This is a genomic window from Mucilaginibacter sp. A5337, assembly GCF_059690695.1.
This window is the reverse complement of sequence record NZ_JCAWEC010000006.1, coordinates 173014-230684: the sequence shown is the minus strand read 5'-3', so window position 1 is coordinate 230684 and position 57671 is coordinate 173014. Positions and strand designations below refer to the sequence as shown.

Annotated in this window: 50 protein-coding genes, 3 tRNA genes and 1 riboswitch (2 of these 54 only partly in view); of the genes, 23 read left to right on the top strand and 30 right to left on the bottom strand. The window is 43.2% G+C overall.

Annotated features, from left to right (window positions below; all coding sequences use genetic code 11):
* Positions 1–983, bottom strand: the 5' end (the start) of a protein-coding gene (locus AC59JO_RS21295) for a TonB-dependent receptor (protein ID WP_497307827.1). Its footprint begins 1693 nt before the window's first position; only the first 983 of its 2676 coding nucleotides appear in the window; it begins with the start codon at positions 981–983; its stop codon lies beyond the left edge, outside the window.
* Positions 980–1903 carry a GLPGLI family protein gene (locus AC59JO_RS21290; protein ID WP_497307825.1) on the bottom strand — a complete coding sequence of 308 codons (924 nt, stop codon included), beginning with the start codon at positions 1901–1903 and terminating at the stop codon, positions 980–982. The genes AC59JO_RS21295 and AC59JO_RS21290 overlap by 4 nt, the downstream gene beginning before the upstream one ends.
* A 232-nt stretch (positions 1904–2135) precedes the next feature.
* On the opposite strand from AC59JO_RS21290, the gene AC59JO_RS21285 reads away from it, so the two are divergent.
* Complete coding sequence (locus tag AC59JO_RS21285) at positions 2136–3284, top strand: sensor histidine kinase (protein ID WP_497307823.1); 1149 nt, start codon at positions 2136–2138, stop codon at positions 3282–3284.
* Positions 3281–3973 carry a LytR/AlgR family response regulator transcription factor gene (locus AC59JO_RS21280; RefSeq protein ID WP_497307821.1) on the top strand — a complete coding sequence of 231 codons (693 nt, stop codon included), beginning with the start codon at positions 3281–3283 and terminating at the stop codon, positions 3971–3973. Before AC59JO_RS21285 ends, AC59JO_RS21280 begins: the two co-directional genes overlap by 4 nt.
* Before the next feature lie 17 nt (positions 3974–3990).
* On the opposite strand, the gene AC59JO_RS21275 is transcribed toward AC59JO_RS21280, so the two are convergent.
* From AC59JO_RS21275 to AC59JO_RS21255, 5 genes are all read right to left on the bottom strand, one after another.
* Entirely contained in the window at positions 3991–4392 is a 402-nt protein-coding gene (locus tag AC59JO_RS21275) for a (R)-mandelonitrile lyase (protein ID WP_497307819.1), read from the bottom strand.
* Between the two features lie 42 nt (positions 4393–4434).
* The gene (locus AC59JO_RS21270; protein ID WP_497307817.1) at positions 4435–5502 is read right to left on the bottom strand and encodes an alpha/beta hydrolase; all 1068 of its coding nucleotides are present in this window, start codon (positions 5500–5502) and stop codon (positions 4435–4437) included.
* Between the two features lie 19 nt (positions 5503–5521).
* Positions 5522–6079, bottom strand: coding sequence for a DapH/DapD/GlmU-related protein (locus tag AC59JO_RS21265; protein ID WP_497307815.1), 558 nt, complete (start codon positions 6077–6079; stop codon positions 5522–5524).
* 64 nt (positions 6080–6143) lie between these two features.
* Positions 6144–7022 carry a helix-turn-helix domain-containing protein gene (locus AC59JO_RS21260; RefSeq protein ID WP_091216911.1) on the bottom strand — a complete coding sequence of 293 codons (879 nt, stop codon included), beginning with the start codon at positions 7020–7022 and terminating at the stop codon, positions 6144–6146.
* Between the two features lie 120 nt (positions 7023–7142).
* Positions 7143–10814 carry an ABC transporter permease gene (locus AC59JO_RS21255; RefSeq protein WP_497307813.1) on the bottom strand — a complete coding sequence of 1224 codons (3672 nt, stop codon included), beginning with the start codon at positions 10812–10814 and terminating at the stop codon, positions 7143–7145.
* A gap of 621 nt (positions 10815–11435) precedes the next feature.
* Here AC59JO_RS21255 and AC59JO_RS21250 point away from each other — a divergent pair.
* Entirely contained in the window at positions 11436–15092 is a 3657-nt protein-coding gene (locus AC59JO_RS21250; RefSeq protein WP_497307811.1) for an ABC transporter permease, read from the top strand.
* Between the two features lie 434 nt (positions 15093–15526).
* Here AC59JO_RS21250 and AC59JO_RS21245 read toward each other — a convergent pair whose 3' ends face one another.
* From AC59JO_RS21245 to AC59JO_RS21235, 3 genes are all read right to left on the bottom strand, one after another.
* A complete protein-coding gene (locus tag AC59JO_RS21245; protein ID WP_497307809.1) occupies positions 15527–15814 on the bottom strand; it encodes a hypothetical protein in 288 nt (95 codons plus the stop codon).
* Positions 15815–15996: 182 nt separating this feature from the next.
* Positions 15997–16566 carry a dihydrofolate reductase family protein gene (locus AC59JO_RS21240; RefSeq protein WP_497307807.1) on the bottom strand — a complete coding sequence of 190 codons (570 nt, stop codon included), beginning with the start codon at positions 16564–16566 and terminating at the stop codon, positions 15997–15999.
* A gap of 102 nt (positions 16567–16668) precedes the next feature.
* The gene (locus AC59JO_RS21235; RefSeq protein WP_413670690.1) at positions 16669–17544 is read right to left on the bottom strand and encodes an alpha/beta fold hydrolase; all 876 of its coding nucleotides are present in this window, start codon (positions 17542–17544) and stop codon (positions 16669–16671) included.
* Between the two features lie 387 nt (positions 17545–17931).
* Here AC59JO_RS21235 and AC59JO_RS21230 point away from each other — a divergent pair, with 387 nt between their 5' ends.
* From AC59JO_RS21230 to AC59JO_RS21210, 5 genes are all read left to right on the top strand, one after another.
* Positions 17932–18252, top strand: a complete 321-nt coding sequence (locus AC59JO_RS21230) for an ArsR/SmtB family transcription factor (RefSeq protein WP_413670691.1) — start codon at positions 17932–17934, stop codon at positions 18250–18252.
* A complete protein-coding gene (locus tag AC59JO_RS21225; RefSeq protein WP_413670692.1) occupies positions 18249–18749 on the top strand; it encodes an SRPBCC family protein in 501 nt (166 codons plus the stop codon). Before AC59JO_RS21230 ends, AC59JO_RS21225 begins: the two co-directional genes overlap by 4 nt.
* Before the next feature lie 67 nt (positions 18750–18816).
* The gene (locus AC59JO_RS21220) at positions 18817–19245 is read left to right on the top strand and encodes a VOC family protein (protein ID WP_497307804.1); all 429 of its coding nucleotides are present in this window, start codon (positions 18817–18819) and stop codon (positions 19243–19245) included.
* A gap of 509 nt (positions 19246–19754) precedes the next feature.
* Positions 19755–20726, top strand: coding sequence for a DNA cytosine methyltransferase (locus tag AC59JO_RS21215; RefSeq protein ID WP_497307802.1), 972 nt, complete (start codon positions 19755–19757; stop codon positions 20724–20726).
* 20 nt (positions 20727–20746) lie between these two features.
* Positions 20747–21745 carry a BsuBI/PstI family type II restriction endonuclease gene (locus tag AC59JO_RS21210; protein WP_497307800.1) on the top strand — a complete coding sequence of 333 codons (999 nt, stop codon included), beginning with the start codon at positions 20747–20749 and terminating at the stop codon, positions 21743–21745.
* Here AC59JO_RS21210 and AC59JO_RS21205 read toward each other — a convergent pair.
* From AC59JO_RS21205 to AC59JO_RS21195, 3 genes are all read right to left on the bottom strand, one after another.
* Positions 21733–22176, bottom strand: coding sequence for a very short patch repair endonuclease (locus AC59JO_RS21205; RefSeq protein ID WP_497307798.1), 444 nt, complete (start codon positions 22174–22176; stop codon positions 21733–21735). The two genes, AC59JO_RS21210 and AC59JO_RS21205, sit on opposite strands and share 13 nt — an antisense overlap.
* A gap of 249 nt (positions 22177–22425) precedes the next feature.
* Positions 22426–22497, bottom strand: a tRNA-Glu gene (locus AC59JO_RS21200).
* 119 nt (positions 22498–22616) lie between these two features.
* Positions 22617–22691, bottom strand: a tRNA-Glu gene (locus AC59JO_RS21195).
* 200 nt (positions 22692–22891) lie between these two features.
* Between AC59JO_RS21195 and AC59JO_RS21190 the strand changes: the two genes are divergently transcribed.
* The 6 genes from AC59JO_RS21190 to AC59JO_RS21165 are packed head-to-tail and all read left to right on the top strand — an operon-like array spanning position 22892 to position 29278.
* On the top strand, positions 22892–23173 hold the full coding sequence (locus tag AC59JO_RS21190; RefSeq protein ID WP_413670697.1) for a DUF427 domain-containing protein: 282 nt from the start codon (positions 22892–22894) through the stop codon (positions 23171–23173).
* 6 nt (positions 23174–23179) lie between these two features.
* Positions 23180–24565: a mercuric reductase gene (locus tag AC59JO_RS21185; RefSeq protein ID WP_497307796.1), complete on the top strand. Its 1386-nt coding sequence runs from the start codon at positions 23180–23182 to the stop codon at positions 24563–24565.
* Between the two features lie 11 nt (positions 24566–24576).
* Positions 24577–25539 carry an ABC transporter ATP-binding protein gene (locus AC59JO_RS21180; RefSeq protein ID WP_497307794.1) on the top strand — a complete coding sequence of 321 codons (963 nt, stop codon included), beginning with the start codon at positions 24577–24579 and terminating at the stop codon, positions 25537–25539.
* On the top strand, positions 25532–27103 hold the full coding sequence (locus tag AC59JO_RS21175) for an ABC transporter permease/substrate-binding protein (protein ID WP_497307792.1): 1572 nt from the start codon (positions 25532–25534) through the stop codon (positions 27101–27103). Before AC59JO_RS21180 ends, AC59JO_RS21175 begins: the two co-directional genes overlap by 8 nt.
* Positions 27104–27108: 5 nt before the next feature.
* Entirely contained in the window at positions 27109–28260 is a 1152-nt protein-coding gene (gene egtB, locus AC59JO_RS21170; protein WP_497307790.1) for an ergothioneine biosynthesis protein EgtB, read from the top strand.
* Positions 28261–28288: 28 nt separating this feature from the next.
* A complete protein-coding gene (locus tag AC59JO_RS21165; RefSeq protein WP_413670702.1) occupies positions 28289–29278 on the top strand; it encodes an L-histidine N(alpha)-methyltransferase in 990 nt (329 codons plus the stop codon).
* Between the two features lie 81 nt (positions 29279–29359).
* On the opposite strand, the gene AC59JO_RS21160 is transcribed toward AC59JO_RS21165, so the two are convergent.
* Positions 29360–30181: a phytanoyl-CoA dioxygenase family protein gene (locus AC59JO_RS21160; protein ID WP_413670703.1), complete on the bottom strand. Its 822-nt coding sequence runs from the start codon at positions 30179–30181 to the stop codon at positions 29360–29362.
* Positions 30182–30305: 124 nt separating this feature from the next.
* Between AC59JO_RS21160 and AC59JO_RS21155 the strand changes: the two genes are divergently transcribed.
* A complete protein-coding gene (locus tag AC59JO_RS21155) occupies positions 30306–31199 on the top strand; it encodes an AraC family transcriptional regulator (RefSeq protein WP_413670704.1) in 894 nt (297 codons plus the stop codon).
* Positions 31200–31293: 94 nt separating this feature from the next.
* Here the strand turns inward: AC59JO_RS21155 and AC59JO_RS21150 are convergent, their stop codons facing one another.
* From AC59JO_RS21150 to AC59JO_RS21135, 4 genes are read right to left on the bottom strand one after another with little or no spacing between them, the layout of a single operon-like run.
* Positions 31294–31950: a response regulator transcription factor gene (locus tag AC59JO_RS21150; RefSeq protein WP_413670705.1), complete on the bottom strand. Its 657-nt coding sequence runs from the start codon at positions 31948–31950 to the stop codon at positions 31294–31296.
* 51 nt (positions 31951–32001) lie between these two features.
* Positions 32002–32802 (bottom strand): sensor histidine kinase, encoded by an 801-nt coding sequence (locus AC59JO_RS21145; RefSeq protein WP_497307787.1) that lies wholly within the window; start codon positions 32800–32802, stop codon positions 32002–32004.
* 21 nt (positions 32803–32823) lie between these two features.
* Positions 32824–33471: a hypothetical protein gene (locus AC59JO_RS21140; protein ID WP_497307785.1), complete on the bottom strand. Its 648-nt coding sequence runs from the start codon at positions 33469–33471 to the stop codon at positions 32824–32826.
* Between the two features lie 17 nt (positions 33472–33488).
* A complete protein-coding gene (locus AC59JO_RS21135) occupies positions 33489–33977 on the bottom strand; it encodes a hypothetical protein (protein WP_497307783.1) in 489 nt (162 codons plus the stop codon).
* 355 nt (positions 33978–34332) lie between these two features.
* Here AC59JO_RS21135 and AC59JO_RS21130 point away from each other — a divergent pair, with 355 nt between their 5' ends.
* On the top strand, positions 34333–35274 hold the full coding sequence (locus tag AC59JO_RS21130; protein WP_497307781.1) for a hypothetical protein: 942 nt from the start codon (positions 34333–34335) through the stop codon (positions 35272–35274).
* Between the two features lie 282 nt (positions 35275–35556).
* Positions 35557–37395, top strand: a complete 1839-nt coding sequence (locus AC59JO_RS21125) for a hypothetical protein (protein ID WP_497307779.1) — start codon at positions 35557–35559, stop codon at positions 37393–37395.
* A 59-nt stretch (positions 37396–37454) separates the two neighbouring features.
* Here the strand turns inward: AC59JO_RS21125 and AC59JO_RS21120 are convergent, their stop codons facing one another.
* The 6 genes from AC59JO_RS21120 to murQ all read right to left on the bottom strand — a co-directional run bounded on the left by AC59JO_RS21120 (position 37455) and on the right by murQ (position 46055).
* A complete protein-coding gene (locus tag AC59JO_RS21120) occupies positions 37455–38012 on the bottom strand; it encodes a hypothetical protein (RefSeq protein ID WP_497307777.1) in 558 nt (185 codons plus the stop codon).
* A gap of 211 nt (positions 38013–38223) precedes the next feature.
* Positions 38224–39180 carry a methylenetetrahydrofolate reductase gene (locus AC59JO_RS21115; protein ID WP_091216806.1) on the bottom strand — a complete coding sequence of 319 codons (957 nt, stop codon included), beginning with the start codon at positions 39178–39180 and terminating at the stop codon, positions 38224–38226.
* Positions 39181–39476: 296 nt separating this feature from the next.
* Positions 39477–43181 (bottom strand): methionine synthase, encoded by a 3705-nt coding sequence (gene metH / locus AC59JO_RS21110; protein ID WP_497307775.1) that lies wholly within the window; start codon positions 43179–43181, stop codon positions 39477–39479.
* 199 nt (positions 43182–43380) lie between these two features.
* A riboswitch (SAM riboswitch) is annotated at positions 43381–43490 on the bottom strand.
* A gap of 135 nt (positions 43491–43625) precedes the next feature.
* A complete protein-coding gene (locus AC59JO_RS21105; protein WP_413670710.1) occupies positions 43626–44357 on the bottom strand; it encodes a Bax inhibitor-1/YccA family protein in 732 nt (243 codons plus the stop codon).
* A gap of 215 nt (positions 44358–44572) precedes the next feature.
* Positions 44573–45139, bottom strand: a complete 567-nt coding sequence (locus AC59JO_RS21100; RefSeq protein WP_413670711.1) for a hypothetical protein — start codon at positions 45137–45139, stop codon at positions 44573–44575.
* Positions 45140–45245: 106 nt separating this feature from the next.
* Positions 45246–46055, bottom strand: a complete 810-nt coding sequence (gene murQ / locus AC59JO_RS21095) for an N-acetylmuramic acid 6-phosphate etherase (protein WP_497307772.1) — start codon at positions 46053–46055, stop codon at positions 45246–45248.
* A gap of 106 nt (positions 46056–46161) precedes the next feature.
* Here murQ and AC59JO_RS21090 point away from each other — a divergent pair, with 106 nt between their 5' ends.
* Positions 46162–47748: a S41 family peptidase gene (locus AC59JO_RS21090; protein ID WP_497307770.1), complete on the top strand. Its 1587-nt coding sequence runs from the start codon at positions 46162–46164 to the stop codon at positions 47746–47748.
* Positions 47749–47774: 26 nt separating this feature from the next.
* Here AC59JO_RS21090 and AC59JO_RS21085 read toward each other — a convergent pair whose 3' ends face one another.
* The 3 genes from AC59JO_RS21085 to era form a co-directional block, all read right to left on the bottom strand.
* Positions 47775–48452, bottom strand: a complete 678-nt coding sequence (locus tag AC59JO_RS21085) for a hypothetical protein (protein WP_413670714.1) — start codon at positions 48450–48452, stop codon at positions 47775–47777.
* A 210-nt stretch (positions 48453–48662) separates the two neighbouring features.
* The gene (gene der, locus AC59JO_RS21080; RefSeq protein WP_091216773.1) at positions 48663–49964 is read right to left on the bottom strand and encodes a ribosome biogenesis GTPase Der; all 1302 of its coding nucleotides are present in this window, start codon (positions 49962–49964) and stop codon (positions 48663–48665) included.
* 206 nt (positions 49965–50170) lie between these two features.
* Complete coding sequence (era, locus tag AC59JO_RS21075) at positions 50171–51049, bottom strand: GTPase Era (RefSeq protein ID WP_497307768.1); 879 nt, start codon at positions 51047–51049, stop codon at positions 50171–50173.
* Positions 51050–51197: 148 nt separating this feature from the next.
* Between era and AC59JO_RS21070 the strand changes: the two genes are divergently transcribed.
* The 4 genes from AC59JO_RS21070 to AC59JO_RS21055 all read left to right on the top strand — a co-directional run bounded on the left by AC59JO_RS21070 (position 51198) and on the right by AC59JO_RS21055 (position 54286).
* Positions 51198–51270, top strand: a tRNA-Met gene (locus AC59JO_RS21070).
* A 92-nt stretch (positions 51271–51362) separates the two neighbouring features.
* Positions 51363–52646, top strand: a complete 1284-nt coding sequence (locus tag AC59JO_RS21065; RefSeq protein ID WP_497307766.1) for an MFS transporter — start codon at positions 51363–51365, stop codon at positions 52644–52646.
* A 246-nt stretch (positions 52647–52892) separates the two neighbouring features.
* Positions 52893–53492, top strand: coding sequence for a hypothetical protein (locus AC59JO_RS21060; protein WP_497307764.1), 600 nt, complete (start codon positions 52893–52895; stop codon positions 53490–53492).
* Between the two features lie 266 nt (positions 53493–53758).
* A complete protein-coding gene (locus AC59JO_RS21055) occupies positions 53759–54286 on the top strand; it encodes a VOC family protein (RefSeq protein ID WP_497307762.1) in 528 nt (175 codons plus the stop codon).
* A gap of 48 nt (positions 54287–54334) precedes the next feature.
* On the opposite strand, the gene AC59JO_RS21050 is transcribed toward AC59JO_RS21055, so the two are convergent.
* From AC59JO_RS21050 to AC59JO_RS21040, 3 genes are all read right to left on the bottom strand, one after another.
* A complete protein-coding gene (locus tag AC59JO_RS21050) occupies positions 54335–55771 on the bottom strand; it encodes a DUF3863 domain-containing protein (protein WP_497307760.1) in 1437 nt (478 codons plus the stop codon).
* A gap of 66 nt (positions 55772–55837) precedes the next feature.
* Positions 55838–56731 (bottom strand): DMT family transporter, encoded by an 894-nt coding sequence (locus AC59JO_RS21045; RefSeq protein ID WP_497307758.1) that lies wholly within the window; start codon positions 56729–56731, stop codon positions 55838–55840.
* A gap of 1 nt (position 56732) precedes the next feature.
* Complete coding sequence (locus AC59JO_RS21040) at positions 56733–57260, bottom strand: GNAT family N-acetyltransferase (RefSeq protein ID WP_497307756.1); 528 nt, start codon at positions 57258–57260, stop codon at positions 56733–56735.
* A gap of 71 nt (positions 57261–57331) precedes the next feature.
* Here AC59JO_RS21040 and AC59JO_RS21035 point away from each other — a divergent pair, with 71 nt between their 5' ends.
* Positions 57332–57671: the 5' portion of a LysR substrate-binding domain-containing protein gene (locus AC59JO_RS21035; RefSeq protein WP_413670724.1), read on the top strand. It continues 524 nt past the right edge of the window; 340 of the gene's 864 nt are visible here — the first part of the coding sequence; it begins with the start codon at positions 57332–57334; its stop codon lies beyond the right edge, outside the window.

Below are 57671 nucleotides of genomic sequence, written 5' to 3'. Positions count from 1 at the left end.
AGATTGAGGATGCCGGCCTTGTTGAACAGGTACCGGTTGCGTGACAAAGCCGGATCATTAACCGAACCAAGCGACAGTACCGTGGCAGGCACGTCATTGTCTATTCGCTGGATATAATCAGCATAATTGTGCGATACCAGGTCCTCCTGCAAGTCGTTACCCGTGTTGTTGGCCTTGAGGTAATTAATAGCCTTGTATTTATCTTTAAACATCATGGCATTCAAATCCACATCATAATTTCCCGGCAAGCCGGCACCGATGCTTTCCTGGCCCACCATTTGTAACTTGGCACCTTTTTTAAAGCTGAGATTGAGCGCTACATCATCGCTCATCACTTTATTTTGAAGTACCTTAACCGGCTGGTGGTTTTGGAGCACCTGCACCTGGTCAACCACTCCCTGCGGAATGGTGCTGGTAGCAATATTATATTTATCATCCAGCAGGTTATCCCCGCCGATGTACAGGTTAGTGATAGGTTTATTGTTATAGCTGATCCTGCCATCGGAGGCAACCGTTATGCCCGGCAGCTTTTTAATCACATCGCCAATAACCCTGTCCTGCACACTGCTGAAATCGGATACTTTATAGCTCAGGGTATCACCGTTCGTCCGGAGTACCGGCCGGCTGCTTTTTACCACTACTGCCTGCAGCTGGTTAATAGAAACGGATAACACAAAATCAACCGGGGCCTGCACATCAGTGATATTTTTGCTTTGGGTTTTATAACCTACACAGCGCACTTCAACCATCAAATTGGTTACAGGCGTATTGGCCGGAGGGATTAAAGCATAAGCACCTTTGGCATCAGTAATGGTATAACTGATAATGCCGTTGGTAGTTATATCCTTCAGGTTAAGGGTGGCATAAGGAACAGCCCTGCCCGAACTGTCCTTTACACTACCCCTAATACTTTGACCAAAGCAGGAGGCTGAAAATAGTAACGCAATAAGCGATAACCAAACCTGTGTTATAAGCCTGTTCATTTCTTTTCAGATAGTTCTATCGGGTTATTGATCACCGGCTGTGGGCCTATCCTGATATCGATTTTAGGGGCTGGTCTGCCCTGGCTCGCCGCCTGTGCTGCTGCCATTGACTGTGCAAAGGCATTAGGATCTTTGCGCATGGCCTCCTGCAATTTGGCAAATTCCTTTTCGGTGGTTTTGATGGCGTTGGCAGGAGGTTGGATGATGTTAGGATCACCGGGCTGATCGTCCATCCCTATCATAATCATTCGTCCCTGGTTGCCCTGGGGTTGGCTGGCAGCTTGTGCATCTTTTTGGGTGGAGATTACTGCTTTTTCAACCCCGTCAAACTTAAAAACAACGTCCTTTCTGGTATCATACGCTTCCACAATTACGCCCGGTAACCCATTGAGTTTCCAGGGGCCTATATGCAGCGGCAAATCGGGGCAAAACCATGCAGTATAATCCCGGCCTTTAAAATGAGTAATGGCTTTTTGGCAATGTAAACCACCAAGGGTTGCAGTATCGCCGCTTATTTTCCATTCGACGGATGGCAGCACATCTGTTATAAGATAGTTGTTGAACAGCAACGGTTCTTTGCGGAAAAATTTCTTTCCGTTCGGGTATTGGTAGTACTCCACACCCGAGCCCGACGACCGTCTTTGGATGTTAACATGACCGTCGGGAGAGTTGGCCATCTGTTCCTGAACCTGTTTTTTGAACAGTGCGTCCTGCAGCTGTTTATCATAGCTTTTGTAAGCACCCGCATTTTTGCCTACAATCAAAACCATGTTTTCGGTATAGGGGTGGTCGCGGTTAGTAGTATCCCTGATATGGGAAAACTTGTAGTGTACCAATACCTGCGCGGTATCTGGCTTTTGTGCCGATGCAGAAAGCATCGAGGTTAATAGTGCGGTGCATAATAGCAATTGCTTTTTCATAATTTGGATATTTTTAAGCAATTGTACGTTGACGTTTCAAGGCGCTAAAAACATTGGTACCAACACCTTTTTCAGATGCTCGTAAAAAGGATATTTGTTATTTGGACCTCCGTCAAAAACAAATTGGCTGCAGTATTAACCCCGGATTTCAAAAAATGCCGGTTTAGCTGCCAAATCATTATATTGACATCAATAATTTATGAGTACCCCGGGCTTAATATACCTTTGACGAATGCACCGTATCAAAGCCAAACATATCATTGAGATACTGATCCACCTGGCATTCTGGATAGGGGTGTATTATACCCTGACCTCGCTAACGGGCTCAAATGTGAGGGTGCGGATAACTCAAAACGGAAAGGTGATGGAAAAGAGCCAGATCGATACCGTTTTTCCGTATTCGCGTATTACACTTGCTTTTTTGGCCCTGCTGTTTTACGGCAATATATTTTGGATCTTTAAAAAAGTGCTCCGTTATAAAAACGTAGTTGCGGGCATAGCTATGGCGGCGGGCTGGTTTTTACTGGTTTTCATGGCCAATTACATTTTCGTTGTATCTAAATTAAACAATAACCTTCCTGCCGTGCCTCCGCTTCCCGGTTTCGCTGCAGGCGGGGGCGGCAATATTCATCTTATAGATGGCCGTAATATAATTTTCGGGATGGGGAACTGGATGCATATGCAGCTCACCATGTTGCTTATTTTCTTAACCGCAGCGGGTCTTTCCATAGCCTATTTCTTTTTGAAGGAGTGGGCTCGGAACGAACTGGTACGCAATCAGCTGGAAGCATATCAGCTGAATACCGAGATCAAATTCCTGAAATCGCAAATTAACCCGCATTTTCTGTTTAATACACTCAATAACCTGTTTTCGATGGCTCAGGAAAAAGGGAATGACGAACTTGCCGACGGCATCTCCAAACTTTCTGGCATGATGCGCTACATGATCTATGACAGTAATGCTGATGGCGTACCGCTAAATAAGGAGATAGCATACCTGGAAGATTGCATCTCCCTGAATAAACTGCGCTATGCAGATGATGAAGTAAAAGTGATATTTGATTATCCGGCGCAAACCGGGAACGCCGTTGTTGCGCCAATGCTGTTTATCCCATTTGTTGAAAATGCTTTTAAACATGGCGTTTCTATTGGCCAAACCTCCGGGATAGATATTGCTATCACCCTGTCAGATCATAAGTTGAGTTTCTCCTGCATCAATACAAAATATGGCACTATTAAAAAGATGGAGGATGAAAAGAGCGGTATCGGGCTCGAAAATGTGAAGCGGCGGCTCGACCTGCTATATGCAGACAAACACAGCCTGCAGATAAGTGAGGACGAAGGGAAATATATTGTTAAACTCGAACTTGACCTGGTATGATAACCTGTATTGCCATTGATGATGAGCCAAAGGCGCTTGAAGTAATAGAACGTTATTGCCATAAAACAAGCCTGGTTGATTTAAAAGCTACCTTTCGCGAACCGGTGAAGGCGATTGAATTCCTGAACCGGGAAAAGGTGGATCTGATCTTCCTCGATATCAATATGCCCGATATCAGCGGAATGCAATTGGTGCAAACGCTGTCGCCAAGGCCGCTGATCATTTTTACGACAGCCTATAGTCATTATGCTGTTGAAAGTTATGACCTGAATGCGCTCGACTACCTCTTAAAGCCCATTACGTTTGAGCGTTTTCTTGCGGCAATCAACAAGGCGGCGGGGGGTGTGTCTTCAAAAAACGGTGTAAGTAAAGAGGATGAGCCTACCGTTTTTATCAAAAGCGGTCCGCAAACCTATCAGGTTAAGGTGAGCGAGATCTTGTACCTGGAAAAAGACGGTAACTATATCACCGTTCACCTGAAAGACAGGAACATCCTGGTGCGCGAAAACATGGGAGATATTTTTGACCTTGTACCGGCCGCGGATTTTTTACGGGTGCATAAATCGTACGTGGTTGCTATCAAACATATTACCATGATTGAAGTGCACCAGCTTATCATTAACGGCGAAAAGATCCCGATTGGCAGTACTTACCGGGATCTTTTACGCAGCAGATTGGGATTGAAATAGCGGTGCCAATTTTTCTGCTATCGCGTAAAATTGTATTGCTCATCGGTTACGTGTTCCAGCCAATCAACCACTTTGCCATTAAGGTTTTCCTGTATGGCTATATGGCTCATGCCATTGGTGGCCGAAGCACCATGCCAATGCTTTTCGTTAGCTTCAAACCAAACCACATCTCCGGGGCGCACTTCCTGAACAGGGCCGCCTTCGCGCTGTACCCAGCCAAGCCCTGAAACAATGATAAGGGTTTGTCCCAAGGGGTGAGTATGCCAGGCTGTTCTTGCGCCCGGCTCAAAAGTTACGGTAGCAGATACTCCCCGGCGGGCCTCATTGGCATCAAATAGCGGGTCAATCCGTACTGCGCCAGTGAACCAATCTGCCGGCCCTTTGGCAGAAGGTTTAGTGCCTAATCTTGTAATTTCCATTCTTTTTTATTGTTTTTAAAACCCTATTTTAACAGGGATGCCTTAATTAAGGTTTTTTGTAAAGAAATCAACCAGTTTGTCAAAAGGGATTAAATCTGTTTTGTCGTACAAATCTACGTGCCCGGCATTCGGAACAATATACAACTCTTTTGGTTCGGCTGCACGTTGATAAGCGTCCTCACTAAACTCTCTCGAATGAGCATGATCACCCGTAATGAAAAGCATCGGTCGTGGTGAAATGGTTTCGATATCATTGAACGGATAGAAGTTCATGAATTTAACATTGCTGGTTAATGTTGGGTGTGTAGTAAGTTCGGGTGAGCTTCCTTTGGGCGTATATTCTCCCCGCGGCGTGCGGTAAAATTCGTAAAACTCACGCTGTATCGGGTCTGTATGCTTATCGAGCTTGTGTACTGTGCCGCCGGTGTATTTGATTTCACCGCCATTGAACTCAGTATAGCGTTGTTCGGCTGCTGCAGAAATAATGTTTTTGCGCTGCTCGATGCTTAATGAATGATGGAGCGCATTCCGGCTCGCCGCGCCCATATCGTACATGCTTACGGTTGCTATTGCTTTCATGCGCGGGTCAATTTTGGCTGCGCTGATCACAAAACTGCCACTACCGCAAACACCAATTACGCCTATCCTGTTCCTGTCTGCAAAAGTACTGCTGCCAAGAAAGTCAACCGCCGCACTGAAATCTTCGGCATAAATATCGGGCGAAACAGCATTGCGTGGTTGGCCCTCACTTTGGCCCCAGAACGATAGGTCGATGGCTAAAGTAATGAAACCCCTGTCGGCCATATTGGATGCATACACATCGGCACTTTGTTCTTTTACTGCACCCATGGGATGGCCTACAATGATAGCCGGGTGCTTTTTATTCCGGTCTAAACTTTTGGGGATAAAAAGATGCCCTGCAAGGTTCATCCGGTATTGGTTTTTGAAAGTAACAGCATACATGGTAACCTTATCGCTTACCTTAAAAGTTGTATACCCCTTGGGCGATATTTCTTCCATTTTTTCTGTCTTCTGTAATTTGTCTGATTGAGCGTAGGCCTGTCCTGACAGCATCAGCAACGCAGCCGCTACGATTGTTAAATTTTTCATATGGGATGTAATTTTCTTATTAAAAAATGGTCCTGATTACCTTTGCCGGAACCCCACCGACAACTGTGTTGTCCGCAACGTCCTTGCTGACTACCGCACCTGCAGCAACAACGGCATTTTCGCCAATGGTTACACCGGGTAAAATGATTGCTCCCGCACCAATCCAGGCATTTCGTTTTATTAAAATGGGTTTGCATAACATCCCCCGGCGGTCTGTAGGGGCAAGCGGATGATTCTCGGTAATGAGGTTTACCTTAGGACCTATAAGCACATGGTCGTCCAGGGTAATACCGCCCATGTCAAGGAAAGAGCAGGCATGATTAATGAATATATGTTTGCCTATATTGATAAAGCGGCCAAAATTGGTATAGAATGGCGCAAATATGGTTGTACTGTTGTCAATTTGACTTCCGATAATATCGCTTAGCTTCTCTCTTACCTCGTCCACACTGGTTGCAGCATTGAGCGCCGGCGACAAAGACAACGTGCGGTTAACCACCTCGTTTACCTTCATAAATTCCGGGTCATCCAGCCCGACAAGTTCTCCGGCTTTCAGTCTTTCGAAGATATCTTTCATATTGCAAAAGTAGGGAGGGCCTTACTTTTGCTGTTTATGAGTATCAAACCAATAATTAAGGATTTCAAACTTCCTGGACACGCAGGGACGAAGGGGTAGTACCTGTCATGCGTTTGAAATAGTTGTTAAAATAGCTTGGGTACTCAAAACCAAGTGCGTAGGCTATTTCGGCAATGTTCCAGTCGGTGTGTTGTAATAGAGCTTTGGCTTCGCTGATGACGCGCTCGGCAATGTGGGCTGTTGTTGGCTTGCCGGTAACCTCTTTAACTGCGCGGTTTAAATAGTTGATGTGCAATGCCATGTTTTGTGCATAATCCTGTGCCGACTTCAATTGCAGTGGCTTATCCGGGCTTTCGATCGGGAACTGCCTTTCCAGTAGTTCAAAAAAAACTGCGGTGATGCGGGAGGCTGCATTTTTATGCTGGTCAAAGTTTTCTGAAGGCTGCAATTTCATTGCTTCATGCAGAATCAGGTTGATATAGTTGCGGATAAGGTCATCTTTGTAAGCATAGCTGCTTTGCTGCTCCTCAATCATTCTCTGAAAAATAGTATTCAAAAATATCCGTTGTTGGTCGGTTATGGTAAGAATAGGGGTGCCACCTATTTTGAAGAATGGTGACTGTTGCAGGATATCGGAACGCTCAGACAAATTTAGAAATTCCTCTGAAAACAGGCAGGTATAACCCGCATAAGTGGTTGACAAGGTTTCCCAGGAATAGGGGATATGCGGATTGCCGAAAAACAATACTGTGCCTTCTGCCTCAAAGCTGCGGTCGGCGTAATGGATGAGACTTTTACCAGTGGTAAGGCAGATCTTGTAAAAATCCTTCCGGCTGTAAAAACGTGTTGCCTGTCCGTCTTCCTCAATTTGGAAAACATTAAAGCCTTTTAACCTGAGCTCACTGTTAAAAGCAGATAACAAACGCGCCTGGCTGTTTTTCATGTTGTAAAGTTAAGAAAATCAAAACAAGACCGTACAATAGAGCCCGACTGATACTGGCGCAGCCGCGCTTTTGTTAGCATATTCTGGTAGTGAAGGATGTACTGCGACGATACTCAATTCCTACTCACTTCTCAGGCTTTTTACCGGGTTTGCTTTTGCTGCCTTTATGGCCTGGAAACTTATTGTTGCAAGCGCAATAATTGTTGCTGCAACGCCGCCTACGGCAAATAACCACCAGCTGATATTTATACGATAAACATAAGCTTGCAGCCATTGGTGCATGTAATACCAGGCAATAGGCGTGGCTATGGCAAAAGCGATAACGATAAGCATGATGAACTCTTTTGAAAACAGGTAAACTATACTGCCTGAGGTAGCGCCAAGTACCTTGCGGATCCCTACTTCCTTTATCCGTTGTACTGCCATGAATGAAGCTAAGCCATATAATCCGAGGCAGCTTAGGAATATGGCAATTGCAGCAAAGATTTTATACAATTGGGCTAACTGATTTTCCTGCTTGTAAAAACCGGCAATTTTATCATCGAGAAACTGATATTCATAAACAAAGTCAGGAAAGGTTTGCTCAAATGTTTTTTTAACAGCATCCAGTGTGGCCGCCATATTTGTTGTAACCAGTTTTATTCCGGCCTGGTTATACATAACTTTATCTGTGGTAATAAGCAGAGGGGCCAGCTCCTGTCGGAAAGACCGGTCATTGAAATCTTTCACTACACCTACAACGGGGCATTTTATCAGATCGCCCCAGATGCTTATTTCTTTATTCAGTATTTCTTCGGGCTTTTTTATTCCCAAACTTTTCAGCAACGATTCATTTACCAAAAACTCACTTGTCATAACAGAAGGTTTGAGGTTTCGACCGGCTATTAATTGCAGTTTATAGGCTGGCACATAGTCCTGATCGGCAAATTTGGTAATGGCTTTAAAGTCAGTTTCTTTTTGCGCATGATCATATTTGATGGCGCTCCAGGTGTCGTTGCCATTTTCTATTGGCGTATTGGAACTAAAGCTTACCGATTTTACGTCATTTATGGATAACAGCTGGTTCTTTAAATACTCCATTTTGCTGAGGCGGACACTATCTACCCGAAAAGGAACATTAATAACGGCATCTTTATCAAAACCTAAAGGTTGGTCCATAAAGTAATTCATTTGCTTTACAATAATGAGCGTTCCGATGATCAATGCCTGCGCAATGATAAATTGAAACACCACCAATCCTCTTCTTAATGAAATTCCACTTGAAGGATCTGTTGTAAGTTTGCTTTTTAAGGCATTAACCGGGTTGAAACGGGATAATACAATAGAAGGATAAAAACCGGCGAGTGCAGTTACCACAACGGTTACAATCAGCAGAAATAAGATAATTGCGGGGTTACTGAATATATTAAATGAAAGAGATAGTTCTAAGAGCCTGCTCACACAAGGCAGTGCAAGTATGGTTATCACAATTGCAAATATTAAAGCGCTTGCAACTATCAAAAATGTTTCGGCAATGAACTGCAGTTGCAATTGAGATTTACTACTCCCCAAAACTTTTCTCACACCAACTTCTTTTGCACGGTTAACGGCCTGCGCGGTGGAGAGGTTAATAAAGTTTACACAGGCAATTAACAATATGAAGGCGGCTATCAGCCATAATACGTTAAGCAGATCATGACTGATTGTTTTATTGCTGTAATTGCCAACCTGGGTATCATAATGTATGGCGTTTAATGCCTGAATAATATGGCTATCCTTGTTGTCGGATGATTCTACCTTTTGTGAGTATGTTCTTAGCTGCCGGTTAAAATTATCGGCAGTAAGGCTTTCAGGCAACAAAATATAACAGCCAAAATCAGCTACCGTTCTGTTCCAATCGGTAGATTTTGATAAATAGTCGCCGGTAAACCCTGTACCGAAACTAACAACAACTTTTAGCTGAAAGTCGGAATTTGCAGGAATGGTTGCCAGGATGCCCGAAACTCTTAACACATCTGTGCCGTGCTCAAACATAAAGCCACCCATTTGCAGTTTAATGGTTTTGCCCATTGCTATTCGCCAGTCGCCAAAATACTTTTCAGCAACCTCTTTGGTAAGCAATACATTATCCGGGTCTTTTAATGATGCATACGAGCCCGCCAGCAGCGGAAAATTGAATATGTTAAAAAATGACGGATTGGTATAAAACAGCCCCCTTTGCTCCTTAAACATTTTGGTAGCAGCTCCATTATTATCGGGTATAATCAGCTGATCATTTTGGCTTGCAAAAATGGGTGCTATCTGTTCTATTTGAGGGAAAGCCGTTTTTAATCCTAAGGGCAGTGGAAAAGGGATATCCTTGCCATAAGTAATATTCCCTGTTTCTGTATGATGATATTCGGTTAATACACGATAGGTACGATCTTTCTTTGAGTGAAAATTATCAAAGCTTGTTTGAAACTGGATAATGATAAAGATCACCATACAAACGGCAATACCCACAGCCAGACCGGTAATATTAATGGCGGTATAGCTTTTATTACGCGCCAGGTTGCGCCATGCTATTTTGAAATAATTCTTGAACATAAAATTGCGGTTTAATTTCTCACGGAACCACTTGGGGTCAGTCTCGTGATTCGAAATTACCGGCGCAAATTGAGGGTGACTGCCCAACTTATAAGATGAGAAGTCTTTTTTTAAGTCATTTTTATATTCCAGCGGACTTTTTCCGGTTACCTGTTTAAAAATGCGGTTAAAGGAGCTTTGGGAGTTGAACCCGGATTCATATGCAATCCCTAAAAGTGTGATATGGTCGTTTGCAGGGTCCTGCATTTTTCGGGCGGCCGCTTGTACCCGGTATTCATTGATGAAATCATTGAAGCTTTTTTTGAGTACGGTATTGAGGATTCGCGATAGCTCATGGGTATGCAGGTTAAGTTTTGCAGCAAGGGAGCTTAAGTTTAATTCAGGGTCCTGGTAGTAGTGGTTTTCTTTAACAGTCCTTTTCAACCAGATCCCTTTTTGTCTCAGTTCTGCCGGTAGTAATGGTTTTAAAATCGGTAAGGTATCTGCCTGTGCGCTAACTTCCGGTCTTAAAAAAGCACTTGCTGCAATCCAGGTAAGCATCGACATTAACAGCAGGTACAAAGGATAATAAGCCTGCGGGTTTAATTTATAATTGTAATAAAAATAATCTGTGGCTGTAAAAGGGATCCATAACAGCCATAGTAGCCCGAAACCTGTTATTAAGTTTCGAAGCCACCGCATTTCGTGCCGGTAGCGATCGCCGCCATTAAATTTTAGTTGCTTGTAAAAGTTTTCGATCAGTATATGGCAACGGTATAGGTAAATAGCCACCGAAATAAATGCTAATAGTTGCAATACCGGTTTCGATTGCTGAAATATTAACGTGTTGTAAGTTGCAGTGCCGGTTTTTATGCTTTCCAGCGTTGCTAAGGTGTGGGCACCTAACTCCAATAAAAGGGGACTGAAATGCAGTAAATCTTTGCGGTAGAATTTATAATCAGGCTGGGTTGTTTTGAGTACATAGAGGTAAATAAGTGGACCAATAGCGAGCGAAAATTGCATCGGCAGCCTGCTCCAAAAAACAGCATAGTTTGCCAGCTGAATATCAATGGCCAATAGCCGTGCTATCCACAAAACTGCAATAGCCACTGCCATTGCTAAAAATCGGTTTGCAGGCCTGTTTAGTTTTTGGGTAAACCACAAAAGCAGGATAAAAGTGAGGCCGATGAACAGCATCCCAAAAAACGCGGCATCATAAAGGGTAATATGGAAGGTGTACGGTCTCAAGCGAAACAATTAGGTTTAATAACTCATCCAAATTAATAAAATACTAATGGATAATATCTTAACGGCTAAATTAAGGTAGATGGTATATTAAGCCGAACCAGGGAGAGACTGGTTTTGAAATAAGGCTACCCGTAGATTTAATGAATTCTCTTAACTGGCTGTTTAAAAATGAGAGAAAGTATTTTTGTAGAGACGCATAATTGCGTCTCCCGGAGGACAAGCCGATTTCAAGAGCGTCACTACTGCCGTAAATTGCAAGCGTAAGACGCAATTATGCGTCTCTACATTCAAAACTATCGTTTTTAAACAGTCTCTAAGAACATAGGTGTGCTAAATGGGTATCATCAAAAGTTTAAACAACCGGTAAAAGGTTATTTAAAAAGGAAAATCGTCATTGCGAGGTACGAAGCAATCGCGAACAAGCAGAGAGGTTGTGCAAGGCCGCCCTGTAAAGTAAGGGATTGCTTCGTACCTCGCAATGACGTTGGCGGATATATTAGCTATCCCGAAAGCGGACAGTATATGTTCGGTTGTATTACAGTGTGGGGAAAGAAAAGTATGTAATTTTATATATATCAATAGATTATAAATTTGGAACAGGGATTGAGCCCTCTGAGTAAATTGAAAACTTATACGTTCCATATCAACGCTTACGATCTTGCTTTTTTGGGAGTTATCTTCCTTGGAGCTGGCTTCGCTATGCTTTTATGGTTTACCCAAAAGCTAAACAGGGCCGCAAACCGGTTTCTGGCCCTGGCGCTGTTAGCTGTCGTTTTGTACATAGCCCAGATACTGGCCATTGATATTCACCTGACAGCTTATATCCCCAATTGGAGCCGGTTGCCGATGCAATTTTCACTGGCTATCGGTCCGCTCATCTACTTTTATGTACTTAAAACAACTCAGCCTGATTATAAATTCCGGTTAAAGGATTTGCTGCATTTCATCCCACTTTTATTCGAACCGGGCGTTCAGCTTCTGGGGATCAAAGAGAGTATTGAAACCGGCAAGCCCACCTACGAAACACAGGCTTTTCGACAGTTTGGCCGTGCGTTACAAGTCCTGGCACTTATCTCGGTTGTAATTTACCTCTATGCAGCGCACCGGCTGATAGCAAATTTTTACCGGCGCCTGAAATTTAATAATGGCGATAGGTACCGGTATGAAATGAAGTGGCTGCAACATCTGCTTATCGGTTTAGGCATTTTATGGATTTGCTGGGTAATTGTTGCCGGGATAGATTATTCTTATTATCGCCATCAATTGGGTATTCAGGCCTATTATCCCTTATTTATCCTTTTAGCGATACAGATTATCCGGATGGCAATCATCGTTTTTTCAAAACAGGAAGCCGGATTAACTCCGGCTACACCGCAAGCTTTTAAACCGTCACTACCGCCAGAGTCAAAGCAGAAGGGGGCCTGGCTAAAAAAAGTAGTGAGGCTAAATCTCTATTACCTGGATCCAGAGCTTAATTTACGTTCACTGGCCGAAAAGCTCGATCTGCACCCCAACGAATTATCACGGATAATTAATACTGTACTCAAAAAAAGCTTTAATGATTTTATTAATGAATACCGCGTTGCAGAGGTAGCCCAAAAGATGCAGGATCCGGTATATGGTCATTTAACCCTGCTCGGTATTGCATTTGAATCGGGCTTTAATTCAAAAACTACCTTTAACCGTACTTTTAAACAAATGACCGGTAAAAGCCCGGCAGAATATAAACTTGAACTAAAAAAAGAGCGACCATATTATAAGATGGAACGCCCGCCCCGTTTTGCGACGGTAATTTCGTACCAGGAAGCGGCTCCAAAATGGACCGTTAAGAAACCAAATAGCAAAACAATGTTCAAAAATTACTTCAAAATCGCCTGGCGCAACCTCATGCGCAACAGGAGCTATGCAACTATCAATATCGCCGGTTTGGCAATTGGCATAGCTGCCTGTCTGCTCATATTTCTGGTTATTCAGTTTGAAACAAGTTTCGATAGCTTTCATGCCAATAAAGACCGCATCTATCGTATCGTAACGGTAAATAGTGGTCCCGATGGTACGCATGCCGGCTCAGGAACTCCGTTGCCGCTGGCAGAGGGATTAAAACTTGACTTTCCGCAAATAAAGCAAGTAGCTAACGTTATGCTGAACGATGGCTCGCACTATGCTGTACATACAGGTAATGATGGCGGTACGGTGAAGAAGTTTAAGGAAGATCTGGCTTATTATGCAGATCCCGGCTTTTTTCAGATTTTTAATATCAAATGGCTGGCCGGCGATAAAAATACTGCTTTATCGGAGCCTAAAACTATTGCATTATCCCGTGACGAAGCCGATAAATTTTTTGGTGATTGGCATACTGCCATGGGGAAAACAGTGCGTTACGAAAACAGGCGCGATCTTAAGGTGACCGGTATATTTGAGGATACCCCGGTCAATACTGATTTTCCGATGAAACTGGCTGTCTCCTGGGTTACGCTTATTGAAAAAGACGGAGATCTTAGCGGCAATGCCCAGGATTGGATAAGTACCTTCGGCGACAGGAACTGTTATATTGTTTTGCCTCCCGGCATGGACGAAAAACAGCTTAACACCGGGCTTGCGTCGCTTGCCAAAAAACGTATCCCTGCGCCTTACAATAAAAATGAGATCTTTCAATTACAAGCCCTTAAAGATATGCATTATAACACCGAAGTTGGCTTGTACAGCAAGCACCCGTTTAGTAAGCAGTTGATTAATGTTATTAGTTTAATCGGCTTGTTCCTGCTGATCATTGCCTGCGTTAACTTTATCAACCTCGCTACTGCCCAGGCCGTAAACCGTTCAAAAGAGGTGGGTATACGTAAAGTGTTAGGGAGTAACCGGTACCAGCTGGTGCTGCAATTCATCACCGAAACGTTGATCATTACTTTATTTGCCGTTGTACTGGCTTCAATAATTGCACTCATAGCTTTGCCAATGTTGAATAACCTGCTTGAAGTACAATTAAGCGGAGGTTTCCTGGCAAACCCAATGGTAATCTTGTTTTTGGCAGGAGTGGTTATTGGGGTTACTTTTCTGGCCGGATTTTATCCTGCACTGGTATTATCCGGATTTAACCCGATAGAGGCGTTGAGAAACAAGATCAACGCCGGACGCGCGAGCGGAATTTCCTTACGACGGGTGCTGGTGGTAGCACAATTCTGTATAGCGCAATTCCTGGTGATAGGCACCCTTGTATTAATTTACCAGATGAATTATTTTAAAAATAAGTCGTTGGGGTTTAATAAAGATGCTGTAATTACCGTTCCTTTTCCGGGCGACAGCATCAGCCGGGCAAGGGTAAGTGCTTTAAAAGATCAGCTTTTGCAGCAGCCGGGAATTAAGGATGTAAGTGCCAGTTTATACGCTCCATCTGATAACAGCGGATGGTTCAGCGATTTTAAATTTAACAATTCGGCCAAACAGGTTGATTTTGGCGCCTGCCTGAAATGGGCCGATGCAGACTATTTTAGGTTGTATGGCATCCAGTTTGTAGCCGGTGGCCCGTACAAAAAAACTGATACAATAGCCGGTTATGTTGTTAATGAAACCTTGATCCATAAACTTGGTATTACCAACCCCAAGGAAGCCATAGGCAAAAATATCATGTTATGGAATAACAACAGTTTGAAGGCCCGGATTACCGGTGTAGTAAAGGATTATAATGTTAGCTCATTGCGTGGTGCTATCCCGCCGGTGTTGATGGGAGCATGGAAGTCACAATATTCGAAGTTGAATATCAAGATCCAGCCTCAAAATGTAAGGCAAACCCTTGAGAATGTTGAAGCTTTATGGAACAAAACGTTCCCGGAGGGGGTATATGAATATCAGTTTCTCGACAAAACCATTGCTGGTTTTTATAAAAGCGAAGGCGAACTATCTGCTCTCTTCAAAATATTTGCAGGTATAGCCATATTCATTTCATGCCTTGGTTTATATGGATTGGTATCGTTTATGGCTTTACAACGCACTAAAGAAGTAGGCATACGTAAAACGTTAGGCGCATCTGTTGGACATATTATGTATTTGTTTTCAAAAGAATTTACGGTGCTTATTGTCATTGCATTTGCCATATCGGCTCCAATAGGTTACTACTTCATGCATAAATGGCTGCAGGATTTTACCTACAGGATCAGCATTGGCCCTGATATATTTATGATGGCAATATTAACCTCGGTGATCATTGCATGGACAAGCGTGGGGTATAAGGCTATAAGAGCAGCACTGGCCAACCCTGTGAAAAGTTTAAGGAGCGAGTAAGCCTACGTTTATAGGTTAATGTCCCATCAGGGTCTCTCGTAGAATTAAGTTTACCCACAAAATCAAAAGTCGCGTTAAGCAATGGTTGGAAAGCAAGTTTACGATTACGAGACTCCGCTGGAGTCCAATATCTCTTTAAAATTTTGTCTATAAACACGTGGCCTCTCTGAGGCCGCTTGGCACGTCAGCGATGTTCATTATGTTATAAATATTACCGGCCCCATCGGGGCCACGTGTTTATAGTGCTAAACGGGGCGTTTTTCTGGCTCCGTAGGTGCCTCGTGTTGAAATTCAGGTTGGTGAATTTGTGGGTAAACGTCAACTCGTAGAGAATCCTGATGTATACGATGTCTTTGAATATTCTGGTAGATGTTTGGAGCGCGGTGGGGCCTCAGGGTACTCTGCAAAAGACCCATAAGGTAACATAATCATCCCTATAAAAACTCAACTACCAATTGTTCCCATTCCTCTTCCAAAGAAATGTCCGGCCGGGTTTGCCTTGCTTTACTGTACCAGTAATCGGCATTCCAGATGTCACCTTCTTTGCGGTGCAGATAGGCATGTACCCAGGCCGATGACTGATCATCCAGGTGATCGACCAGTGCATGGGCTTGATTCCAATCGCCTTTGCCATCATACCAAAGGCTTTTTAACTGGGCACTGAGCCCGGCAACAGGCTGTTCTGCATTTAATGACGCTTTAAATTCGGCTAAAGTTTTCATCAGGTATTAATTTTTTCAAAACTAAGCCTTAAACGCGATTTATGCATCAAATCGCAGGCAATATATGTTGGTAACACGCGAAACAGCAATAAAGTAATAACAACAAAAAAGCTGCTTTACTTTCGCAAAGCAGCATCATGTCGTAAGGAAAACCTCCCGAACAAGTTTTTAGAAGTGAAGTATCAGGATTTCAGCGGACCAACGTGCCGGTAAGTGTTGATGAGCAGACCGGTAGGTGTACTTTTTGTGTCAACAAAAGCAAGTTCCCGGGCACCGATACTGTCGGCCAATAAGCGTTTGCCCCGGCCAAGCAAAACAGGATAGGTGATGAGCACAACCTCATCGGCCAGTCCCTGGTCAAGCAGGAGGGATGTCAGGGTAGAACTTCCCACCACGATCAGGTCGGGGCCATCGGTTGATTTGAGATCGCGAATTGCCGCTGCAATATCCCCGCTTAAACCTTTTACCGGCCCCCATTTCAAGCTGTCGGGCTTGTTGGTTACTATGTATTTTGTGGCAGCATTGATAGCATTCGCCATGGGGAAGTCTCCGGCAGTAGGCCAAAAACCGCTAAATATATCGTAAGTATTACGGGCCAGCAGCAGGTCGAAATTTGATCCGTATGCTTCTAAAAGCGCCGCCGCCCCTGCAGGGCTCCGGTATGGCGTTGTCCATGCGCCATAGGTGTAGTCTCCATCATGTTCTATCACGCCATCCAGCGAAATATGTTCAAAAATTCTGATTTTTCTCATTTGCTTATAATTGGTTTATAGATAGCTCTGTTATTTATGTTCTCTGGTTGAAAATGCATCCCCAAAAATCTCAAACGCCTTGTTTTAAAAACGTGCGGTTTGCTATTGTAAAAAGCCATTCAGCAGATCCAATATGGTTTTTGTCTGCTGCATTAGGCCAACATGACTCTGCGCAGGCACAATAGCTAAATGCGATTTTGGCATGGGGGCCAGATCTGCAGCTACGCCACCTCCCAGTAGTTGGTATGTTTTTGCCAGCTCCACTTTGTCCAGGCCGTCATTATCGCCCGAGATAAGCAATACCGGTGAAGTGATTTTGGCAATATTGGCATCACCAATGTCAAAGGGTACGCCGGCAAAAGCAATCATCTGTTCCACAAACTTTATCCATTTTGTTTTGTCGGGTGCTACTGCATCGTATCCCGTATGTAAGGGAGTGTTGTTAAAAAACTCAGGCTTAAATCCTTTAAACCCGCTGTTTACAACAGGAAGCCAGCCACTGCTTTTATAGGTAGAAGAAATGATCACTAATTTTTTTACCCGTTTAGGGCTTTTTACGGCTAATTGATAAGCTATGGAACCGCCCATACTGTATCCGGCAACATCGGCACTGTCAATTTTTAAAAAATCCATTACCCCATCCACGTCACTTGCCAGGGTAGCAATATCTAATTTTCGGTCTGAATACGGCGAGTGCCCATGTCCCTGCATTTCAAGGGCAATTACTTTTCTTGTTTTTGATAGTTCGGGTATTAGTTGCGCCCAGTTCATCTCAATGGTATAAAAAGCACCATGCAGTAAAACGATAGGCTTACCCTCGCCATATACTTCGTAATAAACTTTTATGCCATTAACGGGGGCGTAACCACTGGCGGCAGGTTTAAGCTGTTGCCCGTTGCACTGAAGTATTGTAAAAAAAAGCATCGCGATTATTAATGTTGGCGGCAGGATATCAGATCCTTTAAATACTCTTTTCATAGAATGTTAGTTTAATTGTTTCGATTTGATTGACAATACAAATGTCGGTGGTATTTAAGGATTTTGCGCTGTGCAAAAGCGACCACTTGAGGGGTGGATCGCGACAAAAATATTGCCGTTATATAGAAAAAGGGTGAGAGGTGTTTGAACGGAGTTCCACGTAGGTGCATTGCGTTTTGCGTTTCAAAATCAATCTCAACAAAAATTGCTTTACGCTTGCGAGGTTACTTTATTAGTAGCAGGGAATTGATCTCTGTTTGAAGATTCGAATTGCCTGTCCTAACACAAAACTCCCGTTAACAGCCCCCCAAAAAAAATCTCAAATAAATTTGCGCAACTCAAAAGTTGCATATATATTTACGCAACTCAAAAGTTGCGCGTTTTAAAATGAAACAAGATATATTTCAAGCCATAGCCGATCCGACACGCCGAGCGATTTTAACTTTAATTGCTATTAAGGCTTTGACGCCGAACGCGATGGCCGAAAAATTTGATATGAGCCGTCAGGCAGTATCTAAACATATTAAAGTATTACACGAATGCGAATTGATTAAACCCCAACACTCGGGCAGGGAAATTTATTATCACTTTAACGCAAAAAAAATGCAGGAGCTTGACAACTGGTTAGCCCAATTCAGGCAAAGCTGGGAAACTCAATTTAATCAGCTCGATAAAGTATTATCAACAATTAAACAACAGAAAATATGAACAACGATTTGCTATTTGATTTTACCGTTGATAAAGCTGCGCAAACGGTATTTATAACCCGCGAATTTGACGCGGGGCTTGACCTGGTATGGGATGCTTTTACCAAACAGGAAATACTTGACCAATGGGCTGCACCCGCGCCGATGCGCTCCAAAACCAAATACATGAATTTTGAAGTTGGGGGACGGCGATTTTACGCCATGATAAGCCCCGACGGACAAGAGCGCTGGCTATTGCAGAAATATACTTCCATTACGCCCAAAACCAATTTTAAACTATATAACTCATTTGCCGATAAAGACGAAAACCCCGAATTGCCCGGCTCTGAATGGGATTATAATTTCGGCGAACAAGATGGCATAACAACAGTGAATATTTCCATTTATAACGAATCGCTTGAACGAATGGAACGCTTAACCGATGGTTTCACTAAAGGAATGATGTTGATGTTGAAAAACCTGGACGATCTGTTTGTAACCTTATCGCAAAAATCATAAGGAGAATAAACGATTGTTAATAACCGAAGAGATAAACAAAAAAACATAACAATTTAAAACTAAAATTATGAGAGCAATTAATCCCTGGATCAACTTCAATGGCAATGCCCAGGAAGCATTCAATTTTTACAAATCAGTTTTTGGCGGAGAGTTCACCAAGATCATTCGCTTCAAAGACCTGGCAGGTCCTGAGTTTCAGGTAGCAGAAAGTGAAGAAAACAAAATAATGTACATTGGTTTACCCCTCGGCAAAAACAATGTATTGATAGCCAATGATGTCCCTGATTTTATAGGGAAGGTAAACGAAAACGAAAACAGGTCTAAAATATACGCCAGCGCTGAAAGCCGTGAGGAAGCCGACAAGATTTTTAACGGGTTATCAGCAGGCGGAGAGGTTGAAGGACCGATCGGCGACAGTCCCTGGGGTACATACGCCGGTATGTTCAGGGATAAGTATGGTATTGAGTGGATTGTGGAGTTTGATCCCCAAGCATAACGGGTAAGATTAACGGAGGCGACGGGTTATTTAATCATGGGACCGAAATTTTTAACAAGAAAACCAGTTTAGTGAAAGCTAACTGGTTTTTTCGTAGCTCCGGCTGGCAATTATAGAAGCTTTTTACAAGGTGACGACTATTAACTAGAAAGCTCGCGAAACTTGACCGAGTGAATGTGCATTAGTGGCACAAAAAGTAGGATTATAAAGGGACTGGTTATTATGCAGTATTCTTGATCGATTATTTAGATGATTAAACAAATTTTCAATGCTATTCCTAATGTTAGATGTAAATCTCGTACGACGTTATTCTCTTTGGTTTCTAAGACTTTTTTAAAAAGTAAATTATGATTGCAAAAACACTATGTCTTTTTAGCCTGCTTTTAGTTTAGGTTAATCGGTAAAAAAATAACCGGGCCTTTTATTTTAAATGCATAACTTAGAAAATGCGATGTTCTTGATGCTATTATTATTAGTGTTTATATTACTTTTGTGCAATAACTTCAGTCATGGCCTATTTAAATTTAATTAACCAGTTGCTTACGCCTAAAATCACGGAAAAAACGCTGGTGCTTGATTTATTTGCAGGTTGCGGTGGTTTGGCATTGGGCTTCGAAGCCGCAGGATTTGAAACGCTTGGCTTTGAAATGAACCCTGATGCAGCAAATACTTACCGTACAAATCTAAAGGGGGACTGTAAAACCGAAAAACTTACATTGGATACCGAATATCCTGCCGCGGAGATCGTGATTGGTGGACCTCCATGCCAGCCATTCAGCGTTGGGGGCAATCAAAACGGTATCCATGATTCAAGAAATGGTTTTCCCTTTTTTATTGATGCTATTCGCAAAGTGAAACCTAAAATGTTTCTATTTGAGAATGTAAGAGGCCTGCTGTATTCGAATAAATGGTATCTTGAATTAATTATTGAGGAATTAGAAAGTCTCGGCTATAAAACAAACTGTAGGTTGCTTAATGCCGTTCATTATGGCGTTCCGCAGAATCGAGAAAGACTATTTTTGGTGGGACATAATTCAGAATTTAGCTTTCCTGCACCTGAATTAAAAAAATACACAGCAGGTGATGCGATTTTCGATTTAATGAACACAGTGCCTCAAGAAAGCAAATTTTTGACGGAAGCTCAAGATATTTATATAGCAAAATATGAGAAAGCCTCTAAGTGTATAAATCCACGAGATATATATGCAGATAGGCCTTCACGTACTTTGACTTGTAGAAACTTATCCGGCGCTACCGGTGATATGCATAGGGTCAGACTGCCGGATGGCAGGCGCCGTCGTTTGCTCCTTAGAGAAGCTGCGAGGCTTCAAAGCTTTCCTGATCATTTTATTTTCACTGGTGCTGAAACTAGCCAATTCAACCAGATTGGAAATGCAGTACCTCCAATGCTTGCTTATAAAATGGCTCAGGCTGTAAAAGAATGCTATTGTAAAGAAAAACCGTCGCAATTTGCTGCCTAGCTGTACTTTGTTTGTAGGATATGATTGACTATTTGCCTAAATCGAAAAAATCGGAGCGTATAAAAGACCTAACGAATGAGGCGCTCGATATCTTGTATAATGTGGGTATTCCTTTTTCAGGAAAAGGACCTCGCGGCCTGGAGAGTATGGCGCTGGCTTTTCTTGCTGTTGCGGGTATAAAACGATCCTGGAAGGAAGCTCAAGGACAGAACGAACATAGACACATCAAAACCAGAGACATTATCAAATTTGAAAATGAGCACTTTGAAGAAAATATATCACCTGGCTCTTATGATGACGTTAGGCGTAAACATCTTAAATTATTAGTACTGGCAGATTTAGTACTTAACAGTGCAAACAACCCAAGTGCTGCTCCTAATGATCCTACGCGCGGTTATACGTTAAGCAGTGAATTTAAAGACTTGGTTACTTATTACGGAACGGAAGATTGGGCGATTAAACTGAAACTTTTTACTAAAAACAGACCTAGTTTAAGCGAGATTCTTCAGCGAAAAAGGAATATGCCAAAAGTTCGGGTAACTCTATCGACAGGACATATTTTGGATTTCTCAAGAGGTGGACATAATCAACTTCAGCGTGAAATTATAGAGGAATTTTTACCGCGATTTGCAGGTCGGTGTGAAGTTTTGTATGTCGGTGATGCAACTGATAAATATCTCTTACGCGAGGATGATAAATTGCGGTCGCTCGGCTTCTTTGAGCTTACGCATGATTCGTTGCCAGATGTGGTTGCATATAATTTTGAGAAGAATTGGATATTTCTTATCGAGGCCTTTTATACATCGGGCCCCATGAGTGAGGAACGTATTCTTGAACTTAAAAAGGCATTGAAAAATTGTACTGCAGACCTAATTTTTGTTACCGCTTTTACGTCGAAAAGCGATTTTCGGAAAAACATTGCAGATATAGGATGGGAAACCGAAGTGTGGACAGCTGATAATCCTGATCACCTGGTTCATTTCAATGGCGGCAAATTTCTAGGGCCTTATAAATCATGACTGCTTGTTGGCAGTATATTTATCAGTGTTTTGAGTAAACTGTTTAATGTTTGGTTTGCGCACTTAGGTTTTAGCTCACATTCCCAAATAGTTATAATGTTCCAGCCCAGAACCTGAAGCTCGTTTGTTGCTTCAATATCCTTCATTTGGTTTCTTTTGATTTTGGCGTCCCAAAATTCGATTCGGGTTTTCGATACAGGAGCATAACGACAGTTTTTGTGACCATGCCAAAAGCAACCGTTGACAAAAATAACGGTCTTGTATTTGGGCAGCACAATATCCGGTTTTCTGGGAAGTCTCCTGTCATGAAGTCTGTATCGAAAGCCTCTTGAAAACAAAAATCTACGCACTAATAGTTCTGGCTTTGTGTTTTTGCTCCTAATCTTCGACATGTTGTAACTTCTTGCATCTTTGGAGTGAATATCGGTCATGATTGCTAGTTGCGAGTAAGTTATTGATTAATAAAAGTAACTTAATAATAAAATAGACATAAGCTTTAAAATGAAAGCAACATGCTTTATTTTATTACAGGTATCGAAGTCTAATATTAATTATGATAACAGAATAAAATTTTAATGGTTGTCTACAGTTCGGTATTATAAAAAAATAGCTTCGCTGGTAAACTGGCGCGTGTCTTGATTAAAAAAACAAAAGCCGCTCTGCAATGCAAAGCGGCTTAGTAGCCCGTAGGGGAATCGAACCCCTGTTTGAAGAATGAAAATCTCCTGTCCTAACCCCTAGACGAACGGGCCATTTTTATTTTGTTTCCCATGGCTGGGATCTCTTTGTTACTTAACCGGATAATTGTTAATGACCTTAACGGTTAAGGTATTAAAAAACCCCAGATCTTTCGATTTGAGGTTTTGTGTCCTGGTAGCCCGTAGGGGAATCGAACCCCTGTTTGAAGAATGAAAATCTCCTGTCCTAACCCCTAGACGAACGGGCCATCTTTTTAAGATGATTTTCCCTTGATTTGGGATTGCAAAGATAGGTATTAGGTAATAAAATCAAAATGTTTTTTCAAAAAAAACAAATCGCATCATAAAAGCGTCTGTTTTTCAATGAAATAAATTAAAATTGACCGCATAGACTTGCAATCTTTGCCGGGTTAGGGCTATCTTTATTCCATAAATCAATCATCTTTTTATGAAAGCTATCTGGAATAACCAGGTCATTGCCGAAAGCAATGACACTATTGTTGTTGAAAATAATCATTATTTCCCTAAAGAAAGTGTTAAGACCAAGTATCTTAAGCCTTCCGATGTGCATACCACCTGCCCATGGAAAGGCCTGGCATCATATTATTCGCTTGAAGTTGACGGAAAAGAAAACCAGGATGCGGCCTGGTATTATCCCGAGCCTAAGGATGCCGCAAAAAACATTACCAATTATGTGGCGTTTTGGAAAGGTGTAAAAATTACCGAATAAAAAACTATGAAAACTTACGATGCCATTGTTATAGGTGCCGGTCAGGCCGGCGGTCCCTTAGCTAAACGATTAGCTAAAGCCGGAAAAAAGACTGTTTTAATTGAGAAACGATTTTACGGCGGCACCTGCGTTAATGATGGCTGTACGCCCACCAAAACCATGGTTGCTTCGGCAAAGGCGGCTTATATGGCTGGTAAAAGCCATGAGCTGGGCGTGCCTGTAAAAAAGTTTTCGGTTGATCTGGCAGCCATCAAAAAACGCAAGGACGAAATTGTACTACGCTCGCGTAATGGTGGACTAAAAGCCGCCGAAAAGACACAAAACCTGGATGTAATATTCGGTGAGGCAGTTTTTGCCGGTGAAAAAACGGTGGAGGTTAGGCTCAACAGCGGCAAAAAGCAAACGATTACAGCCGATCTTATCTTTTTAAACCCCGGTGCATTGCCTTTGGTCCCCGAGATTGAGGGATTGAATGAGATAAAATATCTCAACTCAACTACCATACTTGATTTGGAAGAGGTACCGGAACACCTGCTTGTACTTGGCGGTAATTATATCGGTCTGGAGTTTGGACAGATGTTCCGGCGCTTTGGCAGCAAGGTTACTATCCTGGAAAAATCAGACAGGATAGTATCACATGAGGATCAGGATATTTCTGAAGAAATGCAGAAGATCCTCGAAATGGAATCTATCACGATTCACAATAACACGCAGGCCATTAAGTTTAAACAAAAAGCGGGCGGCAAAATAACGGTAACCATCTCACAAAAAGGAGAGGAACGTAAAATTAAATGCACCCATGTATTAGTCGCTATAGGCCGCAAGCCACAAACAGAGGCGCTGAACCTGCCCGCTGCCGGGATCGAAACTGATGAGCATGGAAACATTAAGGTAAATGATACGCTGGAAACCACTGCTGCCGGCGTTTATGCGCTTGGCGATGCAAAAGGTGGTCCGGCTTTTACACATATATCCTATAACGATTATACCATTGTTTATCGTAACCTTTTTGAAGGTACAAGCTATAGTATAAAAGACCGCCCGGTGCCTTATTGTATGTTCACCGACCCGCAATTAGGCAGGATTGGGATTGATGAAACCAGTGCAAAAAAACGGGGCATCAAATATAAAGTGGCAAAAATACCCATGGCACATGTGGCACGTGCTATTGAAACCGGCGATACAAGGGGCTTTATGAAAGCCATTGTTGACCCGGACACAAAAGCGATCTTAGGCGCAACCGTGCTCGGCCCGGAGGGCGGCGAGATCATGACTGTGCTGCAAATGGCCATGGAGGGTGGCATTACGTACGACAGGATCCGCTATTGTGTTTTTGCCCATCCCCTGTATTCCGAATCGCTTAATAACCTTTTCATGACCCTTGGGGATTAAAACCGGCGCGCATGATTAAAGTTGACAATGTAAGCAAACATTTTGGCGGGGTTAAAGCGGTTGATGGCGTATCATTTGAGGTACAGGATCAGGAGAATCTTATTCTTTTAGGCACCAGCGGCTGCGGTAAAACCACCACGCTGAAAATGATCAACCGGCTTATTGAGCCAACAAGTGGCGCTATTTATATCGACGGCAAAAATATTATGGAGCAAGAGCCAGAAATTCTGCGCCGTGGAATAGGTTATGTGCTGCAAAACAATGGGCTGTTTCCGCACTATACCGTTGCTCAAAATATAGCAGTTGTTCCTAACCTGTTAAAATGGGACAAGCAAAAAACAGAAAAACGCACGGCCGAACTGATGGAGAAACTTCATCTGGATGCTTCCTATTTAAACGTTTATCCTAAAGAATTAAGCGGCGGCCAGCAGCAGCGTATCGGCCTGGCAAGGGCATTAGTGTCTGATCCGCCGGTATTGTTGATGGATGAGCCTTTCGGCGCGCTGGATAATGTTACCCGGTCAAAAATCCATGCTGAGTTTAAAGCGCTTGATGAGTTGAAACGTAAAACCATCATCATGGTAACGCACGATGTGCAGGAAGCTTTTGAATTGGGCGACAGGATCTGCCTGATGGATCAAGGGAAAATTGTGCAGTCGGGCACACCGGCTCAATTGCTTTTTAACCCGGTTAATGATTTTGTAAAAGATTTTCTAAAACATCAGCGCCTGCAACTGGAATTTAAAGCCATTAAACTGATTGACCTCTGGGAGTTGTTACCTGAGTTAAACAAAGAAGCAAAAGCCTCGTCATTTGATGCCGGTATTAACCTGTGGGAAGCCCTGGAGAGTTTTAAATTTAACAATGGTGAAACTATCAACATCAGCAAAGATCAGAATGAGATTAAGACTGTAAATTTTGAGCAACTGATGTCGGCCTTTTATCAATATAAAAACCACCAAGCACATGAATGAGCAGCAGCAAAACTTGTGGCAGTTTATGCAACAGCAGGCCGGCAAATTGCAGGAGCAAACCCTGCAGCATATCGGGCTTACTTTTATTTCGCTGTGTATTGCCGTGTTGATTGGTTTGCCGCTGGGAATCCTTATCGTTCGCAGAAAGCAACTTTCCGGTATTGTTTTAGGTGTTGCCGGGGTGCTGCAAACTATCCCGAGCATCGCACTGCTTGGTTTTATGATCCCACTATTAGGCATTGGCCCAAAACCGGCTATCGTCGCCCTGTTGCTATATGCGTTATTACCCATTATCCGCAATACATACACGGGTATTTTAGGAGTTGATGCGGCTGTTAAGGAAGCGGCTTTGGCCATGGGCATGAGTAAATGGCAAATCTTGTTTAAGGTAGAGTTGCCTCTGGCCATGCCTGTAATATTTGCCGGCATCCGCACGGCTACGGTAATTAACGTTGGGGTGGCAACACTGGCTTCGCTCATTGCGGCAGGAGGTTTGGGCGAGTTTATTTTTGGCGGGATTTCGCTTAATAACACCAATATGATTTTGGCAGGTGCAATCCCCTCTGCGCTGCTGGCTGTCATCTTCGATCTGTTGTTATCGATGGTGCAAAAGATCAGCTTTAAAAAGTTAAAGAGGGTTGTTTATGTATTTCCAATACTGCTGATAGTTTTATGCTTGTTTTACATCGTTCCCGCAAAATCAGAGGGGAAGCTTATAGCCGGTTTTACGCCCGAGTTTATGGGCAGGCAGGATGGCGATTTGGGCCTCCGGAGTAAATATGGCTTAAAGATCCACACTATCGTCATCAGCGATGCAGTGATGTACAAAGCTGCATTTGAAAAGCACCTGGATGTCATTAGCGGATACTCAACCGATGGCAGGTTAAAAGCTTATAATTTGGTTGTGCTGGATGATGATAAACATATTTTTCCGCCATATTATGCGGCGCCTATTGTGCGCGATGAAGTCCTTAAAAAATTTCCTGACCTTGAGCAGACATTAAACTTGCTCGCCGGCAAAATAAATGATTCAGTGATGACGGTTTTAAATTACCGTACCGACTATCTTCACCAAAGCCCCGAGCGTGTTGCAAAAGATTTTTTGGTTGCCAATAAATTGTGGCGACCAGAGAAGGGTGGGAGTGATGGCGTTGTGCGGATAGGTTCAAAGATATTTGGTGAGCAATACATCCTGGCCAATATGTACAGCATGCTGATAAAGGGATATACCGATCATGAGGTATCGACAAAAACAGGCCTTGGCGGCACTAAAATTTGCTTTGATGCGCTAACCAATAACCAGATAGATTTTTACCCCGAGTATACGGGTACAGGTTTGCTGGCCATTTTACAGGCATCGCCAAAAATAGTTAATGAGGTAACAATAAACAGGGATAGTACATACAATTACGTACAGCGACAGTTTGAAAGTAAGTATCAGATAAAATGGCTTAAACCCATTGGTTTTAACAACGCGTATGCTTTAATGATGAGGCAGCAGCAGGCCAGGCAATTGGGTATTAAAACAATTTCAAACTTAAAGCAGTTCTTGGATAGGAAGTAACATCAATGGATTTAATAGCCCGGTACAAAGAGGTACGTCAGCGTACAGAAAAAATTTGCTTTTATCTTCAAACGGAAGACTATGTAGTGCAGCCCGTGGTGGATGTTAGTCCGCCCAAATGGCACATTGGTCATGTTACCTGGTTTTTTGAAACTTTTATTCTTAAGCCTTACTTCATGGGCTACCAGGAATATAATCCTGATTATAATTACGTTTTTAACAGCTACTATGAAACTGTTGGCACACGCGTTATCCGTACCGACAGGGGTAACCTGAGCCGCCCTACAGTTGTTGAAATTTACAGCTACCGTAAGTATGTTGATGAAGCCATGGAAGGCTTTTTGAGTGGCGGAGTAAGTAACGATGTTAAAGAACTGCTTATCCTGGGCTTTAACCACGAAGAGCAGCACCAGGAGCTGTTAATGACCGATATTAAATTTATATTGGGTCATAATCCGCTGTTTCCTGCTTATAATAAAAACTATGCTGCTCCGCATATTGATGAAGGGGTAAATGATGTTTTTATTAACATGGATGAGGGTATTTACGAGGTTGGCTTTAACGGCGATGGCTTTTGCTTTGATAATGAATTAAACCGGCATAAGGTATACCTTAACGCTTACCAGATAAGCCCTAAGCTGGTGACCAATGCCCAATACCTGGAATTTATAATCAGCGGCGGTTATCATGATTTCCGTCACTGGCATGCCGAAGGCTGGGATTGGGTAAAAACCAATAAAGTTGAAGCCCCTTTGTATTGGCACCTGATAGATAATGAATGGCATAATTATACCTATCATGGTTTGGAAGCCCTGCATTTAAAAGGTCCGGTTACGCATATCAGCTATTTCGAAGCCTATGCCTATGCATCATGGAAGGGATTAAGACTGCCTACCGAATTTGAGTGGGAAGCTGCATCCTCAAAATTTAACTGGGGCCGCCGCTGGGAATGGACGGAAAGTTCATACCTGCCTTACCCCGGTTTTGCCAAAGCGCCGGGTGCTATAGGCGAATACAATGGCAAGTTTATGGTTAACCAAAAAGTTTTGCGTGGTGCGTCGGAAGTTACGCCCCCCGGTCATAGCCGTGCAACATACCGCAATTTTTTTCAGACAAATTTACGATGGCAATTTACTGGCATAAGACTTGTGAAGTAAATTGACACAAAAACCACCACCATCACTTATGAACCAGGTATTTACACCAACAGCCGTTAATTGTACCATAAGCGCCGAAAACATGCAGTTTTATGCTGATGTTATAGCAGGATTGCAAGCGGAGCCCAAGCATCTTAACTCCAAATATTTTTATGATGTAAATGGCGATAAGTTATTCCAGGAGCTCATGAACTGCCCTGAATATTATCCCACCAATTGCGAGCTGGAGATCTTTTCAGAAAAAACTGCCGAGATCTGCGATGCACTGATTGCTGATGGTGATGCTTTTGACCTGATAGAGCTCGGAGCGGGTGATGCTATGAAATCTACTTATCTGCTTAAATATCTGCTGGATAAAAAGGCCGATTTTACTTACCTGCCTATAGATATCTCTGATAATGTTATCTCGTACCTCAATATAACTTTGCCTGTAACCTTGCCCGGTTTAAAGATCACCGGACTTAACGGCGAGTATTTTGAAATGCTGAATAAGGCCGCTGCTATTTCACCAAGGCGCAAAGTTGTGTTGTTTTTGGGCTCGAACATTGGCAATATGCCGCTTGATGAAGCTATTGAATTTTGCCGCGAATTAAGGAACAACCTATCAGAAGGAGACATGGTACTGATTGGGATAGACCTGAAAAAAGATCCGCGCGTTATCCTTGCGGCGTACAATGACAAAGATGGTATTACCCGCGAGTTTAACCTCAACTTGCTTCGCCGCATTAACCGTGAATTACATGCTGATTTTGATATAGCTCAGTTTGAACACTATCCAACGTATGACCCTGAAACCGGAGCCTGCAAAAGTTACCTCATCAGCTTGCAGGATCAACAGGTTATGATAGGAAGCGAAAAAATAGATTTCAAAAAGGATGAATATATCTACATGGAAATCTCTCAAAAATTCACCCTCATGCAAACCGATCAGATAGCTATAAATACAGGCTTTCAGCCCGTGGGCCAATTTTTTGATACCAAAAAATGGTTTATTGACGCGGTTTGGGTGGCAGCGTAAACCTCACCCAACCCTCTCCAAAGGAGAGGGCTTTTAAAAATTACTTTAAAGTCTCCCCTTTGGGGGGAGATTTAGAGGGGGTTACAGCACTTTCGGGTTCAACTCTGAATCTATCAGCCCGCCAATAGGTTTACTCATCAGCCATTTATGATGATCATTTCGTTGCCAGTCATTTTTGTAAGGGGTGACACGGGCGCCATCGGCCACGTAAATGATGGTCATCACCTCACGCATTTTATCCGAATTGTTGCCCGGCGCATTGTGGATGGTAAAGCCCCGGTGCCAGGTTGCATCGCCGGCTTTCATGGTTTTGGCGCGGGTTATTTCAAATCCTTTCTCTTTAACATAATCATCAAACGCTGATTCTGATTCGTCAGAAATTTCGGTGTTAAATACGGCACCGTCAACATATGAGCCAGATGCAAAGGTTAACATGCCCATATTAACATCTATATCAACCAATGGCATCCATAAGGTTACCGTATTATTGGTATCGATAGGCCAGTAGTATTGATCCTGGTGCCATGGGGTGGGGCCGCCGCCGGGTTCTTTAAACAGGGCCTGGTCATGATAAATGCGTACGTTTTCAACCCCCATCAGGTCGGCAGCAATTTTGGCGAGGCGTTTGGCCATTACAAAGGTTTTAACATCCTCGTCAACCTGCCAAAGGTTCATGATTTGCAAAAACGCTTTACCATAGGTGTCACGTTCTTCCAGTTTGCGCTTTTCGGTATTGTACCTGTCAGCGGCGCCAACAATTACAGGGCGGTAAGCAGCAATCTCATCTTTTGTAAGCACTTCGTGTACAAGGGTATGGCCTTTTTCACGAAATTCATTAATATTGTGGTTGGATAGTTTTATAAAATTATCAAGTGACGGTAAGTGAGCGATCTGTGTATTCATAGCTTTTAGGTTTATTTTTCAAAGTAAGGTTAACTTTAGTTGAAAAAAAATGAAATGAATGGTACATTTATGGGTGATTTTATCCGTAATTTGAGTTATAATTTTATTTACGTTAAAATATGCAATGATAAAAGCGTCGTACGAAGTTCTTCAGCCTACAAATACGCAATCATTTCTTGTGCGGAAATTTGATAAGCTGGCATTTGATGCCCCTTACCATTTTCACGAAGAATATGAGCTGACGTGTATCATCAGTGGCAATGGCAAGCGCTATGTTGGCAGCCATATGGAGGATTTTGTGTCTGGTGATTTGGTTTTGCTTGGGCCTAACCTGCCTCACTGCTGGAAATTGGAGCCCAATGAAACAGTGCTTCGCGAGGCAAGTGCCGTAGTGATCCAGTTTAATGACGCTTTTTTGGGCGAGGAGTTTTTTAACAAATTTGAGCTCCAGTTAATCAAGAGGCTTTTTCAGCAAAGCGGTTGCGGTGTATCGTTTTATGGTGAAACCTGTGCTGAAGTTAAAAAATTGCTGCTTAGCCTGGTTGAGGAGAAAAGCAATTTCAGGATGCTGATAGGCTTACTGGAAGTTTTGCACCGCATGGCTTCGTCAGAAGAGTATGTACTGCTTGATCAGAACCGCATTATAGGCGAGCGTTCAAATACTGAGCGCGAAAGGATTAATCCGGTATTTGCTTACCTGGTTGAAAATTTCAGAAAACACGTATCGTTAGATAAGGCGGCCAGTATAGCCAACATGACCCCCAATGCATTTTGCAAATACTTTAAAAAAGTTACCCGCAAAACATTCATGGAAACCATAATTGAGTACCGCCTTAATTATGCCATACAGCAACTGGTGCAAACGGATAAACCTATTTCAGAAATTTCATTTGAGAGCGGCTTTGGTGATGTATCGCACTTTTATAAAATGTTTAAAGCCAAAATGAACCTGAGCCCGCTTAACTACCGCAAAAGGTTTATGCGCAACCTGGCAGGCGATAAAAAGCTATCAGCGTAGTTGGGAGTCAGAAGTCGTAAGTCAAAAGTCCTGAGTTATGGTTGCTTTTTCCGATTCTGACTTAATACTTAGAACTAAAGACTTGAGACTAACATCACGTTACATTGATAATGCCGCGTTTAATAGCGTAAATAACTAATCCCACTAAATTCTTCGATCCGGTTTTTTCAAAAAGCCTTGCGCGGTAGCCCTCAACAGTGCGAACGCTCAGGAAAATTTTATCGGCTATTTCCTGGTTGGAGCATTCCTGGCAAACCAGCTTGAGCACTTCAATTTCGCGCTCGTTAAGGTCGGTTTTGTTATTGGGGATGCTATCTGTCTGATCATTGCCTACCAGTTGTTTGATGAGGGTTATGGACAGGTGTTCGTTAAAATAAAAACCCTTATTGTAAACGGTAGATACGGCCTCGATGATCTCTTCCGGTTCGGCATTTTTAAGCAGGTAGCCCGATGCTCCTGCCTTCATCATATCCACAATATATTTGTCTTCGTTGAACATGGATAACGCCAGGATCTTAATGTCTTTAAAATGCTGATGAACATGGGTGGCTGTTTGGATGCCATCCATTTCGGGCATTTTAATATCCATCAAAATAACGTCAGGGGTTTTGTCGGTTAATAAGCCTATCAGTTCTTTTCCGTTCGAGGCTTCGAGTACCAGCTCAAAATCCCCGCAATCTTCAAGGGTAGCTTTTAAACCATTTCTGAAAATCTTATGGTCGTCTACTATACCTAATTTAATTGGGCCCATAGGTTGTTAACAAAATTCAAATAATCAATAAATATAGACTATTGGTTTTAACTATGCTACTTTTAATTTAATGATTGTGATAGCTCCGCTTAGTGGCTTGCTATATGTATTTATTTCACCGTTAATGAGTTGCACCCGGCTCTGTAAATTTTTAAGGCCGAAACCCTGCTTAACATCGCCCATATTAAAACCCTTGCCGTTATCTTTAAATTCCATGACAAGGTAGCCGGAATCTAAAGCCATATTGAGGTTAATAATGGTGGCTTCCGAGTGTTTTATGGCGTTGCCAAATAGTTCCTGCGCTATGCGGTACATGGCCAGTTCAATTTCATTGGGGAAACGTTTATCGGCAAAATTTTTAGAGAACTTAACCTTAATGTGCGTATTGTTTTCAACTTTGGTACATAGTGCTTCAATAGCCACCAGTAAGCCATAATCGGTAAGGATAGGGGGCAAAACGTTTTGGATAATGTTCCTGATCTCCTGGATACATTCATCGGCCAGTTTGCGGGTATCCATCAGCAGGGGCTGGGTTACCTCATTCACACAGTTTTTATCCAGCCGGTGCAGGTTAAGTTTAATGGCCGAAAGCACCTGTCCAACGCTGTCATGAAGGTCTTCGGCAAGGCGCCGGCGTTCGCTTTCCTGGGTTTCAAAAACGGCATTCATCAAATCGGTTTGCCGGGCATCGTGAAGTGAGCGTAACTCAGCCTGGTTTTTAAGCATTCTCCGCTGGTAAATAATCACGAAGAAGAATAAAAAAATGATCAGTACAACAACCACGAGCGTCCCGATGATCAGAACCGGGATTAACCCGTTTTGGGATATTTGTAAAATAGGGCTGTTGTACATGATAAATAGTGCAAACCGTAATCAATCCGTTTTCTGTGGTTTGCAAAGCAGGGCTACGGTGTATATTAGGTTAGTAATAATATTTGTTATGCTAAATATAACGTAATAATCTGCTTTATCCTTGTCTGGTATCCTGCTAAAAAGCATAAATAGAAAGATATTTACTGCTGAGTAAAACAGCACGCCTGAGTTAAACCAAAATAAGCCTTGTTTTTCAATATGAATAAAGGTTTGTGGGTTTAAAAGTTGGTAGAAGTATATAAGCGATAGTACTATTAGTAGAAGGCTTGATGCGGTGTTCGACACAGATGGGTAATCAAACAAATTTTTGGCGTTATATAACACCACTACCATTGTTATAGTAGCGAGCAATACAACTATCTTCTTTAAAAAAGACTTTGAAAGCAATTTATAGTACATTAAGCCAAAGAATCCTATTGTTAGGATAACATATACATGGAGTAATGGGTTGGTGTTTAACGGATGTCCGGTATGTGGCTTGAATTGATATGACAACCACATCGACCAGTCAAACAACCCAGATATCAATAAAAATGCGGCCAATAGCTTCATTAAGTTATCCAAATGCTTGTAGTTATGCGCTGCCGCCAGTAGCGGGAATAGACCGGAAATAACCGATATATTCATTAATAAAACGCTTACAAGCATGAGATTGGAGTAATTAATTAATCTTGAGTTAGAATATTTTGTGGGCAACCAGCGGTACCCGGACATGGCACGGCCTGTTCACCGACGACATTTTGTTTTTCGGCTTTCATTAGTTTAAAAACTTGGCCGCCTGCAGGAGGGGTTGCCTCGGCCACTTTATTACTATCAGGAAGTTGATCCTGGCCATCGGCTGTTACACCCGTGATTATAAAATGCTGCTGCCCGCCAATATTGGCAATAACAGATAGCAGGAAATTACTTACGGAAACCCAGAATTTTTGCCAGCCATTAAGTTTTTGATCATTTGCATAATAAATACGGATACCTAAGCAACCATCCTGACTTAGTATGGTATTTAATATTTCTTGTCCAAAAAACTGTGATATAATATCTTTTGGATTGCGATGCCTGTGATTCTTTGTCCATTGTGCAGCTAAATCAAGTTCAATTGGTGCACCTTCGTGGCCGGTGATGGGTGATAATGGTCTTTTTTCTTGTGTTTCCATAAAAAATAATAGCGTGTAGGGATTTTTTTGTATAAAACTAATACTAATAAGTATCTCTTTCAATGAGGTGCGCCGGCTATATCTCTTGCAATAGACTGGTGGTTTGTTTTTATCTGTTTGGTTATTAGTTATTTGTGGATTTAGTCCGTTTTGTCACGCCTATATTATACGTATTTTTACGTATCAGAAACTGTAATCTTACGTGGCATAAAATTCCTGTTTATGTATGCCTCTTGTGCTTAAACTGTCCTGTTTTTCAGGATGTAAAAATTGTTTTTAATATAATATCTAAATATGGATATTGTTTATTAAATTGCTTTTGATAATAATATCACAAAAACCTAAAACCCGATTTATGAAACAAGAAATGCTAATTACACGGATCAGCCCTGATCAGGTAGGCGAGTTCATCAGCGAAAGCTTTTATCAAAAGTTAACCGAAAATTTTCAGCAAAAATTCCCTACAGAAGTTAAGTCGGTAATGCTTAGCCGCGCAGCTGTTGAAACTGCTTTGAGTGGTGAAAACGTATCCGGTATCAAGTTTATGAATGGCCTTGAAAATGCCAATGATCCGTCGTCAAGAATGTTGGTGCTGATTCCTTGTAATTACACAGTAACCGCCAGCTTACCTAACTCTATTATTAGTCAACAAGGTTTTATGACTAATTCAGGTGAAGTTATCTCGTTGGAAAGAACATGGCAGGTGCTGTTTAACCACGTATTGAATTTTAAGAAGCTTGATCCGGCTATGAGCTATACCCAAATTAACCGCGGGGCATTCATGGGGAGAATATTGCTGACGGAATTTTTGGCCGCTACAACATGTGATAGTATAATTTATCATTTCGGGTACCTGGTTGAAGAGAGTTTACCATATAAACTTATCATTCAACCCGCCGATGGAATAAAGATGTTTGGAGAGATGTCGTTGCCGTGTCCTGGTTCGTCTGGATGCCCGGCCGTTACCACATCAAACGATCCCTGTGCCCTTACACGGATTACAACTTCAATGTTAGGCACAGAAGCCGAAGGCCAGCTTAATCTGTTAAGAACTTTCCGCGACAAAATATTAACTGATAGGTTTAGTGGCGTGGAAGTTGAAAAGTACTATACTATTTCGGCATCCTTGCTGGAAGCTATCGATAAAACACAAAACAAAGAGGCTATATTTAAAGGCCTGTACGATAAATATATTGCTACTTCGCTTAACGCAATAAGCCAAAACGATGAGGAGACTGCTTTCGTCCTGTTCCAGGAAGCTATGCAGCACCTTACCGAAACATATCTGTATCAATAACAACCTAAAATGTGATTGCAAAGCGTCTTTCCCACCCGGAAAGGCGCTTTCTTTTTATAAAATTCCCCCTTAAGCGTAGTTCTACGCCTCGTACATGTTGATGATACGTTATTAAATCGCGTACCACTACAGGTTTTAATAGCGTAGTGGCACCGTTGATTGCGTACTGGTTTTGCCCAAACTTTGATCCAGCAAATAAGCCGTACATCTGCTTGCTTGCGGTGGAGTATGCTGAAAATCCAGTTTAAAGAGTAAGCCGGTACAAATACTAATCAAAAACTTATGAACTACATTATTAAAGGGAACCTTCGCGGTTTGTTATGTTCGGACTGCGAACTGCCTGTTGCGGGCACATCGGTAAAAGTTTATCGCCCTTCTGATCTGCAAAACGAAACCCGGCTTGCGGTGGCCGATCCCAAGCAAACCTTTCACCAGGTAAATGATGATGAACTAAAGGCAAAGGAACGGCTGTTCATTACCCAGGCCGATGTGCAGGAGAACGGCGATTTCACCATCGAAATTGACGGAGGAAAATCCGGTTACGAGGGTGGTAGTATTGATGTGGATTGGTATTGCGGCAATGTCCCTTTCAAAATTCCATTGCCTAAAAAAGGCCCGGCATTGCAGTTTCATATCACTACGCTGCAACCCCTGTATAAAAGCAGCCAGGAAAATGCTCAATATGCAAGATTTGATTATAAAATAGATTCCAAATGGTTTTGCCGCATCCTTACGCTGCTTGATATCTGGGTGGTTTGCGGTTATGTAAACGATTGTGAAACTCAAAAGCCAATCCCCGGCGTTAAAGTTTTTGCCTACGATGTCGACCTGCTGCAAGACGACTATTTGGGCAACGCCTATACCGATAACAACGGAAAATTCACTATTGTATATCCCGGCGACAATTTCAGGAAAACCTTATTACCTTGGCTTAATGTGGAATGGCCCGCCGGTCCTGATTATTATTTCAGGGTTGAAAGCTCATCAGGCACCGTACTCCTGGCCGAAGACCGTACCCGCGGTCGCCAGAACGACAGGCATAATGCCAACAACTGTTTCTGCGTAAAGCTTTGCATTAATGGAGGCGGCATCATTACCAGTGATACGCCATGGTTTACTTCAGTTGGGAATTTTAGTATTACATCTGATATTGATGCAGGCGGCAAAACCCTCATGAGCAAATTTGGAGCGGGTGGCATCGGCTACGGTTTCTTCGGTTCGGTGAAGCTGGGAGGCTACGCCACCAAAAAGGTGCCCACCGCGCCTGCCAGCCCGCTTTATTACCGCTTTTTGTTCTCCACCGATAATGTGAACTTCAGCCCGGTAACTACCGCCCAGATGGAACCTACCGCGCTAAAGGTTGCCACCCGGCAAATCACCTGGAACGGCACTACCGCATTTCAGGATGTAGTGATCGATATCAACCAACCGGCCTCTGTGCCAGATAGCGTTCCGGCCGATAACTACCCTAATCCAATCCCCGATCATGTGCTGCATCCTGACGCTAACGGCTGGGTACGGGTTGATCAGCCTGCGCTTGATAATGGCTTTTATGGTTCGCTGTTTTATTTAAACACTACTACCATTATTGGCGGCGGTGACGCCAGTGCTGGGTTAACGCCTGGTTTAGCTGTGCCCGTTGCAGATCATAAAAACGGAAGAATGTTATACATACAATTTCAAACCACTGATGATCCCGCCAATCCAGCTTCGCCAAACCTTAACACACAATCACTCATCGGTAAGATCTACGTGAACAACTGGAACGAGGTGAGCCTGCTGAAACTGGAAGAGCTTTTTGCCGGAGGCGGCAGCGGCTGTACTCCGGTAAGCGGCGCAGCACATGCCGATTACACGGTAGATCATGAGCTGATAGCCAGCTGGTCGCTGGGCGTTTGGTCGAACGCTACAGGTACCGTAAGTGGCTTACCCAGCGGAACAACGCCGCGTGGCGATGCTAAAAAGTTTAACCTTGCCGCACCGGCCCCATTTGTTTTAACGCCTCCTTTCAGCGCATGGCCCTCATGTGCATATAGCCTAACCCTGACAACCTATCGCAAATTAACCACAGGCGAAAGTAATGACTGGGCAAAAACGAACCAGGTTATCTTTTGTAAGTAACCTGCATGTGGACGGGGAAGAGGGTGCCGTTGCATGTCGGCGCCCTCTCATTTTAACCGTTAAAATAATCTCAGGATGTATGAAGCCTCGTAAAGAATAAAGATGATCACCAGGGCGGCGTGGAACTTCCGGTTTTCTACTTTGATAGCTATCATACACAATATGAAATGGCTGATATTGCGAATAGGATATTCGATATTGTAATGGTGCACATAAGTTGGCCCCTTTATTTCGGTATCAATAATATCAAGCAGGTAGCTCGTTCCCAAAATACCGAAGATCCACTTTCGGCGTGAGTAAAAATAATCTTTATAGCCTTGATAGTCTTTTAAATCATCGGGATAAAGCAATGCGCAAACACTGTAATAAGTTACAATGTATATGATAATGAAAAAGTACTCGGCAAAAAGCCAGTGCTTTATTTCATGCAGGCTGATCTCCCACCACCAAAAGTGCAGCAGTAAGATAAATACATAAAGTGTCCACAGGTTATGTACCCAGTAGGGTTTATCCCGGCCGGGGTGCTGAATTTGTTTGGCCGCTCCTTTAAGCAGGTGGGTAATGCTAAGGCCCAGCGTAATGCTGATAACAGCCTTGATGTGACTGAAGGTATCCATAGGCAGGTGTTGGATTGATAACTAAAAGTAAATATTTTAATTTATTAATCACAACTAAGCCAGCGGTTTAGGCCTTAAAAACCATGTCATTGCGAGGAGCGGGAGGGGTTGCGCGGAAGAAGCGACGCGGCAATCGCATGCTATACAGGGCGGCTCTGTATAGTATGCGGTTGCCACGCTATCGCTCGCGATGACATTTTTATTCTTGTCCCTAAAATATCGCCTCAGCAATACGTTTAGTTGGCCCGGCATTGCTCATGGTATAAAAATGCAGTACCGGCGCACCAAAAGCAATTAATTCTTTACACTGGTTGATCATCCATTCAATACCTACCTCTTTCACATCCTTTTCGGTGGCGCAGGCATGGATGGCGTCGCTCAAATCTTCGGGGATATCAATATGGAAAGTTTTTGATAGCGTAACCAGTTGCTTTGATGTAGTGATCGGTTTTAACCCTGGAATAATAGGTACATTAATGCCATTAGCCCGGCAGCCATTTACAAACTCCTTGTACTTATCTATATCAAAAAACATTTGGGTTACAATGAATTGAGCACCCATCTCTACCTTCTGTTTCAGGTATTTGAAATCGGTTTTAAGGTTAGGTGCTTCAAAGTGTTTTTCAGGGTAACCGGCAACGCCAATGCAGAAATTGGTTTTTACCGTATTGCCATGATCTTCGTGCAGGTAAATGCCGTTATTGAGGTTTACAACCTGTTGCAGCAGCTCGGTAGCATAGCAATGGCCGTTAGGTGTAGGTACAAACGATGAATCGCCGAGTCGGGCATCACCACGTAATACCAGCACGTTTTCGATACCTAAAAACTCCAGCTCAATAAGGGCATTCTCGGTTTCATCTTTAGTGAAACCGCCGCAAAGCAAGTGGGGTACAGTATCCACCTTGTACTTGTTCATAATTGCCGCGCAGATGGCAATTGTGCCCGGGCGTTTGCGGTACGAAAGTTTTTCGAGCAAACCGGTTGGGTGCTGCTTATAAATAAAATCCTCGCGCAGGGTAGTAACATCAATGAATGGAGGTTTAAACTCCATCAGCGGATCAATAGCATTATAAATGCCCTGGATACTCTGCCCCTTCAAAGGTGGGATCAGTTCAAAAGAAAAAAGTGTTTTGCCGTTGGCGTTTGCTATATGTTCAGGTATTTTCATTTGCCCCCTAACCCCCTAAAGGGGGAATTTTTTATTTGAATTTTATAATATACTTTTTAATTCCCCTCTTGAGAGGGGGCGCGGTGGAAATGTGTTTTGGCAGGGGTGTGTTATGCGTTGTTTATTATCGCTTTTTTAACACACCCCTCCACCCCTCTCAAGAGGGGAATCGCACGCTTCCTGCGCTTTTTGCCTCGCGCCGCCGCTCGGCTCCAGCCGAGCGGCGGCTTTTTTTATTTTGTGTATTTTATGTAATTAAAATTTCACTCTTACTCCCCCTTTAGGGGGCCGGGGGGCTAATAATTAATATTCGGCCCCAGCCATCTTTCTACATCTTCCAGTGGCATTTGTTTCCTCACGGCATAATCCTCCACCTGATCCTTGCTGATCTTTCCTAAACCGAAATACCTTGCCTGCGGATGTGCGAAGTAGAAACCGCTTACCGATGCAGCCGGCAACATAGCCAGGCTTTCGGTTAGGTGCATGTTTGCATTGTCTTCAGCTTTAAGCAGTTCAAACAACGTGGTTTTTTCGGTGTGGTCCGGGCAGGCGGGATAGCCCGGTGCCGGACGGATACCTTGATACTCTTCCTTGATCAGCTCAACGTTGCTTAATTGCTCGCCTTTGGCATATCCCCAATAATCTTTACGTACCAGCTCGTGCATTTTTTCGGCAAAAGCTTCGGCAAGGCGGTCGGCAAGGGCTTTGGCCATGATGCTGTTATAGTCATCATGATCAGCCTCAAACTCAGCAACCAATTCATCACAACCTAAACCGGTTGTAACCGCAAAGCCGCCGAAATAATCAGGCACACCGCTTTCTTTTGGAGCGATGAAATCCGACAATGCATAGTACGGATCGTTCTTCACCTTTTCGGCCTGCTGGCGTAAAGTATGTATCCGATTTAAAACAGTTGTACGGCTTTCGTCAGTATATAACTCAATATCATCGCCTACGGCATTGGCCGGCCAGAAGCCTATCACACCTTTCGCGGTAAATAACTTATTGTCGATAATCCGTTTCATTAGTACCTGCGCATCGTCAAACAGCTTTTTTGCTTCGACTCCTACATACTTGTCCTCAAAGATCTTCGGATAGCTACCTCGTAACTCCCAGGTATGGAAAAATGGTGTCCAGTCGATATAAGGAAGCAGTTCCTCCAATGGGAAATTCTCAAACACCTTAGTGCCGGTAAATGCCGGTTTCGGTGCCACATCACCATCAAGACTGATCTGGAATTTACCTGCACGCGCCTCTTCGATAGTTACAAAGCGTTTATCTGATTTTTTGTTGGCATGTGCTTCACGGGCTTTGGCATATTCATCCTTAATACCCTGGATGTAGCTGTCCCGATTTTCCTTGCTCATGAGGTTACTGCATACAGTAACACTGCGGGATGCGTCAAGCACATGAATGGCAGCGCCTGAATATTGCGGGGCAATTTTTACCGCAGCGTGGATGCGTGAAGTAGTAGCACCGCCAACAATAAGCGGGATGGTAAACCCTTCGCGCTCCATTTCTTTGGCAAAATGTACCATCTCATCAAGCGACGGGGTGATCAATCCGCTTAAGCCTATGATATCGACGTTTTGCTTTTTAGCTTCCTCGATGATACGTTGCGCGGGTACCATCACCCCAAGGTCAATCACTTCAAAATTATTACAGGCTAATACTACGCCAACTATATTTTTGCCGATGTCATGCACATCGCCTTTTACGGTGGCCATTAAAACTTTACCGGCATTGGCGCGCTGATCTGCATTAACATTATTCTTTTTCTCTTCCTCAATGAAAGGCAGCAGGTAGGCCACCGCCTTTTTCATTACTCGGGCCGATTTTACAACCTGTGGCAAAAACATCTTGCCTGCACCAAACAGGTCGCCTACTACATTCATGCCATCCATCAGCGGACCTTCAATTACTTCAAGGGGCCTTGCATAGGCCTGGCGCGCTTCTTCCACATCATCGTCAAGATATTCAACAATACCTTTTACCAGGGAGTGGGAGAGGCGCTCCTGAACGGTGCCTTTGCGCCATTCCTCGTCGCGTACTACCTCTTTGCCTTTGCTTTTGATGGTATCTGCAAATTCAACCAGGCGCTCGGTAGCATCCGGACGGCGGTTAAGGAGTACATCTTCTACCAGTTCCAGCAGATTTTTTGGGATCTCCTCGTAAACTTCCAGCATCCCAGCGTTTACGATCCCCATATCCATACCCGCTTTAATAGCGTGGTAAAGGAATGCCGAGTGCATAGCCTCGCGCACGGTATTATTACCCCTGAACGAGAAGGAGATATTACTTACGCCGCCGCTCACTTTGGCGTGCGGCAGGTTTTGTTTGATCCAGCGGGTGGCTTCAATAAAATCAACCGCATAATTGTTATGTTCTTCCAAGCCGGTGGCCACGGTAAGGATATTAGGGTCAAAAATGATATCCTGTGGTGGGAATCCAACTTCGTTCACCAAAATATCGTATGATCGTTTACAGATCTCGATCCGGCGTTCGTATGAATCGGCCTGGCCTGTTTCGTCAAAGGCCATTACTACGGTAGCGGCACCATAGCTTAAAATTTTGCGGGCATGCTCTTTAAATTTATCCTCGCCCTCTTTCAGGGAGATGGAATTTACGATGCCCTTGCCTTGCACACATTTCAAACCAGCCTCAATCACTGTCCATTTAGACGAGTCGATCATGATAGGGAGCTTGGCAATATCAGGCTCAGAAGCAACAAGGTTCAGGAACTTGGTCATTACCGCTTCAGAGTCGATCATGCCCTCGTCCATGTTGATATCGATAACCTGGGCGCCGCCTTCAACCTGTTGTAAGGCAACAGACAGGGCAGCCTCATAATCCTCGGCCAAAATCAGTTTAGAAAACTTAGGCGAACCGGTAATGTTGGTACGCTCGCCCACGTTCACGAAAATACTTTCGGGTTTTATGGTAACCGACTCTAAACCACTCAGGCGCATATCCGGCTCAATTTGTGGGATAGGGCGTGGCGGAAACGCGGCAGCTTTGTTGGCAATACATTTAATGTGTTCGGGTGTAGTGCCACAGCATCCACCTACAATATTTACCAGCCCGGCTTTGATGAAATCATCAACCTGGTGAGCAGTTTCGTGCGGTGTTTCGTCGTACTGGCCAAACTCGTTTGGTAAACCAGCGTTTGGATAAGCAGAGATATATACACCTGCTTTTTCAGAAAGCTCGGCAAGGTGCGGACGCATTTCCCTTGCACCTAAAGCGCAGTTTAAACCTACCGAAAGCAGGTTGGCATGGCTTATCGAGTTCCAGAATGCCTCAACCGTTTGCCCTGAAAGCGTACGGCCCGAGGCATCGGTAATGGTACCCGAAATCATGATGCCGCCCGAATCGCTGAAAGCAGGATAATCTTTACCTGCTGCTTTACATTCCTGTTCGTAACGTTTTATAGCGAAAAGGGCAGCTTTGGCATTAAGGGTATCAAATATGGTTTCAACCAATAACAGGTGCGAACCACCGTCAACCAAACCACGTACCTGGTCATAGTAAGCCTCGGCCAGGTCATCAAACGTAACGGCGCGGTATCCGGGGTCGTTAACATCCGGAGATAATGAAGCAGTACGGTTTGTAGGCCCGATAGCACCGGCAACAAAACGGGGCTTATCAGGATTGCGCCGGGTATATTCGTCGGCTACCTCGCGGGCGATGCGTGCGCCTTCGTAGCTTAATTCGTAGGCCAGTTCTTCCAGGTGATAATCGGCAAGTGAAATCACCTGAGTACTGAAAGTATTAGTTTCAATGATGTCTGCCCCTGCCTCAAGATATTCGGCATGGATGGCCTTGATAATATCTGGACGCGTAATATTGAGCAGGTCATTATTGCCCTGCAGGTCGCTATGATGATCGCGAAAACGCTCGCCACGAAAATCCTTCTCCGTGAGCTGGTACCTTTGAATCATGGTACCCATTGCTCCGTCAATCACCAGGATGCGTTTCTGTAATTCTTTTCTAATGTCCATTGTTTGAGATGTGAGATATGAGACGTGAGATGTGAGACCGGGCGAAAAGCCGGGAAGACTCAATACTTTTATCTCATATATCCGATAAAAAGATACTAAACAGGCAATTGGAAAAAGCTGAGGCTATCTCAAATCTCACGTCTAATATCTCAAATCTAAATACAGCTTATCTCGAAAAGTCGGGTGTTGATATGACTTTCGCTTATCTGTCCGGGCGCATAATTGCTGCCTGGTAGAATGTAGCACCTTGTGAAGCACAGGTTGCTAAGACATCGCAGGGTCTAATCCCTCCGTCTTTCTCCATAAGCACCGCAAAGTTGCGCAATAAAGTTGTCATTTGCAAGTGTATAACACAGCCCTAATCTCATCGTTAAGCCACATTGTTAAACAAAAAAAGCTGCCTTTTGCGGAGGCAGCTTTTTTGATTGAGTTTCTTTGTTGAAATTATCTTCTTCTGCCGAATAAACGGAGGATCATGAAAAACAGGTTGATCAGGGTGATGTACAGCGTTAACGCACCCATCAGAGCAAGTTTTTTCGAACTGGCATCGCCATATTCAATGCCTGCACCAATGCGTTTAAGCATTTGCATATAGTAGGCAGTTAAACCAGTAAATACAGCTATACCTATGTAGCTGATAATGTAGCTCATTTGTTCGCTGTGCATAAAGAAATTAGCCAATGAAGCTACAAATATACCGATGAACAGAATGTACATGATTGAGCCAAACTTGGTTAAATCCATTTGGGTAGTATAACCTGCTACGGCCATGATACCGAAAGTTACCGATGCGGTAATGAAAACACCTAATATTGATGCAGATGTATAGATCAAAAATATCAGGCTTAAGCTGATACCGATGAGGGTTGCATAAGCCACAAAAAGCAATACCAGTACCGGGTAAGAGATACGGTTATAGCCAAATTGCATTACTAATGAAAATGCCAAAGGCGAAAATAAGGCGAAATAGCCAAAGCCTGTAAGACCACCGGTTGGGGCAACAATCAGGCTGATAAGTCCCATGTTTAAAACCAAAAATACTGTTATTGCCGAAACGCCAAGCGCCACGAACATCCAGCTAAATACGCCGGCCATAAACCTGCGTGAAGAAACTTCTGATTGATCTCTAACTTCGATAACATTATCGTAGTTGTATTTAGATTCTTTAAATTCCATTTTGTGTTAAAAATTATAGTACGAATTTATGAATAAAAAGTGAATGTAGAGTGAAGAAAGGGGAGGAAAGAAGCAAGACTGCAAGAGTCAAGAATCAGGAAGGAGGAAAGAGTCTGGAATGTTAGAGTCGAGGATCAAGAAAGTTTTCTTAACCGCCTTGCCTTTTGGCTCCTGAACCCTTGATTCTATTTTTTCTTGACTCTTGATTTCTTGTCTTAATTCAACCTTCTCATCAACTGCTCTTCTACCTTTTTGAAAACCTGTACAGGTTTCAACGCTCGCCAGCCAAGGTTATCCAGCTCGCCGCCGAAGTTGATGTAATAGTCGATGTTGTTGCTTTTAAACTCCTCTATTACATGCTCGCGGAAGTTGATACCGGCTATCCAGCCATCTTCTACATCCTGGAACCACTCTTCGTAATAACAGTCATCGCTTGAGTGAAAGTTGAGTACATTTTCACCTATCAGGATAAAATGGCTGATGCCATTATCTATCATCAAATCGAGCAGTTCACGCTTTAGCAGCATGATGTCGTTATTGATGGCATCGTTCCATTCGCCTATAAGCTCAATAATGGTATAGCCTTTATCATAATCGGCAAAAAGCACTTTAAGATAAAGCGTATTGGAGCCGAACGAGTCCCATTGCGGGTGCAGCAGGTAATTGTATACCTGCTTGTCAAATTCAAACTCGCTGTATTCTGTAGCATAAAAAGGCGAAAACTCATCTTCAGATGCTACGTAGTCATCTCTCCAGCGGTAATATGGTTCAATATCGTGCATTGTGTTAATTCCAAATTTGTCTGAACCCGAATTTTTGAATTGAGGGATTTATCGAATGCCGCTTTGCATTTTCAAATCTTCAAATCAACACATCTTCAAATTCAGTTTATTTTTTAAAATAATGATCAACGGCGCTTCGTACGCTGCCGTATTGCTTCAATAACCTGGCTGCTTCTTCTTCGCTTAGCCCGGTTGCGTCCATTACCATGTGGGTGCCCCTGTTCACCAGTTTGTGGTTGCTTAATTGCATATCAACCATTCTGTTTCCTTTTACGCGGCCAAGCTGGATCATTACGCTTGTGCTCAACATATTTAAAACCAATTTTTGCGCGGTGCCGGCCTTCATGCGGGTTGAGCCGGTTAAAAACTCGGGCCCTGTTACCACCTCAACCGGGTATTTTGCTACGGCTGCTACCGGGCTGCCGCTGTTACAAACAATGCAGCCGGTAACTATATTGTGTTCATTGGCTGTTTTGAGGCCACCAATTACATAAGGCGTAGTACCAGAGGCAGCTATGCCAACCACCACGTCTTTTTCATTTATGTCAAATGCCTGCAGATCAATCCAGGCCTGTACTGCATCATCTTCGGCAAATTCAACCGCTTTGCGGATAGCGCCATCACCTCCGGCTATTAGCCCAACAACCATGTCAAACGGAACGCCGAATGTTGGCGGACATTCTGAAGCATCAACCACACCTAACCTACCGCTGGTGCCGGCACCTATATAAAACAAACGGCCGCCATTTCTCATCCTTTCGGTAGTGATGGTTGCCAATGCTTCTATCTGCGGCAACGCCTTTTCCACTGCCAGGGGAACGGTTTTATCCTCGTTGTTAATGTTTTCTAAAATTTCCCTTACGGTCTGTTTTTCGAGGTTTTTATAGTGCGACTCCCTTTCGGTGGTGGTTTCCATAGCCTATTTTTAAATAATTTATAACAAAATTCGGTAAAAATCATCAAATGCAAGGGCGCAGGTAAAAATTATTGGCCCTGCAATTGTTAACTTTGTGTTATAAGTTATGAAGAGGACCGCGGGTGTAATTTTCCGGACAATGATCCTGCTATTTTTGGGGATAATGATAGGCTTACTGCTTAACAGGGATTTTGCGACCCATAATCTTGGTCTTTCATTTACGGCCAATAGTAAAATAGCCAAAGTACTGCAACTGGTTGACCGCAACTATGTTGATAGTGTTAATATCGATAGTATTGAAGGCGTATCGGTTAACAACCTGCTTCAAAATCTCGATCCGCATTCGCTTTATTTACCCAAACAACAGGCACAATCCATCAACGAACGCTTAGATGGTGGCTTCAATGGCATCGGGATTGAATATCAGTTACTGCGTGATACCCTGATCATTACACAGGTTTACGCCGGCGGTCCGGCCGAAAAGGCGGGCTTATTGGTGGGCAGTAAAGTGATTAATGTTGATGATCAAAAGTTTTCGGGCAGTAAGCTGACAGCTTCCCGTATAAATGGTGTTTTCAGGGGCGAAAAGGATGCCGAAATAAAATTGGCCGTTGTACCTCCACTGGGTAAAGATTTAAAAATACTTACTGTTAAGCGAGGCCATGTCGACTTAAGCAGTGTTGACGCAGCATATATGGCCGATGCCACAACAGGTTATATCAAGATCAGCAAATTTTCGGCAACAACTGATGTTGATTTCAGGAAAGCCTTAACCGTTTTGAAAACAGATGGTATGGATAAACTACTGCTTGATTTGAGAGGCAACGGCGGCGGCTACCTTAACGCTGCAACCTCACTGGCCGATGAGTTTTTAACCGAAGGGAAGCTGATAGTGTATACCAAAGGCATTCACGAACCCCGTACGGATTATTTTGCAACCGATTCTGGCATGTTTCAGAAAGGGAAGGTTACCATACTTATTGACGAATATTCGGCCTCGGCAAGTGAAATTTTAGCGGGTGCCCTGCAGGATTTGGATCGGGCTACTATTGTTGGTCGCCGGTCGTTTGGAAAAGGCCTGGTACAACAGCAGTTTGCATTTGATGATGGTTCGGCAGTAAACTTAACAGTGGCAAGATACTATACTCCGTCTGGTCGTTCTATCCAGAAATCATACAGGAACGGGGTAGACAGCTATCGAAATGAGCTTGCCCAGCGCATGCAAAAAGGTGAACTTTTTTCAGAACAAAGCAACCTTAACGATAGTATTTTTAAAGGGACACCATCGTATCATACCTCAAGCGGGCGCAAAGTTTTTAGTGGTGGTGGTATCATGCCCGATGTGTTTGTTCCTGCTGATACCAGCAAGTTTACACCGCTTATCCAGGATTTGAGCCAGCAGCAATTGTTTACCGCATATGTTATTGATCGCCAGCAGCAATTGCTGAAAAAATATCCCACAGAAGCTGAGTTTTTAAAACAATACGCCGTTAGTAATGATGACGTTGATAAATTTATCCTATACGCTTCGCAAACCATTAAAGAAATGGACTCCAACGAGATAAGGAATTCCAGGGAGCCCATTAAAACTATTCTTAAAGCCCAGGCGGCCCGCTTTAAATGGGGTGATAATGCCTACTTTAAAGTGATCAATGCTGATGATGTAGCCTTTAAAAAAGGGTTGGAGCAATAAGAGCCTTGATTTCCCCGATTTAAGGGTTACCTGATTTTACTTCCTGTTTGATTTACTTTATTTAACGTTAATAACCCGTTAAAATAGAATAGCAGCTTCCTGTCACTATCTTGGATGTAGGCTACCGGGTACTCGTTGTATTTAGCAAAGGTCACTTTCCATGCTTTGATAAAATTGGGATGATCAGGTGTATCGTGGTTTAGGTCAAAGTATCCAAATTCAGCATTAAGACAAGATGATTCATTAACATTGTTATCTACTGTATAACCATCTTTTTTAAAAGCATCAATAAAAACTTTGCGTATTTGTGGCAACGTTGCAGCGGCTTTTGTATTGAGGTTAAGTGTGCCATAGCGCCGGCCTATGGAGGTTTCAAAAATTTCGTTCCTGAAGTGATAACTTATTCCTGAATTAAAAATGGGCAAGCCATTGCTTTCTTCGTAAGCCATTACGTGCTGGTAAATATTGGTGCTTATACTATCATTTAAAATAACCCGGTATATGACCAGACCATTAGTTGGGATGTTGTTTTTTTGCAGGAGTTTAATGGCCGTTGCCAGTTCGACTTTATTGCTGTCGCTATAATCGCGTTTAATGCGACTGATACAACCATTGTCCTCTCCATCGCCGGATGAAAGTTGGCCTTTTTTACATGCAGCAAAAGCCACCAGTACTATGAGTACTAAACAATAAAACTTTTTCATGAAGTGTAAAGTATTGAGGTTTAGTAATATTACGGAGCAAAGGAGAGAAACGTAACAACGACCTTGATTTTTAGGATTCAAGGATTGCCTGATTGTTGAGAAGACTTACGAAGTTTTTAAAAACTTCGTAAGTCTGGGAATATCATAAGTCTGGATTTTATAAGGATAAATCTCAAGGTAATCCTTGAATCCTAAAAATCAAGGTTTAGATTATTTCTGCCTGAACCAAACCTGTATTGGAGCACCCGAAAAATCAAAGTTTTCGCGGAGCTTATTCTCAATAAAGCGGTAGTAGGGCTCTTTAACGTATTGCGGTAAATTGCAGAAAAACGCAAACATGGGCGAAGTACCTGCAATTTGAGTGATATATTTGATTTTAACGTATTTGCCTTTTATTGCCGGAGGCGGATAGTTTTCGATAATAGGTAACATTACCTCGTTCAGTTTTGAAGTTGGTATTTTGCGCGCACGGTTCTGGTAAACCTGGTTAGCTACATCAATTACTTTTAATACTCTTTGCTTTTCGGTAACCGAGGTAAATACAATAGGCACATCGGTAAAAGGGGCTATCTTATCGCGGATCTGCTCTTCAAATACCTTGATGGTTTTGCTGTTCTTTTCAATCAAATCCCATTTGTTTACTACGATCACCACACCTTTTTTATTCTTTTCGGCCAGGTGGAAGATATTGATATCCTGCGATTCAAAACCTTCAACAGCATCAATCATTAGGATGATCACGTCTGCTTCTTCCAAAGCCTTAATGGTACGCATTACCGAATAAAACTCGATGTTTTCTTTAACCTTGGTTTTTTTGCGTAACCCTGCAGTATCTATCAGCATAAAATCATGACCGTATTGGTTATAGTGAATATGGATAGAATCGCGGGTGGTGCCGGCAATTGGGGTAACAATGTTACGGTCTTTACCTATAAGGGCATTGATAATAGACGACTTACCTACGTTAGGCCGGCCAACAATAGCATATTTAGGGCGGGTGTTTTCTTCCAGCTCTTCATCTTCAAAGTGTTTTACCACTTCGTCAAGCAGCTCGCCGGTACCGGAGCCGGTCATTGACGAAATGCTGTAAATTTCGCCAAGGCCAAAGCTGTAAAATACCATGGCGTCTGCAACCTGGTTATTGTTGTCCAGCTTGTTTACAACCACGAAAACAGGCTTTTTGCTTTTACGCAGGCGATTGGCAATCTCGTCGTCCAGATCAGTAATGCCGGTAGTAACATCAACAACAAATAAAATAACCGAAGCTTCTTCGATGGCGATATCAACCTGCTCGCGGATGGCTGTTTCAAAAACATCATCAGAGTTGGCAACGTAACCGCCGGTATCAATAACCGTAAAGTTATGGTTAAGCCATTCGGCAACACCGTAATGCCTGTCGCGCGTGACACCGCTAAAGTCGTCCACAATGGCCTTGCGGCTTTCGGTTAAGCGGTTATATAATGTTGATTTGCCTACGTTGGGCCTGCCCACAATGGCTACTATGTTACTCATATTCTTTTTAGATTTGAGATGTTAGATTTGAGATATGAGATTTTGCATTAATCTCAATTCAAATCGCACCCCTAAATTAATGCTTTACAAACAGAGCGAAAGATTTTAATCTCAAATCTCACGTCTCAATTCTCATATCTTGGATTTTAAAAAAAGAGCGTAGACTTAATCTCAAATCTCAAATCTCACATCTCAATTCTCATATCTTAGCCTTCGTACCCGAATTGTTTCAGATAATTTTTCTTGGTACGCCAGTCGGGGATCACTTTTACAAACATCTCCAGGAAAATTTTACGCTGAAAAAAATCTTCCATAGCACGACGGGCATAGGTGCCGGTAATCTTAAGCATTTCGCCGCCTTTGCCAATAATAATGTTTTTCTGCGATTCGCGCTCAACAATGATCTCGGCGCTGATGCGGTAAAGTTTTTCACCCTCGATAAATGCTGTTACAATAACCTCGGTGCTATAAGGGATTTCTTTTTTATATTGTTTAAACACCTGCTCGCGGATCATTTCTGAGGCAAAGAAACGGTCATTACGATCTGTCAGAGCGTCTTTTTCGTAATAAGCAGGATGTTCGGGTAAGTTTTCGATCACGAAATCCATAATGGCTTTGATGTTGTGCCCATGTAAAGCAGATATCGCGAAAATGGCTTTTGGGTTTAGTTTTTCCCTCCAAAATTCAACTTTCTTTTTTACGGTTTCCTCATCGCTTTGGTCTATTTTGTTGATCAGGATAGCAAGCGGAGCTGATGAACGTTCCAGTTTTTTAAGAACGTCTGCCTCATCATATTCCTCATATATGTCGGTAACCAATAAAATAAGGTCGGCATCTACAATAGAGCCATCAACCTGATGCATCATGCTTTCGTGCAGGGCATAGTGCGGTTTGATAACGCCCGGAGTATCCGAAAACACGATCTGGTAGTTTTCATCATTCACAATACCTAAAATGCGGTGACGGGTGGTTTGCGCTTTTGGGGTAATGATGGACATTTTTTCGCCCACCAGCGCGTTCATAAGGGTTGATTTCCCTGCGTTGGGTTTACCTATTATACTTACAAAACCTGCCTGATGAGCCATAGAAAAATAATTAAAAATATATTTGGACTGCAAAGAAACGAATTATATCTTTGCAGTCCAATTAAAACGGAATGCAAATTTGCATTTGATTAATTGGAAGCACCTTTCCGGGGTTATGGCCGGATCTCAAATATATAGCACAACACAGTGCGGGATGGAGCAGTTGGTAGCTCGTCGGGCTCATAACCCGAAGGTCGTAGGTTCGAGTCCTGCTCCCGCTACGAAGAATGAAAAGCCTCAAGTTGGAAAATTTGAGGCTTTTTTACGTCTGGCCCAATTTGCACATTCCCTCAAATTTAATATGTTTGAGGCTATGAATCAGCAACCTTCTGCAGGGAACCCGGTTAGCCGGATACTCACTGCAAGCCTCATCGGAACTACCATCGAATTTTTTGACTTTTATATTTATGCCACCGCCGCGGTGCTGGTATTCCCTAAATTATTTTTCCCCGCTGCCGATCCAACATCGGCTACGCTCGAATCACTGGCAACCTTTGCACTGGCCTTTCTTGCACGACCAATAGGGGCTGCTATATTTGGGCACTTTGGCGACCGTAAAGGGCGTAAAGCTACGCTGGTTGCCGCCTTGTTAACTATGGGGCCATCAACTGTTGCTATCGGACTTTTGCCGGGCTATGCTTCTATTGGCATTGCAGCGCCGATATTGCTTGCCCTGTTTCGTTTTGGGCAAGGACTTGGACTGGGTGGCGAGTGGGGCGGTGCCGTATTACTGGCTACAGAAAATGCCCCCGCAAATAAAAAAGCCTGGTATGGCATGTTTCCGCAGTTAGGTGCACCTATTGGGTTTCTGCTATCGAGCGGCACGTTTTTTATCCTCAGCAAAACCATGAGCGAAGATAACTTTATTACCTATGGCTGGCGCATCCCGTTTATTGCGAGTGCATTGCTGGTTTGGGTAGGGCTTTTTGTGAGGTTAAAAATAGCTGAAACTCCTGAATTCATGAAGATGGTTAGTAAAGAAGAGCGCTCAAAAGTTCCGATTGCAGATGTTTTTGTAAAGCATACGGCGGCGATCACCTTAGGCACGCTGGCAACCGTTACCACTTTCCTGCTGTTTTATTTGATGACGGTGTTTACACTAAGCTGGGGTACTACAGCGCTGCATTATACTAAGAGCTCGTTCCTGATCATACAGATGATATCGATGCTGGCATTTGGTCTGGGCATCCCGCTGTCAGCAATCCTGGCTGATAAATATGGACGCAACAGTATGTTAATTGTGGCAACACTATGCATTGTGGCGTTCGGTCTTGTTTTCGCACCGTTATTTACTACGGGCAGTTTAGTTATAACAGCTATCTTTTTATCGATAGGAATGTTTTTGATGGGGCTCACCTACGGGCCGATAGGTACAGCGCTTGCCGGTATCTTTCCGCCGGCAGTACGTTATACCGGCGCTTCGCTGGCCTTTACATTGGCCGGTATTTTAGGTGCTTCGCTTACGCCATACATGGCAACCATGCTGGCGCATAACTATGGACTTGCCTATGTGGGCTACTACTTAACAGCGGCTTCAATAGTTACGTTGTTAGCTTTAATTGGGGCCAAAAAACTGATGAAGCAGCAAGCTGAATAAATAGCAGATTTCAATTATATGATAGCCTCAAGTTTGAAAAATTTGGGGCTTTTTTATCATTTATCCATAGGCTGTTATGCGTTGATGACAGACAAGTGCGGCATTACAGCGATAGCGTGCAAAAAGTGGTGCATTGGGCATCGCCATAACTATAAATAGAAAGCCGGCGTTTCATTGTTTGACCAGGGGTGTTAAAACGCCTGAATTTCTATCTTTGTGGCTTGTAGGTAACCTATTCAAATCACTATGCAAACCGTAAAAGACCAATTTGAAAAAAAGACTGTTATTGAAGGCGCTGGTTTTAATCTTTGCCTGATGGCATTGATGACTTTTTTATGGACGATAGTAGCCTTTATCGGCTTATACGGAAAACTCTCTTCGGCGGCGCTTATCATATTCCTGTCTATATGTGTTTTTCTGGTCAGCAAAGGGTTATTTCTTTCCAGTGCTGCCAGGTTGTTGCCAGAGCAGGAAGACGGAAATGAACAAAAAAGGGATAAAAAGTTCAATTACATTTTTATTGGCGAAGGTGTGGGGATTTTATTGGGGATAAACATTGTGAATAATATCGGCCACCAGGATCTTGACGTGCCTGTGATAGCGCTCATAACCGGGCTGCATTTTTTTCCGTTGACTAAAATACTTACACGTCCTGTTTTATATATCGTTGCCGGCTGGTCTACCCTTGTTGCGCTTATAGGAATGGTGCTGATATTGAATAATCTGATGGATGTTAAGGGTATCATGACCTTCACAGGTATTGGCATGGCGCTGGCTACTGCAGGTTATGGCTTTTACACATGGTTGTCTGTGCGTGATACGGCCGCCTCGTTAACTGAAAACTAAAGCCGGATTTTTTAGAACAAAGCCTTCAAAACGATTGCTGTTTGGAGGTCGGGATGTATTTAATCAATATAAACGCTGTTGAATGAGTTTAGGGCATATCGATGATTAACCCAATATTTCTCCTTATACTGCACGCGATTGCGACAAAGTAAAAGGTGTTATAAGGTTCTGATAGTGAAAAAATAGCGTTTTGTTTTGCCTTTCAAATGCTTTAAATTTCATTAACTAATTAAAGCAAACGCAAACAAGCTTAACTATAACCGGTCATGAAAAAAACTATCCTTATCCTGCTGCTCATTGCTGTCTCATTTGGCTCCGGGTTTGCCTTTAAGGCTGCCCTGACTGCATCAATCCACCGACCTGCCGAATTAAAAAGGGTAACCGGCATTGGTGGTATCTTTTTTAAATGTAAGGAACCTGCTAAGGTCAGGGCCTGGTATAAGGAGCACCTGGGTTTACAGACAAATCAGTACGGTGCTGTGTTTGAATGGAGGCAAGGTGCCGATACGCTAAAAAAGGGATTTACCCAATGGAGCCCTTTTAACGAAAAAACCAAATACTTTGCACCTTCTGATAAGGATTTTATGGTTAACTATCGTGTTGCAGATTTGACGGCACTCGTAACGCAGCTCAAAAAAGAAGGCGTAGCTATAGTTGATACGATAGAAACCGTTGATTATGGCAAATTTGTTCATATCATGGATATTGAGGGCAACAAAATTGAGTTATGGGAACCCAACGATATCGCGTATGAAAAATTAGGCATAAAAATGGGCGCGCAGACCACCAAATAATGCATAGCCAGGCTGATTGAAGATCACAAGCAGTTGCCGCTCCAATCTCTATTTAAGCAATTCGGGATAATGGCGCGCAATCAGGTCCTTGTCATCATTTCCAAGAGCACTGAATAACACCGGGGCATCCTGCGGCCTTACACCTTTTTGATTGATGCGGTTCATGAGGCTCCAGTCTTTTACCGGTTTATCGGGCGATGGATCGGCAGGCTCCTGGGCGGGGAGGTCATAGCGTGTAAAATCCACCACCATTTCCGGGCCATTTTTGTGCCAGTTTCGTAAGGTAGCCAGGCGAAATTCCCTGTTCATGTACCATTTGATCTCTTCATTGCCCCATGAATTACCTATGCCAAGCCCTTTTTCTTCAAAACGGTAATTCCATTGGCTATTATCAGGATAATGACCGCGCCAGGCCTCGCCATACTCGCCAAAAGTGACGAATTTAACATCCGGCCATCGTTTTACGGTATCGCCTGTCCATTTCTCCAATGCCCGGTACGCGAGAGTATCATCCCAGTTTTTTCGTTCGGCTATTTTAACCAAAGCAGCTTCCCAGATGTTGGGGATCCAGCCAAAACCGTTCAGTTCAAAGCCCCGGTCAAAATGGATAGCTTGTGTATGCATCACCGAATAATGACCTATATCCAAACCCCAATCGCCATAGGTTTCAATAGGACCCACACCACGGCGGCTTGCTGCCCCGTTAAAAGGCGTTGTGCCCCACACATTCCCGCTTTGGAGTGCGCACAAAAAATCCACACTCCATCCATCAAGGTTCACGCAGTCAATAAAGTCGCTTTTGCCCTGGGCTGGTTTGCAAAAATGTTGTTTTGATGGATAAAAGGGATAGGAGGGTGAGCCGTCGGCCCCGCCACCATCTGTTTCATGCTGGCTCCAGATTACAGCATGTGCTACATGAATGTTTTCCTTTTCGGCTAAATAGGCCAGGTTATCGGCCGATAAAAATCCTCCCATAACAGCTTTAGGCCGGTAGCCATTACCAACCATGGCGGTTATGCGCTGCAAGGCCTCGGTCATTTCCTGGTTTACCCTTTTGCGCGGGAGATACATGGCCGGAAAATATCCCGGGAAATAAGAAACCTCGTCGCCATATTTGAGCTGGCAGTCGGCCGCGTATTTGCGGATATCAACATAATTAGGGCGCTTATCTTCAAGCGCATTTAAGGTAAAGCCCCAGGTTAGTTTGCCTCCCGGCACGTTTTTCGCAAAAATTTCCCTTAAGCGCTGTACCACTTCTAACGTATGGGCAAAGCCTTCGTCCCTGTTAATCAGTTTTACATCCCGCGATACTTCCCACGGCGAAGTACGGATCATGATGCAAAAGGTAACAAAGCGATTGCCCATCAGTTGCAAAGGCTTGTTAACCGAAAAAAGATCCAGCGCAGTGGCTTTGCCGATTAAAGGATTTGCTAATACGGCGGCACCGCCCAGTAAGGAGTTTTTACAAAAAGCCCGTCTTTCCATTAGGTTTACATTTTGCCCAAATGTAAAAACAAGTTTGTTTCTTTTCCGGCAGCGGGGGCATAAAAACTACTCAATTACGTTGGCCTCAAGAACCATTGTTTTTCGATCAAATTTCAATTCGGAGATAAGCGTGGCTGCAAAAATGAGGCTTCCGCCTAAAAACAATCGCCAGGTAAGCTGCTCATGTAAAATGAAACATGCCGCAATTGCGCCAAACACAGGTTCAAAGAGGTAAATGATGGCTACCCTTTCGGCACTCAGGTAACGCTGAGAGATGTTGGAAATGGTGTACATGTAAGCGGTAGAAAAAAGCGAGCAATAAACAACGCCCATCCAAAATTCATTGTTTTGCGGCAGCCAGTTTGTGCTGGTATTATCGCCTAAGGCTAAACAAAAGGTAATTACTGCACACGCAGCAAACATCGGAACAACGGTGTGTGCAATGTGCTGCACTTTGGATAGTTTTTCTACCTTGATCAGATAAACAGCAAAGGCTACCGCTCCGGCAATAGTATACAAATCGCCAAGGCTAACCGAAAAATTAGCATTGATAGAAATAATTGATAAGCCTGCCAAAGCAATCACTGCTGCCAGCCAAATTTTTGCAGGGGCAACTGTGTTATAAAAAATTGCTTTTAACAAGGGAATGATAATCACACAAGTGCCTGCAACAAATGAGCATTGTGAAGCCGAGCTATGTTTGATGCCCAGGGTTTGCAAATAAATTCCGAGCGTAAGGGGTACGGCCAAACTTATGCCTGTTTTAACACCATCCCGGTTTATCTGCCTTAAATGTTTTGAGAAAATGACCGACAAAACTACTGCCGCGGCCAAAAAACGATAACATAAAAAGATGAGCGGGGAGTTATGCCCGATAGCCAGTTTGGTTATTGAAAATGATATGCCCCAAAAGGCTGTGCCTAATATCAGTAATACAAGGAAAACGTTCTTTTTCTCCATCTCAGTCGTTTATTAAATCTTTTTTCATCATGATATCTATCTGCCTGTCTGTGCCTAACATAAATACATGCTGGTCAAACTCCACGAAGCCGTTTTTCTTGTAAAAACTGATCGCCCTGAAATTCTTTTCCCATACACCAAGCCATATGTACCTGGCCCCGGCTTGCCGGGCTATTTGAACAGCTTTTTCGTACAGCAGTTTTCCGATGTTTTTTCCAAGAAATGCCTGAGATACGTAGATCCGCTCAATTTCAAGAGCATCATTGTCTTTAACATCTGTTTGCGCCTGCCCTGTGTTCAGCTTCAGGTAGCCGATAACCTCGTCGTTATGTATCGCAAAATAGAACTGCGATAATTTATTGTTCAGTTCATCGCTCAGCTTATTTAATGACAGGCTTTCATTGAGGTATTGCGCCATGTCTTTGGGCGTGTTAACTGCCGAAAAAGTTTCGGAAAAAGTTTGTATGCTTATATTTTGAAGTTGAGCTACATCGTTAGGTGTTGCATCAACAATCTTTACGTTATCCATATACAAATTTATTCATCTGTTAAATGCGGTAAAATGCTATTTTATCATCCATTAATGCATATATTGCATTAATGGATTTGCAGCAGATCAAATACTTTTTAGCCCTGGCGAAAGAGCTTCATTTTTGGAATACGGCCGGAAAAATGAACATTACGCAATCGGCCCTCAGCAGGCACATTCAATCATTAGAGAGCGAATTGGGGCTGCTGCTATTTGAGCGGAATAAGCGTAATGTGAAGCTCACCCCTGCAGGTAAGTTTTTGAAGGAGAAATGGGAGATGGAGTTGAGCGAGCTTGAATTTATTCATCAGTTTGCCCGGCAGATCCATTTAGGCGAAAGCGGTACGATAAGAATCGCCCATCCCGATTCCATATCAGGTTCGTTAATGCCGGATATGATTGCCCGTATTT

Bases quoted from the DNA above. Each gene is read 5' to 3' on its own strand.
- AC59JO_RS21290 (WP_497307825.1), bottom strand. From the start codon at position 1,903: ATGAAAAAGCAATTGCTATTATGCACCGCACTATTAACCTCGATGCTT.
- AC59JO_RS21285 (WP_497307823.1), top strand. From the start codon at position 2,136: ATGCACCGTATCAAAGCCAAACATATCATTGAGATACTGATCCACCTG.
- AC59JO_RS21280 (WP_497307821.1), top strand. From the start codon at position 3,281: ATGATAACCTGTATTGCCATTGATGATGAGCCAAAGGCGCTTGAAGTA.
- AC59JO_RS21275 (WP_497307819.1), bottom strand. From the start codon at position 4,392: ATGGAAATTACAAGATTAGGCACTAAACCTTCTGCCAAAGGGCCGGCA.
- AC59JO_RS21270 (WP_497307817.1), bottom strand. From the start codon at position 5,502: ATGAAAAATTTAACAATCGTAGCGGCTGCGTTGCTGATGCTGTCAGGA.
- AC59JO_RS21265 (WP_497307815.1), bottom strand. From the start codon at position 6,079: ATGAAAGATATCTTCGAAAGACTGAAAGCCGGAGAACTTGTCGGGCTG.
- AC59JO_RS21260 (WP_091216911.1), bottom strand. From the start codon at position 7,022: ATGAAAAACAGCCAGGCGCGTTTGTTATCTGCTTTTAACAGTGAGCTC.
- AC59JO_RS21245 (WP_497307809.1), bottom strand. From the start codon at position 15,814: ATGAAAACTTTAGCCGAATTTAAAGCGTCATTAAATGCAGAACAGCCT.
- AC59JO_RS21240 (WP_497307807.1), bottom strand. From the start codon at position 16,566: ATGAGAAAAATCAGAATTTTTGAACATATTTCGCTGGATGGCGTGATA.
- AC59JO_RS21235 (WP_413670690.1), bottom strand. From the start codon at position 17,544: ATGAAAAGAGTATTTAAAGGATCTGATATCCTGCCGCCAACATTAATA.
- AC59JO_RS21230 (WP_413670691.1), top strand. From the start codon at position 17,932: ATGAAACAAGATATATTTCAAGCCATAGCCGATCCGACACGCCGAGCG.
- AC59JO_RS21225 (WP_413670692.1), top strand. From the start codon at position 18,249: ATGAACAACGATTTGCTATTTGATTTTACCGTTGATAAAGCTGCGCAA.
- AC59JO_RS21220 (WP_497307804.1), top strand. From the start codon at position 18,817: ATGAGAGCAATTAATCCCTGGATCAACTTCAATGGCAATGCCCAGGAA.
- AC59JO_RS21215 (WP_497307802.1), top strand. From the start codon at position 19,755: ATGGCCTATTTAAATTTAATTAACCAGTTGCTTACGCCTAAAATCACG.
- AC59JO_RS21210 (WP_497307800.1), top strand. From the start codon at position 20,747: ATGATTGACTATTTGCCTAAATCGAAAAAATCGGAGCGTATAAAAGAC.
- AC59JO_RS21205 (WP_497307798.1), bottom strand. From the start codon at position 22,176: ATGACCGATATTCACTCCAAAGATGCAAGAAGTTACAACATGTCGAAG.
- AC59JO_RS21190 (WP_413670697.1), top strand. From the start codon at position 22,892: ATGAAAGCTATCTGGAATAACCAGGTCATTGCCGAAAGCAATGACACT.
- AC59JO_RS21185 (WP_497307796.1), top strand. From the start codon at position 23,180: ATGAAAACTTACGATGCCATTGTTATAGGTGCCGGTCAGGCCGGCGGT.
- AC59JO_RS21180 (WP_497307794.1), top strand. From the start codon at position 24,577: ATGATTAAAGTTGACAATGTAAGCAAACATTTTGGCGGGGTTAAAGCG.
- AC59JO_RS21175 (WP_497307792.1), top strand. From the start codon at position 25,532: ATGAATGAGCAGCAGCAAAACTTGTGGCAGTTTATGCAACAGCAGGCC.
- egtB (WP_497307790.1), top strand. From the start codon at position 27,109: ATGGATTTAATAGCCCGGTACAAAGAGGTACGTCAGCGTACAGAAAAA.
- AC59JO_RS21165 (WP_413670702.1), top strand. From the start codon at position 28,289: ATGAACCAGGTATTTACACCAACAGCCGTTAATTGTACCATAAGCGCC.
- AC59JO_RS21160 (WP_413670703.1), bottom strand. From the start codon at position 30,181: ATGAATACACAGATCGCTCACTTACCGTCACTTGATAATTTTATAAAA.
- AC59JO_RS21155 (WP_413670704.1), top strand. From the start codon at position 30,306: ATGATAAAAGCGTCGTACGAAGTTCTTCAGCCTACAAATACGCAATCA.
- AC59JO_RS21150 (WP_413670705.1), bottom strand. From the start codon at position 31,950: ATGGGCCCAATTAAATTAGGTATAGTAGACGACCATAAGATTTTCAGA.
- AC59JO_RS21145 (WP_497307787.1), bottom strand. From the start codon at position 32,802: ATGTACAACAGCCCTATTTTACAAATATCCCAAAACGGGTTAATCCCG.
- AC59JO_RS21140 (WP_497307785.1), bottom strand. From the start codon at position 33,471: ATGCTTGTAAGCGTTTTATTAATGAATATATCGGTTATTTCCGGTCTA.
- AC59JO_RS21135 (WP_497307783.1), bottom strand. From the start codon at position 33,977: ATGGAAACACAAGAAAAAAGACCATTATCACCCATCACCGGCCACGAA.
- AC59JO_RS21130 (WP_497307781.1), top strand. From the start codon at position 34,333: ATGAAACAAGAAATGCTAATTACACGGATCAGCCCTGATCAGGTAGGC.
- AC59JO_RS21125 (WP_497307779.1), top strand. From the start codon at position 35,557: ATGAACTACATTATTAAAGGGAACCTTCGCGGTTTGTTATGTTCGGAC.
- AC59JO_RS21120 (WP_497307777.1), bottom strand. From the start codon at position 38,012: ATGGATACCTTCAGTCACATCAAGGCTGTTATCAGCATTACGCTGGGC.
- AC59JO_RS21115 (WP_091216806.1), bottom strand. From the start codon at position 39,180: ATGAAAATACCTGAACATATAGCAAACGCCAACGGCAAAACACTTTTT.
- metH (WP_497307775.1), bottom strand. From the start codon at position 43,181: ATGGACATTAGAAAAGAATTACAGAAACGCATCCTGGTGATTGACGGA.
- AC59JO_RS21105 (WP_413670710.1), bottom strand. From the start codon at position 44,357: ATGGAATTTAAAGAATCTAAATACAACTACGATAATGTTATCGAAGTT.
- AC59JO_RS21100 (WP_413670711.1), bottom strand. From the start codon at position 45,139: ATGCACGATATTGAACCATATTACCGCTGGAGAGATGACTACGTAGCA.
- murQ (WP_497307772.1), bottom strand. From the start codon at position 46,055: ATGGAAACCACCACCGAAAGGGAGTCGCACTATAAAAACCTCGAAAAA.
- AC59JO_RS21090 (WP_497307770.1), top strand. From the start codon at position 46,162: ATGAAGAGGACCGCGGGTGTAATTTTCCGGACAATGATCCTGCTATTT.
- AC59JO_RS21085 (WP_413670714.1), bottom strand. From the start codon at position 48,452: ATGAAAAAGTTTTATTGTTTAGTACTCATAGTACTGGTGGCTTTTGCT.
- der (WP_091216773.1), bottom strand. From the start codon at position 49,964: ATGAGTAACATAGTAGCCATTGTGGGCAGGCCCAACGTAGGCAAATCA.
- era (WP_497307768.1), bottom strand. From the start codon at position 51,049: ATGGCTCATCAGGCAGGTTTTGTAAGTATAATAGGTAAACCCAACGCA.
- AC59JO_RS21065 (WP_497307766.1), top strand. From the start codon at position 51,363: ATGAATCAGCAACCTTCTGCAGGGAACCCGGTTAGCCGGATACTCACT.
- AC59JO_RS21060 (WP_497307764.1), top strand. From the start codon at position 52,893: ATGCAAACCGTAAAAGACCAATTTGAAAAAAAGACTGTTATTGAAGGC.
- AC59JO_RS21055 (WP_497307762.1), top strand. From the start codon at position 53,759: ATGAAAAAAACTATCCTTATCCTGCTGCTCATTGCTGTCTCATTTGGC.
- AC59JO_RS21050 (WP_497307760.1), bottom strand. From the start codon at position 55,771: ATGGAAAGACGGGCTTTTTGTAAAAACTCCTTACTGGGCGGTGCCGCC.
- AC59JO_RS21045 (WP_497307758.1), bottom strand. From the start codon at position 56,731: ATGGAGAAAAAGAACGTTTTCCTTGTATTACTGATATTAGGCACAGCC.
- AC59JO_RS21040 (WP_497307756.1), bottom strand. From the start codon at position 57,260: ATGGATAACGTAAAGATTGTTGATGCAACACCTAACGATGTAGCTCAA.